The following is a 57671-nucleotide window of genomic DNA, read 5'->3' as shown; positions in this document are numbered from 1 at the left end:
CGCACCAATGTGAAAGCCCTTCGAGCAGACGGAAGCGACGTGATAGAGGCCGACAAATACGACGCGCTGCGCGACTACCTGAAAGAGCGCACGGAAGCGGAACTGGTCCTGTCCTTCGAGGAGATCGAGTCGATTCTCGGCTTTGCCCTGTCGCGCAGCTCGCAGCGCGCCCGCTGGTGGGAGAAGGAGCGCAACCCGCAGGATGCGATGCCGCAACGCAATGCCATTCGCGACGGCGGTTATGAAGCGACCCGGCTGCCGGACGGCACGGGTGTCCGTTTCCGCCGGATCGGTTTGAAGCGAACCTGGCGTTAGAGGAGGTGGGAGGATACGTCCGCTCCCGGCAAAAAATCGTTCAAAAGCAGGGTGGCGGTTACTGGCGGTTCAGTCCTCGGGTGGTATGAAACCAGCACGGTCCCGTAGCTCAACTGGATAGAGTAGCGGATTTCTACTCCGCGGGTTGCAGGTTCGAATCCTGCCGGGATCGCCAGCTGTCTAAAATAAAAAAAGCTATTGGTTTCAATGCGAAAGAGAGATCGGTCGCGCTTCTTGTAAAACCTTAAATAAGACTGCCCTCACTGCCAGCCCGCTGGCAATGATGCGGTGGTTTGCACGATCAGCGGATGAACGACCAGTTCTTGTAGAACATGGTTTTCAGCGATCCGGAAATGAAGGCTGCAATGTCGACGGCGCGGTCGAATATGCCCTGTGCGCGGTTCGGGCGCACGATATCCATGAAGAGGCAATACCGCACCTGATCGACATCATTGATGGAGCAATGGAAGAAGGTGTCGTCGAAGATAAACAGCGGATCATCGACCCAGTAATGAATCTTGTCGTCGGCCTGAATGTACACGTCGCGGCTGTTGATCGGGTCGAGGTTGCACAACACGCGGAAGGTCAGGCGCAGAGGGCCGAAATGCCAGGACGTGCGCTCGCGGGTATTGAAGACCGAAATCGCGACGGTTTTGATGAAGCGATGCTCGCGTTCGAGCTCCGGGATCCGGATCAGGCTGGGCTGGGGCTTGTTGAACCAGCGGAAGGTGAGCATGCCGCGCTTGCTGGTGCCGAGCGTTTCCGCCACCCGCTGTTTCACGAGATCGCCGTTGACGCGGAATGCTGCCACGCAGGCCTCGATTTCGGTGCGATGCTCCGGCGGTAGATCCTGCAGCTTGAAGACGCCGATATTCTTCCGGGAAAAGAGGTCGATCAACAGATTGAGCGGCGACAGCAGCCAGGTCAGGATGCCGTTGCCCATGAAGTATTTTTCGACAAGCTCATAAGTCACCTTGTGATGGCGGGCGACATCGAGCGCTCCGCAGATCAGATAGAACACCAACAAATAGGGCACAAAATAAAGCCCGGCGAGGATGACGACGGCAAAAATGCCAAGGCGGCGTAACCGCTTCCGGGTACCCTTATCCATGTTCTGTACTCTCACGCTGCACGGTTCGAGCCCGGCGTTCGCCGTTCTGGCGGCTCACGATACCGGCAAGCCCGCTTCCGTTATCGGAGTAAAGGCGGCTTGGCGAACAACAAAATCTTGAAGTGACACTTAAAATGACGGGATGACAGCACCGGCGATGAGGACCGTAAGGCAACACTTGCGGCATTTGTGCAACGCCACTGGGCCGAGCCGATTGTCGGCTAAGTGGTTTCATCGTATCCGAAACTCATGACCGATATGGTGCAGCGCCGCGGATTTGGCCGGCCTCCAGCCCCGGAAAACGAGGGCCGGGGGCTGACACCTTTGCTCGATGCCGTCTCGGGCAGCCACATCCGTGCGGTCGCGTTCCTCATCGTCTGCGGGTTTCTGTTTTTCCTGCCCGGCCTGTTTCACATCGGACCGATCGACCGTGACGAAGCCCGCTTCGCGCAGGCTTCCAAGCAGATGGCGGAAACTGGCGATCCGGTCGATATCCGCTTTCAGGACGAGGTCCGCTACAAGAAACCGGTCGGAATCTACTGGCTGCAGGCCGGCGTGGTGAAGACCGCCGAGAAACTCGGCCTGCCACGGCCGGAAATCCGGATTTGGCTGTACCGCGTTCCCTCCTTGTTCGGCGCGATCGGCGCAGTGCTTCTGACCTACTGGACGGCTCTGGCTTTTGTCACGCGGCGGGGCGCCGTGCTGGCGGGCCTCCTGATGTGCAGTTCGGTGATGCTCGGCATCGAGGCACGGCTTGCGACAACCGATGCGGTATTGCTCTTCACCACCACGGCGGTGATGGGCGCGCTTGCGAGGATCTATCTGTCCTGGCAGCGGGGCGAGGCATTCGAGCGGGGCGCGTGGGCATTGCCCGCGATCTTCTGGACCGCGATGGCCGCAAGCGTGTTGGTCAAGGGACCGCTGATTTTCCTGATCGCGGGTCTCACTATCGCAGCTCTCGGCTTTCTCGACCGTTCGGTGCAGTGGCTGCGGCGCCTGCATCCCGTACCCGGCGTACTCTGGATGCTGTTCCTGATCCTACCGTGGTTTGTCGCGATCTATCTGAAATCCGGCGACAGCTTTTTCGTGAACTCGGTCGGCGGCGACATGCTGAGCAAGGTTGCGTCGCCTCAGGAATCCCATGGCGCACCGCCTGGCCTTTACTTCGTTCTGTTCTGGGTGACGTTCTGGCCGGGCTCGACGCTTGCGGGCGTGGCTGCGCCGGCGGTATGGCGCGCCCGGCGGGAACCGGGTGCGCAGTTCCTGCTGGCGTGGCTGGTGCCGTCCTGGATCGTGTTTGAACTCATCATCACCAAGCTGCCGCATTATGTGCTGCCGATGTACCCGGCGATCGCGATCCTGATCGTCGGAGCGCTGCAAAGTCATGCGCTGTCGCGCTCGGCCTGGATCGTGCGCGGCGCGGCATGGTGGTTCGTGTTTCCGGCCATGGCCTCGGTCGCGGCCGTCGTTCTGGGAATCTCCGTCCTGAAGCAACCGGTGTTCGCCGCATGGCCGTTCGCGGCCGCGGCCATGGTGTTCGGCCTGTTCGCGTGGTGGATGTATGACGAGGCCCATGCGGAACGCTCCGTGCTCAACTCGGTGGCTTCCTCGCTCGCGCTGAGCGCCTGCGTGTTCGGCATCGTGCTGCCCGCGCTGACGCCGCTGTTTCCAAGCGTGCAGATCGCGAAGGCGCTGCGCAGCGTCGAGTGCAAAGGGCCGCTGGCCGCTGCCGCCGGTTATCAGGAGCCGAGTCTCGTTTTCATGGTCGGCACGCGGACCCTGCTGACCAACGGCACAGGCGCCGCCGACTTCCTGCAACAGGGAAGCTGCCGCTTCGCATTGGTGGAATGGCGCGAGGAGAAAGCCTTCGCGCAGCGCGCCGAGGCGATCGGGCTGCATTACGCCATCGTGACGCGGATCGAGGGCTACAACATCTCGCAGGGACGAGAGGTCTCCGTCGCGGTGTTCAGGTCGGATATCGACGATGAGTGACGTGGCCGTGTCGCGTGACACCCCATGAGTACGCTTTCGCAAACCGTGATGCTGGCAGGCCGGACCGTAGCCCGGCTGTTCGGGCCGCCCGCGCATTCGCGCCGTTTCGATGCGCGCCGCCGGCTTGCGCGCCACTGGCTCTGGACGATGATGCTGGGCGGCATTTCCATCATTGCATTGATGGCTCTCGTCGATGCGCCGGAAATTCGCCTGATGCCCCCGCGTGGCACGGCATCGCTGTGGCCGTTCCGGATCATGACCGATTTTGGCAAATCCGCTTACGTGCTGGCAGCCCTCGGTCTCGGCACGTTGCTTGTTTTTGTGTCGAGCGCCTTCATGAGGGATACCGCGCGAACCAGAATGATCGATCTGTCCCGGCGACTCGCTTTTCTCTTTCTTGCAGTTTTGATTCCGGTCGAAGCCGGTGAAGTCCTTAAAGGCATCATCGGGCGTGGACGTCCCTTCGTCGGCGGGGCGGCAGATGCGTTCCATTACTCCCATTTCACCTGGAACGAGGCCTATGCGAGCTTTCCCTCGGGCCATGCGATCACAGCCTTTGCACTGGCTTTCGCTCTTGCCTCGCTGGCTCCGAAATGGCGGATCGCGATCTGGGCTTATGCCCTGATCATCGCGATGACCCGGTTGGTCCTGCTGGCGCATCACCCGAGTGACGTGCTGGCGGGGGCGCTGGTCGGCATTCTTGGCGCGATGGCGGTGCGCTATTGGTTCGCCGCGCGGCACCTCATTTTCACGATCGCCCCGGACGGAGCCATCAGGGTAGCGCGGGGCGGCTCCGCGGACGGCTGAAAGGGGTTGCCCACTGGCGGAACGCCCCATAAAAGGCGCCGGACGCACCGGGATTTTCCAAAAGCCCCGCGTCGGACCACAGATCGATGGACCAATGACCGAAGCATCGCCGACCGAAGCACCGTCTTCCATGAGCAACGTCGCACCGGCGGTATCGGTCGTCGTTCCCGTCCGCAACGAAGAAAATAATATCGGACCGCTGATCGACGAGATCGACACCGCGCTCGGCAAGCAGTGGTCCTACGAGATCATCTATGTCAACGACGGCTCGTCCGATGCGACCGGCGAGCGGTTGCTGGAGCGCATGAAGGCGCGCAGCAATCTGCGCCAGATCCGCCATGAGAAATCCGCCGGCCAGTCGGCCGCCGTGCGCACCGGCGTCCGTGCCGCGCGCGGCAGCATCGTGGTGACACTGGATGGCGACGGACAGAACAATCCCGCGTTTCTTCCGGCTCTAATCCTAGCGATCGAGCAGGGCGAGGGACGCGTCGGCCTTGCCGCGGGACAGAGGGTCGGACGACAGGATACCACGTTCAAGAAATGGCAGTCGCGCATCGCCAACGCCGTGCGCAATGCCATTCTCAAGGACGGCACGCGCGATACCGGCTGCGGCCTGAAAGGCTTTCGCCGCGAGGTTTTCCTCGCGCTGCCTTATTTCGACGGGCTGCATCGTTTCCTGCCCGCGCTGGTCCGGCGCGAAGGATTCGATATCGTTTACGTGGATGTGATCGATCGTCCGCGCCGTTCGGGAGTCTCCAATTATGGATTCTTCGATAGGCTGTGGGTGGGACTGATGGATCTCACCGGTGTCTGGTGGTTGATCCGCCGCAAGAAGTCGAAGCCGGTGGCGACCGAGGTGCGTTGATGCTGATCCAGTTCGGTCAGGCGTTTCACGACTACATTTACGATGTCTTCGTCGCCAAGTTCGATTTCTGGCTGGCGTTCGGCCTCGTCGCGCAACTGCTGTTCACCGCGCGCTTTCTGGTGCAGTGGATTTCCAGCGAGCGCGCCGGGCAGAGCGTGGTGCCGATGGCGTTCTGGTTCTTCTCGATGGGCGGCGGTCTGATGACGCTGATCTACGGCATCGCCAAGCGCGAGCCGATCATCATCCTCGGCCAGTCGCTCGCGACCGTGATCTACCTGCGCAACATCATGCTAATTATCAAGAACCGCACGCGCGGATCGAAGACGCTCGAAAACTAAACGTCACATTGCCGCGCTGAACGCGGCAAATCCGTTGTCGAAATCAGCCTTCAGATCGTCGAGGTTCTCCAACCCGATATGCAGGCGCAAGGCCGGGCCATCGGGCGCCCATGTCGTCGCGGTGCGATAGTCGCTGCAGTCGAATGGAATGACGAGGCTCTCGAAGCCGCCCCATGAATAACCCATGCCGAACAGCGTCAGCGTATCGAGCAGCGCGTCGACGGCCTTTTGTGACGCTGGCTTCAGCACAATGCTGAACAGTCCGCTCGCACCGGTGAAATCCCGCTTCCAGATCGCATGGCCTGGATCGCTTTCCAGCGCCGGATAGAGCACGCGGGCAACTTCCGGACGGGCCTGGAACCAGCGCGCCATCTCCAGCGCGGACGCTTGATGATGCGCAAGCCGCACATTGAGCGTGCGCAACCCGCGCAAGGCGAGAAACACATCGTCTGGTCCGCAGCAGACACCGAGCAGACGGATCGCCTCCTTCACTTTGGGCCACGTTTGGGCATTGGCGGCGATGGTGCCGAACATGATGTCGGAGTGACCGCCGATATATTTGGTCGCGGCCTGAATGCTGATGTCGACGCCCTGATCGAGCGAGCGATGATAGAGTGGCGTCGCCCAGGTGTTGTCGTCGATCACCAGCGCACCCTTGTCATGGGCGACGGCCGCGATGGCGGGAATGTCGCTCATCTCGAAGGATTGCGAACCGGGCGCCTCGACCAGCACGGCGCGCGTGTTCGGTCTGAACAGGCTGACGATGCCGCCACCAATCAGCGGGTCGAAATAAGTCGTCTCGACGCCATAGCGCGCCAGCATCCCGTCGCAGAAACCCCGCGTCGGGCGGTAGGCATTGTCGGTCACCAGCAAGTGATCGCCGGATTTGAGGACCGCGAGGAGGGCGGTGGTGATCGCGGCGACGCCGGAAGGCGCCAGCCCCACACCGGCGCAATTATCGCCCTCGAGCGCGATCAAGGCCTGCTGCAACGCCTTGGTGGTTGGGGTGCCGTGGCGGCCGTACTGGAATTCGCCGCGATGGGCATGCAAATCCTCGGCGCTCGGATAGAGCACCGTCGAGCCTCGCACCACGGGCGGATTGATGAATCCGCGCTGCGCCTCGGTGTCGCGCCCCGCTGTGACGAGGGTCGTGGCGATGCCGTGACGGGAGGGAGTGGCGGACGGTGTCTTGGAGCCGGATGGAGCTTTCATCGCATGCAATAAGGCGGCAGCGGCCCCAAACGTCAACCCCTGCCGCACCCGCTGGAATCACCCCATCCGAGAGATCGGGAACGGCCGCCGCCGATCCGCTGAAGGGGCCGGATATTGGCCAGCCGTCCGGAGACGTGTATCAGGGACGGGCGCGTCCACAGTTGGAGAGGCCTTTTCATGAAATACGGATGGTTCGGTATCGTGATGACCTCGGTATTCCTCGGAAGCCTTGCGCCGGTGAACGCACAGGCGACGCTCAAGGCCGTTCAGGAACGGGGCGTCCTAAGTTGTGGCGTCAGTCAGGGACTGCCCGGATTTTCCGCGCCCGACGACACCGGCAAGTGGAGCGGCCTCGATGTCGATTTCTGCCGCGCGCTGGCGGCTGTCGTCCTGAACGATCCGCTCAAGGTGAAGTTCGTGCCGCTCTCCGCCAAGGATCGCTTCACGGCGCTGCAATCCGGCGAGATCGACGTGCTGTCGCGCAACACAACATGGAGCCTGTCGCGCGATACCTCGCTCGGCCTGAATTTCACGGCCGTGATGTATTACGACGGGCAGGGCTTTCTTGTTCGCAAGGCGCTGAAGGTGAATTCAGCGCTGGAGCTGAACGGTGCGTCCGTGTGCGTGCAGACCGGCACCACCAACGAACAGAACCTCGCTGACTATTTCCGCGCAAATAATATGAAATACGAAGTGGTCGCGTTCTCCACGGCGGATGAAACCATCAAGGCCTACGAGTCCGGCCGCTGCGACGTGTTCACGTCAGACGTGTCGCAGCTTTACGCCGAACGCCTGAAGCTCACGGTGCCGGACGATCATGTGGTGCTGCCCGAGATCATTTCCAAGGAACCACTCGGTCCCGTGGTCCGCCACGGCGACGACCAGTGGTTCGACATCGTGAAGTGGACGCTATTCGCGATGATCAATGCCGAGGAGCTGAACGTCACGCAGAAGAACGTCGGCGAAATGACCAAATCGAACAAGCCCGAGATCGCACGGCTGCTTGGCACGGACGGCAATCTCGGCGAACAGCTTGGCCTGACCAAGGACTGGGTGGTGCGGATCGTGAAGGCGGTCGGCAATTACGGTGAATCGTTCGACCGTAATGTCGGCGCCGGCTCCAAGCTGCGGATTTCGCGCGGCCTCAATAAGCTCTGGAATCAGGGCGGCATTCAGTACGCGCCGCCGATCCGCTGATCGCGGCGTGACGATGGCAACCGCGCCGCGTCGGCCTCCGTTCCGGCCTCTCGCGCATCTTGCGCGCGCGTTGTCGGGTGGCACGGGCTGGAAGGGCATCGCGGGGCAACTGGCATTCGCGGGCCTGCTTGCGTGGCTTGCATTCGACATCGTCACCAATGCGCAGGACAACCTGCGGGCGCAGCACATTGCATCCGGGTTCGGCTTTCTGTCGGGTACGGCGGGATTCAGCGTCAACCAGGCGCTGATCCGCTATTCGGAAGCCGACACCTATCTGCGCGTATTCGAAGTCGGCCTTCTGAATACGCTGCTGGTTTCCATCATCGGCATCGTGTTCGCCACATTGATCGGTTTTGCCGTAGCACTAGGACGATTGTCGCCGAACTGGCTGCTGGCGCGGTTGTCCGGCGGCTATGTCGAGATCATCCGCAACCTGCCGCTCTTGTTCCAGTTGCTGTTCTGGTATCTCGCGGTGCTGGCGGCGCTGCCCAACCCGCGCCAGAGCCTGTCGATATTCGGCGTCGCATTCCTGAACAATCGCGGATTCGTCGTGCCGCATGTGGTGCCGGAGCAGGGTGCTGGCGTGTTCGCCGTCGCCATCCTCGCGGCGATTGCGGCCTCGCTGCTGATGACGGTGTATGCGCGCAGGCGGCTTTACCGGTTTGGCGATCGGCTGCGGGTGTGGCCGTTCGCGCTGGCGCTGCTGGTGGGGTTGCCGTTGCTCAGCATTGCTCTATTCGGCGCGCCGGCGTCGTTCGATCTGCCGGTGCTGCGCGGCTTCAATTTCGCTGGCGGCACGCGGGTCACCCCGGAATTCGTCGCGCTGACGATCGCGCTGTCCACCTACACCGCCGCCTTCATCGCCGAGATCGTGCGCGGCGGGCTTCTCGCCGTGCCGAAAGGACAGATGGAGGCGGGCGCATCGCTCGGCCTGTCGCGGCCCGCGATCCTGCGGCTGGTCATTATCCCGCAGGCGATGCGGCTGATCCTGCCGCCGCTGACCAACCAATATCTCAATCTGACGAAGAATTCTTCGCTCGCGGTCGCGATCGGCTATCCCGACCTGTTCTCGGTGTTCGCCGGAACGACGCTGAGCCAGACCGGGCAGGCGGTGGAAATCATCGCGATGACGATGGCGGTCTATCTTGCGATCTCGCTGATCACGAGCGCCCTCATGAACCTTTACGGCTGGTACATTGACCGGAGCCAGCGCGCATGAACGGGAGCGAGACCATTTTCGTTCGCAAGACGCTGGCCCCGGCACGCAAGGCGCCTGTCATCACCACGGGACTGGTCGGCTTCCTGCGCATGCGGCTGTTCAATTCACCGCTCAACATCGCGCTGACGTTTGCAAGCGTGGCGCTTGCATGGCTCATCCTGGAGCCGACGATTCGCTTCCTTCTGATCGATGCGGTGTGGACGGGCGCCGACCGCACCGCATGCCTTGCGGACAAAGCAGGCCACCCGGTCGGCGCATGCTGGCCGTTCATCCAGGCGAAGTTCACCCAGTTGATCTACGGCTTCTATCCCGAGGATCAGCGCTGGCGCGCCAACCTGACATTCGCGCTCGCGGCACTTCTGCTCACGCCGCTGCTGGTGCCGAAAATCCCCGGCAAGACACTCAACGCCGCGCTGTTCTTCCTCGCGTTTCCGTTCCTCGCGTTTTTCCTGCTGCGGGGCGGCGGTCTGGATGGCTTCGTGTTCTACTGGCTCGCCGAGCTGTTCGGCATGGCATGGAAGCCCTCGCTGTTGCGGTTCTGGCTCGACTTCAGCCTGACGACGACCATCGTGACGGCCGCCGTCATTTTGTTGTGGGGCGGCTGGCCGAATGGACGCCGCGCCGGGCTATCGAGCGCGCTCACATTCGCAGGGATCGCCATCGTGATTGTGGCGCTGCGTCTCGACCAGGGCGGGTTGCCGGTTGTCGATACGCGGTTATGGGGCGGCCTGTTGGTGACGCTGGTAGTGTCGATCACGGGGATCGTCGCCTCGATGCCGGTCGGCATTGCGCTCGCGCTCGGGCGCACCTCGCGAATTCCACTGCTGCGGATCTTCTGCGTCGCCTTCATCGAATTCTGGCGCGGCGTGCCGCTGATTACCGTGCTGTTCTTCGCGACCTACATGCTGCCGCTGTTCCTGCCGGGCGATTTCACCATCGACGCGCTGGTACGTGTGCTGGTCGGCATCGCGCTGTTCGCGGGCGCCTATAATGCCGAGGTGATCCGCGGCGGACTGCTGGCGATTCCGCGCGGCCAGCGCGAGGCGGCGAACGCGCTCGGCCTGTCGTACTGGAAGACCACCGGCCTGATCGTGCTGCCGCAGGCGCTGCGGCACGTGATCCCGGCTCTCGTCAACAGTTTCATCGCCTTGTTCAAGGACACCACGCTGGTGCTGATCGTGTCGTTGTTCGATCTGCTTGGCCAGTTGCGCGCGGCCTTCGCCGATCCGACTTGGGCGACGCCGACGACGCTGTTCACCGGCTTCGCTTTCACCGGCATCATCTACTGGGTGGGCTGCTTTGCGATGTCGCGCTATTCGCTGTTCGTCGAACGGCGCCTCAATGCGCATCGCCAGACCTGATATGGACAACCGCATGGCCGCCGATCCGATCATCCGCATCGAAAATCTGAACAAGTGGTTTGGCGATTTTCATGTGCTGCGCGACATCGACCTTGCCGTGGCGCGCAAGGAACGGATCGTGATCTGCGGCCCATCGGGCTCCGGCAAATCCACGCTGATCCGCTGCGTCAACGCGCTGGAGGAATTTCAGGAAGGCAAGATCGTCGTCGATGACATCGAGCTTGGTCCCAATCTCAAGCGTGTGGATGATGTCCGCCGCGAGGTCGGCATGGTGTTCCAGAGCTTCAACCTGTTTCCGCACCTGACGGTTCTGGAGAACTGCACGCTGGCGCCGATCTGGGTCCGCAACATGCCGAAAAAGGACGCCGAAGCGGCGGCTATGAAATATCTCGAACGCGTGCGGATTCCCGAGCAGGCCAATAAATATCCCGGCCAGATTTCAGGCGGCCAGCAGCAGCGCGTCGCGATTGCGCGCGCACTCACAATGAATCCGAAGGTGATGCTGTTCGACGAGCCGACGTCGGCGCTCGATCCTGAGATGGTCAAGGAGGTGCTCGACACCATCATGGACCTCGCCAATGACGGGATGACCATGATTGTGGTGACGCACGAAATGGGCTTTGCGCGCGAAGTCGCCAACCGCGTGGTGTTCATGGATGCGGGGCAGATAATCGAGGTCAACACGCCCGAGGAGTTCTTCAACCACCCGAAACACGAGCGGACGAAGCTGTTCCTGAGTCAGATTTTGCGCTGAAGGTTTTGGACGTCGCTCAGACCTTCTCGTAAGGCACGCTGATCTTGCTCGTCTTCTCCAGCCATTCCGGCACCGGCAGGTTCTTCGAACGCATGAAGTCCGGGTTGAACAGCTTGGACTGATAGCGCGTGCCATAGTCGCACAGCACCGTCACGATGGTGTGGTCCGGTCCCATTTCCTTCGCCATCCGGATCGCACCGGCGACGTTGATACCCGACGATCCGCCGAGACACAGGCCTTCATGTTCGAGCAAATCGAACACGACCGGCACGGCTTCCTCGTCCGGGATCTGGTAGGCGCGATCGACTGGCGCGCCTTCAAGATTGGCGGTGATGCGGCTCTGCCCGATGCCTTCGGTGATGGAGGAGCCTTCGGCCTTGAGCACGCCAGTGGTGTAATAGCTGTAGAGCGAAGCGCCCATCGGATCGGCAATTCCGATCTGTATCTTTGAATTTTTCGCTTTCAGGCCGATGCCTACGCCCGCGAGCGTACCGCCGCTGCCGACCGAACAAACGAAGCCGTCGACCTTGCCGTCGGTCTGTTCCCAGATTTCCGGTGCCGTGGTGTCGATATGGGCCTGCCGGTTGGCGACATTGTCGAACTGATTGGCCCAGATCGCACCGTTCGGCTCGGACTTCGCGACCTGTTCGGCCAAACGGCCGGACAGGCGGACATAGTTGTTGGGATTGGAATAGGGGGCCGCCGGCACCTCGACGAGCTGCGCGCCGCACAGCCGCAGCATGTCTTTCTTTTCCTGGCTTTGCGTTTCCGGGATGACGATGATCGTGCGGAAGCCGAGCGCGTTGGCGACAAGTGCTATTCCGATGCCGGTGTTGCCCGCGGTGCCCTCGACGATCACGCCGCCGGGCTTCAGCGTGCCGCGCGCGATAGCGTCTCGAATAATGAAAAGCGCAGCGCGATCCTTCACCGACTGGCCGGGGTTCATGAACTCGGCCTTGCCGAGAATGTTGCAGCCGGTCAACTCCGAGGCATGCTTGAGCTTGATGAGCGGCGTGTTGCCGATAGCCTCGATAACGTCTTGACGAATTTGCATGGGACCGCAACAGGATGAATAACGATGCAGTCAACCTAGTCGCCGCCGCGCGGCTCGACAAGCCTGCGAATGGCCATGCCGCCATGCGCGGTTAATGATCCTTGAGAAGTTCTTCGCTAGTGCTCCTTCGCGAGGACAACCTGCCGCACGTCGATGTTGCCCGAGAGAAAGCCCGCCTCGCAGTAGGCGAGGTAGTATTCCCATAGTCGCCGGAAGCGCTCGTCGAAACCGAGCGGCATCAGTTTCGGCCATGCGTCGCGGAAATTGTCGCGCCAGGTCGCAAGCGTACGGGCATAATCCTCGCCAAAAATCCGCTCGCGGATGACAGGCACTCCGAACTTCTCGCCGAGCCGTTTCAGCACGCCGGGCGAAGGCAGCATGCCACCCGGAAACACGTATCTCTGAATGAAATCCACTTCCTTGCGATAGGTCTGGAAGAACTGATCCTGAATCGTGATCGCCTGAATGCCGATCAGGCCGCCCGGCTTCAGCCGGTCGCGCAATTGCGAAAAATACTCCGGCCAGAACTGTTCGCCGACCGCCTCAATCATCTCAATGGAAACGATACGGTCGTACAATCCACGCTCATCGCGGTAATCCTGAAAACGGATATCCACTTTATCGTCGAGTTCGGCTCTGGCGATCCGCGCCCGCGCGAAATCGCGCTGTTCGGTGCTGATCGTCAGCCCCACGACTTTTGCACCGCAATGCGCGGCCGCATATTCGGCGAAGCCGCCCCAGCCGCAGCCGATTTCGAGCAATTCGTGGCCGGGTTGCAGGTCGATGGCTTCGGCCAACCGCCGGTATTTGTTCTGCTGCGCGGCGGTGAGATCCCTGGTGTCGGGTTCGAACAATGCGGATGAGTAGGTCATGGTCGGATCGAGCCATGCCGAATAGAACTCATTGCCGATGTCGTAATGGGCGAAGATGTTGCGTTTCGCCTGCCGCTTCGTGTTGCGGTTGAACCAGTGCCGGACATGCTGGAGAAACCGCGTGAACGGACGATCCGCCAGCATCGCGCCGCTGAGGTCGTGGTTGACGCAGAACACGTAGAGAAACTGCGTCAGGTTCGGCGTGTCCCATTCCCGGCGCAAATAGCTCTCGGCGATGCCGATGTCGCCCGCGCGCAGGAAGCGCCAGCCGAATTTGTAATCGTGGATCGTCATGGCGGCCGACGGTCCATCCTCGACTCCGCCACAGCGCAGAACGCGACCGTCAGGGAGGGTGATGTCAAGCTGACCGCGCTTGAGCCGGGCTGCGAAGCCGAGCGCGAGGCGCGCCATGCGAGGGATGTCCTGAAGAAGCGTGTCGATATTGGCGGGTGTGAGAGCCGTCGGTTCAGACACTGCACAGTTCATTTTATCCCGCGTCCTCCAGTTAAAAACATGGATTCGTCGTGACGGGGAAAACTGCGGTCAGGAGCGAAGCATCTGAACACGCAGACGATCCCGGCGATCAATTCATCGCGAGGTTAGCCTCGCTCCTTTAGACGCCGGACGCAAGGGGTTCCCGGCGAATCGGGCGGCCTTCGGCGGTAGGCCCGTAGTTGCACCCATGCGTTTGGCGAGTCGTTCACGAGGATGAACAGCGGGAAGATTTCCGGCCTGTAACCCTAGAGCCTTTCCACGTGGGCTGCTGGTCACAATCCAATGAAATGTTGCAAGAATCGGCGATTTTCAGGCCACAAGAGCAGACCTTCGTGCCATTTCCGGGCATAACGGATGCTTGCACATTATTCGGCCCTACTGGCCGGGAATTGGCAATCGGTTCGGCAGCGGCCTTGAGGGGATGCGACAACTGGCGCCGGTTTTTAGAGTTCAGCCTTGGAGCGATGCGCTGTCGGCGCACGCACGGCGAACCTGCGCGATTTTTACGGCGGCGCTGCTGCTGCCCGGATGCATCCTGAAGCAGGACCTGCCGGACCCTGCGTTCGATATTCCCGCCGCATATCAAAAGGACACGACGCCGCTCAAACAGGATGCGCCGCCGTCGCTCGACTGGTGGCGCGGCTTCCGTTCGCCGGAACTGACGGTGCTGATGGAGGAGACCCAGCGGGTCAACCTCGACATCGCGGCGGCGACCGCGCGCATTCTCCAAGCGGACGCGCTGGCGCGGACGGCGGGTGCAGCTCTGCTGCCGACGCTCGACGCAAACGCATCCGTCACGCGCTCCAACTCGTCGTCCGGCTTTCTCAATAACGGCACCGCCGCTGCGCGCGGCACGATCAACACCTATTCGACTTCGCTCAGTGCGAGCTACGAGGTCGATTTGTGGGCCAAGAATCGTGACGCGCTGCTCGCGGCTGAGAAAACAGCCGACGCCAACCGTTTCGATCGCGACACCGTGGCGCTCACATCGATGGTGAGCGTGGCCAACGCCTATTTCCAGGTGCTTGCCGCGCAGGATCGTATCGCGACCGCGCAGCGCAATATCGCAAGCGCCCAGCGCATCTACGATGCGATCAAGGCTCGTGTCGATGCAGGCACGGGTTCGGATCTCGATCTTGCGCAGCAGGAAAGCCTGCTCGCCAACCAGCGCGCGGCTGTGCCGCCGCTACGCCAGACCCTGACGCAGAACATCAACATTCTGGCAACGCTGGTGGCGCGGCCGCCCGAGCGTGTTCACATCAAGGGCGGATCGCTTGCCCGCATTTCGGCGCCGCGCGTCACGCCCGGATTGCCATCGGAGCTTCTCACCCAGCGGCCTGATATTCGCCGTCAGGAAGCGCAGCTTGCTTCGGCGACGGCCAATGTCGGCAGTGCGCGGGCGCAGTTCTTTCCAAGCATCCAGTTGACCGGACAAGGCGGCTATCAGAGCTCCGCGCTGTCGGCCCTGTTCATGCCGCAATCGGCTTTCTTCAGTCTGGCGGCGGGTCTGACACAGCCGATATTCGATGCCGGCCGCATCCAGGCCAATTTCGATTTGACCAAGGCACAGCAGGACGAGTTGTTGCAGACCTATCGCAAGACGGTGATCTCGGCGTTCTCCGATGTCGATACCGCGCTCGATGCCATCAAGCAGACCACGAACCGCCTGCGGCTGCAGCGCATCGTCGTGAAATCGTCCCGGCGGGCATTCGAACTGTCGGAAAAACAGTTGCAGGCAGGCACCGCCGATATCGTGACCGTGCTAAATACGCAGCAGACGCTGTTCACCGCGGAGGACACCTTGCAGCAGGCGCAACTGGCGTGGCTGCAAGCCTATGTCAGCCTGTTTTCAGCCCTCGGGGGCGGATGGGAGCCAAAGACAGTGTTGACGACAACGGAGCCGGCGCATGCTCTTTAAGCCAGGCGAGGACGGCAAGATGAATGAAGGCGTCGCGAGGATCGCCGCCGGTGCACGGCGGCGTACGATGTCGTTGTTCATCGGCCTCGTGATCGTGGCCGGACTCGGCTGGCTTGCCTGGTCGCATTTCTTCGGCGGGAACAATGTAGCGCGCACGCGGCCGGATCTGGCTGTGCCCGTGCTGGCCGCAACACCCAAGGTCGAGGACGTGCCGGTCTATCTCGACGGCGTCGGGCAGGTACGTGCGCTGAACACCGTGACCGTCCGTACCCAGGTCGATGGCAAACTCCTGAAGGTGAATTTCATCGAAGGTCAGGACGTCAAGGCGGGCGATGTGCTCGCCGAAATCGATCCTGTGATCTATCAGGCGCAATACGATCAGGCTGTCGCCAAGAAGGCGCAGGATTCAGCGCAGCTCGCCAATGCGCGGATCGATTTGAAGCGTTACGAGCAGCTCGCTGCTTCCAAGGCCGGTTCCGCGCAGCAGGCCGATACCCAAAGGGCGACAGTCGCCCAGCTCGAGGCGCTGGTGCAGTCCGATCAGGCCGCCATCGACAACGCGCAGGCCACGCTCGGCTACACCAAGATCGTGGCCCCGCTGGCAGGCCGCACCGGCTTGCGTCAGGTCGACCCGGGCAACATCGTCCATGCTTCCGACACCACGGGCGTCGTGGTGCTGACGCAATTGCAGCCGATCGCGGTGCAGTTCAGCCTGCCGCAGCAGGAGATCAACCGCGTCAACGCGGCGTCTGCGAAAGGCACGCTGGCCGTCGATGTGTTCGGCAATGACGGGCGCACCATCGTCGACACTGGCGTGATGCGCACGATCGACAATCAGGTCGATCCGGCCACCGGCACGGTGAAGGTGAAGGCCGAATTCCCGAACCCGAACCACCAGCTCTGGCCGGGGCAGTTCGTCAATGTCCGTCTGAAGGTTGAAATCCTGCCGAAGGCGCTGACGGTGCCGACATCGGCCGTGCAGCGCGGCCCGTCGGGCACGTTCAGCTACGTCATCGGCGCGAATAACATCGTCACCGCCAAGGCCGTCACCGTGATCCAGCAGGACGAGAACACGGCCGTCATCGCCAGTGGCCTGACGCCGAACGACAAGGTGGTCACGACCGGCTTCGCCAACCTCTCCGACGGTTCGCAGGTGGCGATCGGCACCAACGACAACACGCCGACGCAGGATCTCGCGCCGCGCAAACGGGAGCAAAAGGGCGGGCAGGGCAGCGGGCGGCGTTCTCGATAAAGGGTGGACGCATGAGCGTTTCCGAACCATTCATCCGCAGGCCGATCGCAACCTCGTTGCTCGGACTTGCCCTGTTGATCGGCGGCGCGCTCGGCTACTGGTCGCTGCCGGTGTCCTCGTTGCCGCAGGTCGATTTCCCGACCGTGCAGGTGACGACGCAACTGCCGGGCGCGAGCCCCGATGTCGCAGCCTCTCTGATTACCGCGCCGCTTGAGCGGCAGCTTGGGCAAATTCCCTCGCTGTCGTCGATGACCTCGACGAGTTCGTTCGGCGTCAGCCAGATTTCGCTGCAGTTCGATCTCAACCGCGACATCGACGGCGCGACGCAGGACGTCCAGGCCGCAATCAATGCCGCCAATGGCGTGCTGCCGAAAAACCTGCCGTATCCGCCGACCTACGCCAAAGTCAACCCGGCGGACGCGCCGGTGATGACGCTGGCACTCACATCCGACACCATTTCCGTGCGCGCGATGAGCGACCTTGCGGATTCGTTGATGGCGCAACGGCTCGCGCAGATCAGCGGCGTCGGTCGCGTTTCCGTACTCGGCGGACTGAAGCCCGCAGTGCGGGTGCAGGCCGACCTCGCGCGCCTCGCCGCCTACGGTCTCGGCATGGAAGACCTGCGCGCCGCGATTGTGGGCGCGAACGTCTCGGGCCCGAAAGGCTCGCTCGACGGCAAGCAGCAATCCTACACCATCGCCGCCAACGATCAGTTGAGCACCGCAGATCAGTATCGCGACGTCGTCATCGCCTATCGCAACAACGCGCCGGTCACGGTCGGCGACGTGTCGCAGCTCATCGACGGGCTGGAGAACGACAAGACCGGCGGCTGGTACAAGAACAAGCCCGCCGTCATCATCGAGATCCAGCGCCAGCCCGGCGCCAACGTCATCGACGTGGTACAGCAGATCCGCGCCGAGATTCCGAAACTGCAGCAGGCGATTCCCGCGGGCGTGAACCTCACCATCGTCAGCGACCGCACCGTGACCATCCGCGCCTCGGTCCACGACGTGCAGTTCACGCTCATCCTCAGCGTCATTCTGGTGACGCTGGTAGTGCTGCTGTTCCTGCGTTCGCTGCGCGCGACCATCATCGCGGGCGTGGCCTTGCCGCTGTCGCTCATCACCAGTTTCGGCATCATGTGGTTCGCGGGCTTCAGTCTCGACAACCTATCGCTGATGGCGCTGACGATCGGCACGGGATTCGTGGTCGACGACGCCATCGTGATGATCGAGAACATCGTTCGCCACATGGAGGGCGGCGAGACCGCGATGGAAGCCGCACTGCGCGGTGCCCGCGAGATCGGCTTCACCGTGATATCGCTCACCGTGTCGCTGATCGCGGTGTTCATTCCGCTCCTGTTCATGTCCGGCCTCGTCGGGCGCATGTTCCGCGAGTTCGCGCTGACGCTGACGATCGCTGTCGTCACCTCCGCCATCGTCTCGCTGACGCTGACGCCGATGATGTGCTCGCGGCTGTTGAAGCGTCACGGCGAGGAATGGGAAATTCCGGGGCTGCGCGCGATCAGCGACTTCATCGACCGCACGGTGGAATTCTATCACCGCACCTTGCTGGTCGTGCTGCGGCACCAGCGGCTGACGCTGGTCGTGACGCTGCTGACCGTGGTGGCGACGACGGTGCTCTACATTATCGCGCCGAAGGGCTTTTTGCCGTTGCAGGACACGGCGTCCATCGTCGCGGTGACAGAGGCGGGGCAGGACGTGTCTTTCGCCGAGATGCAGAACCGGCAGACGGCGGTCGCAAGCGTCATCGAATCCGATGCGGACGTGACCGGGCTCGTCTCCACCATCGGCGCGGGATCGGTGAACCCGACGCCCAATGTCGGGCGTATCACCATCAATCTGAAACCGCGCGACGAGCGCAAGGCCGATGTCAGCGGCGTCATCGAGCGACTGAAACAGCGTGTCGCTTCGATCCCCGGCATTTCGGTCTACTTCCAGCCGGTGCAGGACATCCAGATCAGCACCAAGTCGAGCCGGTCGCAGTATCAGTACACGCTGACCGGCACCGACCGCGATGAGGTCGTGAAATGGTCGAACGCACTGGTCCAGGAGATGCGCCGGAATTCGCTGTTCCGCGATGTGTCGTCGGAAGCGCAGGAGGGTGGCTTGCGTGCGGCGCTGAACGTGGACCGGCAACGCGCGGGACAACTCGGCGTCTCGCTGCAGGCGGTCAACGATACGCTGAACGATGCCTTCAGTCAGCGTCAGATTTCCACCATCTACGGCCAAGCCAACCAGTATCGCGTGGTGCTGGAAGCGATGCCGGAGGATCAGCGCGATCCGAATATTCTGTCGAAGCTCTATGTGCCGGGCGCGGCCAGCACGACTGGCGCGGGCACCTCACAGGTGCCGATCTCGGCGGTCGCGACCCTCACGCGGACGACCGCTCCGCTTTCGATCTCGCATCAGGCACAATTCCCCGCCGTGTCGCTGAGTTTTAATCTCGCGCCTGGCGAAGCGCTCGGTGATGCCGTCGATGCCCTGCACAAAATCGAGAAGCAGATCAGCATGCCGGGCAACATCACCGGCCTCTATTCGGGAGACGCGGCGGAGTTCTCGCGGTCGCTATCGGGCCAGCCATGGCTGATCCTCGCCGCTATCGTCACGATCTACATCGTGCTCGGCGTTTTGTACGAGAGTTACATCCATCCGATCACCATTCTCTCGACGCTGCCTTCCGCCGGCGTTGGCGCCATCCTCGCACTGGTCCTCACCGGGCAAGACCTGTCCGTGATCGGCCTGATCGGCATCATCCTCCTGATGGGCATCGTCAAGAAGAACGCGATCATGATGATCGACTTCGCGCTGGAGGCGGAGCGACATGAAGGGCGCTCGCCTTATGACGCCATCGTTCAGGCCTGCCTGCTGCGTTTCCGCCCGATCATGATGACTACGCTGGCCGCCCTGTTCGGCGCGCTGCCGCTGGCGCTGGAAACCGGCACGGGCTCGGAACTGCGTTTTCCGCTCGGCGTATCGATCATCGGCGGTCTGATCGTCAGCCAGATCCTCACGCTCTACACGACGCCGGTGATCTACCTCGCACTCGACCGTATCAACCGGCGTCTGGAAAGCGCCGTGCCGCCTGCGGGCGATTATCCGTCGCCTCCGGTTGCCGGTGCGACGGAGGGCATGCAGTAGATGTCGCTCTCGGAACCCTTCATCCGCAGGCCGGTCGGGACCACGCTGCTGGCCATCGGGTTGTTCCTGGTCGGCGCGGTCGCCTACGTGAACCTGCCGGTCGCGAGCATTCCAAACGTCGACTTCCCGATGATCCGCGTGTCAGCTTCGCGGCCCGGTGCTGATCCCTCGGTGATGGCAGCAACCGTTGCCGCACCTTTAGAGCGCAAGCTCGGTGAAATCGCAGGTGTGGATCAGATCACCTCATCGAGTTCGCTCGGCACCACCAGCATCCAGATGCAGTTCGCCATTGGACGCAGCATCGATAAAGCCGCGCGTGACGTGCAGGCGGCGATCAATGCCTCGCTGGCGGACCTGCCGACCGACCTGCCTTCGCTGCCGAATTTTCGCAAGGCGAACACGGCGGGCATGCCCGTTTTCATCATCGCGCTCACATCCAAGACGATGTCGTCAAGCGCGATCTATGACATCGCCGACACCGTCGTGGCGCAAAGGATTGCACAGGTACAAGGCGTAGGCGAGGTGACCGTGAGCGGCGCCGACCAGCCCGCGGTCCGGGTGCAGATGAATCCTGTGCTGCTCGCTAATGCCGGGATAGCCACTGATGACGTGCGCACCGCCATCGTCAATGCCAACGCCTTCGGCCCGATCGGGATGTTCAACGGTCATCGGCAGGGCGAAACGCTCGGCCTCAATCCGCAGATGCGCACGGCGGCGGAACTGAAGAATATCGTCATCAAGTCCTCGAACGGGAATTTCATCCGCCTGTCGGATGTCGCCAACGTCATCGATGCGACACGCTCCAGCCGCTCGATCGCATGGTTCAACAAGCAGCCTGCGGTGCTGTTGCAGATCACCAAGCAGAGCGACGCCAACGTGATCGAGACGGTCGACCGGATCAAGGCGCTGCTGCCGCAACTCAAGCAATGGATTCCCGCGGGCGTCGAAATCTCGACGCTGACCGACCGCACCGGCACCATCCGCGCCAGTGTTGACGACATGCAGTGGACGCTGGGCGCGACCGCGCTTCTGGTGATGGCGGTGGTCTTTGTCTTCCTGCGCCGCATCGTACCCACGATTGCCGCTGGCATCTCGGTGCCGCTGGCGCTGGCCGGCACCTGCGCCGGGATGTGGGCGGCAGGATTTTCGATCGACAACCTGTCGCTGATGGCGCTCGCGATTTCGATCGGCTTTGTTGTCGATGACGCCATCGTCATGATCGAGAACATGTACCGCAATCTGGAGCAGGGCATGTCGCCCCCGCGCGCGGCGCTGGAAGGCGCCAAGCAGATCGGGTTCACGGTGCTGTCGATCAGCCTGTCGCTGGTCGCCGCTTTCACGCCGCTGATCTTCATGGACGGCATCGTCGGGCGGCTGTTGCGCGAGTTCTCGCTGACGCTGGTGTTCGCCATCGCCGTTTCGACAGTGGTATCTTTGACGATAACGCCGATGATCTGTGCGCAGTACATCAAACATGCGCATTCCGAGAAAGAAACCCGTTTCGACAGGATCGTCGAAGGCTTCCTGTCGCGGATATTGTTGTTTTACGAGCGTACCTTAAAGATCGTCCTGCGGATGCCGGTCCTGACGATCGTGGTGTTCTTCGCCACCATTGCGCTGACTGTTGTGCTGTTCGCAAAACTGCCGAAGGGCTATTTCCCGACCGACGACAGCGGTTTCATCTTCGGATCGACGCGGGCGTCCGCCGACATCTCGTTCCAGGCGATGCTGGGCCTGCAACAGCGCGTCGCCGACACCGTGATGGCCGATCCGGCCGTCGCCAGCATCGGCTCAACGCTCGGAGGCAGTTCGTTCGCGGGCGGCTCGAACCGCGGCGTCATGTTCATCGCGCTGAAGCCGCCGGAGGAGAGGAACGGCCTTAGCACCACGCTGGTGATCGACAGGCTGCGCCGCGAACTTGGCAAGATTCCGGGGATCCGGCTGTTCATGGTGGCATCGCAGGACATCCGCGCGGGCGGGCGGCAGAGCGATTCAAACTACCAGTACACGCTCTCCAGCGCCGACCTCGAACTGTTGCAGAAATGGGGACCGCTGGTCGCCAAGCGAATGGAGACGGTGGAGGGCATCACCGACGTCTCCAGCGATTCTGACCCCGGCGGGTTGCAACTCAACCTCAAGATCGATCGCAAAATGGCGGCGAGTGTCGGCGCCGACATTCAGGACATCGACAATGCGCTGAACAACGCCTTCGCGCAGCGGCAAATTTCCTACATCTACACCCAGCGCAACCAGTACCAGATCGTGCTGGAGGTCGATCCGCATTTCCAGGATGATCCGGCGGATCTCGCGCATATCTATGTCGCGGGCGCCAACAACACGCAGATTCCGCTATCGGCACTCGTGCATTACAGCCGTGGCCTCGCGCCGCTCGCCGTGCGCCATACGGGTTCGTTCCCATCGACCACGATCTCATTCAACACGCTGCCTAACGTGCCGTTGGAAACCGCAACAGGAAACATTCGTCAGGCTGTCGCGGAACTGCACATGCCGGAGGGCATTCGTGGCACATTCGAGGGTAACGCCGCCGATAGCCAGAAAACCGCCAGCCACCAGCCGCTTTTGATTCTCGGCGCGCTGGTTGCGGTCTATATCGTGCTCGGCGTGCTGTATGAGAGTCTCGCGCATCCGCTCACGATTATCTCGACACTGCCACCTGCGGGACTGGGTGCGCTGCTGGCGCTGCTCGTGACCGGGTTGCCGCTTACCGTGATCGCCTTTGTCGGCATCATTCTCCTGATCGGCATCGTTAAGAAGAACGGCATCATGATCGTCGACTTCGCGCTCGAAGGCGAGCGCCAGCACGGCATGAATTCGGAAGAGGCGATCTTCGCGGCGAGCATCACGCGCTTTCGTCCGATCCTGATGACCACCATGGCGGCGTTGCTCGCCGCCGTGCCGCTCGTGGTCGCGACCGGCCCTGGCACCGAGCTGCGGCGACCGCTCGGCGTCACCATCATCGGCGGCCTGATCGTGTCCCAGATCCTCACGCTCTACACGACGCCCGTGATCTATCTCCTGATCGACCGCGCACGCCTGTGGGTGCGAGGCAAATCCGCCCCCGGCCCAAGCGCGATGCCGGCGGAATAAGGCTTCTTGCCGGGGCAAGTTGCTGCGCAGGGGCGGGGCGCGTATAGCGAGGCATGTCCGGCACATCTCCGACCACACCTACAGAAGACATTCCCGAATGCCCCGATTGCGGCAAGCCGCAGCCGTTGTGCATCTGCGATAATCTCGCGCCCGTCGAGAACCGCATCGAAGTTCTGATCCTGCAACACCCGCAGGAACAGGATCGCCTGCTCGGGACCGCGCGGCTGACGGCGCTCCAGTTGACGAATGCGACGCTAAAGATCGGCCTGTCGTGGTCGAGCCTGTCGAAAGCGCTCGGCCGCGAGGTTGACCCGGCGAGTTGGGCAATTCTGTATCTTGGTTCCGCCAAGGTCGCGGAACTGGAGACCGATCGTGAGGTGGTCGCGATCGACCGCAAGGGCGGGCTGGAGCACGCTCAGAATGCGATCCTCAACGGCATCGAGGGCGTGGTGGTACTCGACGGCACATGGAGCCAAGCCAAGGCGCTGTGGTGGAGAAACCCATGGATGCTGAAGTGCCAGCGCGTGATCCTGGGTCCGAAAAGCCTGTCACTCTACGGCAAGCTGCGGCGTGAACCGCGCAGCGATGGACTCTCCACTATCGAGGCCGTGGCGTTATTGCTGGCACGATTGGAGAAGCGTCCAGAAATCGCGGATGCGCTTTTGGGCGCATTCGAGCGGATGCTGGTGAAATATCGTGAGGGTGTGAAGGCTCACCCAGAGCTGTTGCCGAAGCCCAAGCCAAAGCGCGACTGGCGCAGGGGACGCAAGCCGATCCGGCGGCGATAGGATTAAATCTGGAAATTGGGAGTTTGACTGGGCGTGTAAGCCATCGCGAAAGCGCTGGCTCCCCGGGCTGGATTCGAACCAGCGACCATTCGATTAACAGTCGAATGCTCTACCGCTGAGCTACCGAGGAATGCTGCCATGCAGTCGGGGGCCGATATAACAAAGGCCGCAGCTTCTGCAAGCTAAAACTCGTGCAGACTTAATGTCTTGCACGATCAAATCCCTCCAAACCCATCATTGGGAACGATTTTGCCCCATGCTGGCCAGGAAAGACCTGAAAAGAAGGTTTGGAGGCCACGACCAGAATTGAACTGGTGTACACGGTTTTGCAGAGAACTGTGTAACACTATTATTCCTGGGGTTTTTAGCAAGTTAGCCCTGCGGCATCGGCACAACTTGACCCTCGTCTGAGCACCATTCCTGGGCGGTTTCTGGCACGGGTTCCGAGTCTTTTAGGACTTTTCAGGGGGCAGTGCAGCCGCTTTTCGGTCGGTTTTGGGGATACTTGGCGGGGCGGCCCGGACTTGCTGTAATTTGGTCCGGCCCCTATAAGAACCGCGCGGTGACGTGCCGGAATGGTTACGGAGTGGTCTGCAAAACCATCTATATGGGTTCGATTCCCATCGTCACCTCCATCTATATTGAATTGTTTCTCTCGCGCCATTCCGTTCGCTCATCTCGCGAGCTGGCGATTATTCCTTAGAGATTGATACCGTTATTCTTCTTGCTGACTAAAACCCGCTCTTATCCAGCGGCTCAGCCATACAATTCCATAGACGATCAGCCAAACAAGCGGGATCGGAATGAGCGTGAAGGCCGCCGCGTAGAACCAATGATCGGCGACAGCCGGACCATAATCCCGTTTAAACTTCTCATTACACGGTCCCCAATCAGTATCTCTTGGCACTGAGCCATCAGGCTGAATCGAACGTGATTCAAGACAGGACCGGAGTTCATTCACTACCGGCTCGCTCAGTTGGCCAATCGTAAGACTGTTGATCCAAAAGCCGCCGCCAACAAGCCAACAGACTGAGGCGACAATTCCAATTCTTTGCCAGCCGTTGAGTCTCATTTCTAACAGTCCTGCGTCATTGGAGGACAACTTGAAATCCAGGTGAACACCTGGTCTTTACCTGGATTTGCCTGTGCCAAAATCCGAACTCAAAACGTGGCACAGCTCGCGTCAACTTCTCCAGCATTTTCCGGCACATTTCGATCTTACCTGGATTTGCCTGTGCCACGGCTAAAAACCCTTTACCTGGAAAAAAATTAAAAAACCCCCGATTTACGGGGGTTTCTTCAATCGAGGCGATGAAAAAAGTTGGAGTTTGCAGACCGTTGCGTAACCACTCCGCCACGTGGCCCCAAGGGCTGCGACTGTTACAGGCATTCGCGCGCCCGGGCAACCTTCGGATTTGTCGTGTGTTCAGGCGCCTTTGGCAGCCTGTTCGATCCGCTCGGCAGCATCGATCAGGGCCTGTCCCAGGTCGCGCACGTCGGCAGCATTGCTGATGATGAGCTGCAGCGAACCGCTCGGGCTCGTCTGTTTGTCACCCTGAACCATGAAAGGCAGGCGCAGAGCCAGTGCCTGATTCTCCACCACCATCGTCTCGTACCCGGCCAGCGGGAACACCACGATGTTGCCTTTCTCGTCCTTGGTCCAAGCCTCGTTCATGGTCTTTTCCTCTTGTTCCTGTCCTCAGTCGGGCCGGGCGCGGTTGTTGAAGATTTTTGTCGGTTTCGCAAGCGCCCCGGGCATGAGGGAGGCGCTTGCGTTTCCTTTTTCCTTGCCTCAAAGATGCACCAAAGTAGCTTCAATGCGGCCTTACCCAAGCCTGCCGCCATCCCTGAGGACGACGATGCCCGATGCCCTGACCACCCGTTTCAACATGGTCGATTCCCAGGTCCGCACCGCCGACGTGACGGATTTGCGCCTGATCGAGGCCATGCGGGCAACGCCGCGCGAGGCCTTCCTGCCCGCAAGCCAGAAGGCGCTGGCCTATCTCGACCGCGACATCGCGCTCGACGGTGAGGACAACGTCTATCTCATCAAGCCGGTGGTGCTGGCGCGGCTCCTGCAGGCCGCCGAAATTGGCCTGACGGACCGGGTGCTGGTGACTGGCGGAGCCGCGGGTTATGCCGCCGCGATCGCAGGCCACCTCGCCGCCGAGGTCGTTGCAGTCTGTGCCACCGACAAGATTGCCGCAGCGAGCCGGACGGCACTGTCCTCGGCTTGCGGCCTGTCCAATGTCACCGTGACGGCGGGCGAGGCGAGGAAGGGGAATGCGGCGGCGGGCCCTTACGATGTCATCGTGCTGGACGGCGCGACCGAGGTGATCCCGCAGACCCTCTATGAACAGCTCAAGCCCGGCGGCCGTCTGGTGGGCGTCTTCGCTCACTCGGTCCCGCCGCGCGCGACTATCGTGACACGCTCGGCGGCGGATTTCGGCGCTCGGACCCTGTTCGACGCGACGGCTCCGATCCTGCCTGGCCTTAAGCGATTACCAGCCTTCACATTTTGAGGGTCTGGCGCGTCTGACGGGGGATTAGCCTTTCGGGTGTGGCCGAGAAGCCCCATCCTGTGAGCTTTTGTTAGTAAACACTCACAAGTCCTTACGCCGGGCTCGCGAGGCGAATATGTTGCGGGTCGAGCTGGAGTCGGCGTGAGTCGATACTCCGGTTTTCTTGCGTAAATCCAATTGCGTAAGACGATGTTGGAAGGAACGTAATGCCGTTTTCTGGGAAAGCCTGGCGACTGATACTGGCCGCAAGCGCGGCTCCCATGCTGTTTTTGGCCACCACACCGGTATTGGCGGAAACCATCGAATCCGCACTGGTTCGTGCCTATCAGGACAACCCGCAGCTCAACGCCCAGCGCGCTTCCGTCCGTTCCACCGATGAAAACGTGCCGCAAGCACTCTCCGGCTATCGCCCTCAGATCTCCGTAACCGCGAGCGGCGGATCGCAATACACCGACACGGTCCTCAAGCAGCAGGATGGCGCCGGCGGTGTCACGCGTTCGCAGCTTCATGGCGTCAACGGGCCGTGGAGCGCCGGAGCGACGATCACGCAGACGCTTTACAACGGCGGGAGAACCGGAAACCGGACCCGCGCAGCCGAAAGCCAGGTTTCTGCGGCGCGTGAAGGATTGCGCGTGCTGGAGCAAAGTGTGCTGCTCGCCGCCTCGACGATCTACATGGACTATCTTCGGGATTCGGCGATCGTCGAAGTCCAGCGCAGCAACGTCAACGTGCTCGAGCAAACGCTCAAGCAAACCCAGGACCGTTTCAACGTCGGCGAAGTGACACGCACCGACGTGGCGCAATCGCAGGCGCAGCTTGCCGCCGGCCGGACTCAATTGCTCGCTGCCGAATCCACGCTCACCACCACGCGCGCGAATTACCGCCGCATCATCGGCAGCGATCCGCAGAATCCACAACCGGGCTCGCCGGTTGATCGCTATCTGCCGAAAACGCTGGCCCAGGCCGTCGATATGGGCCTCGTGGAAAATCCGAACGTCACTGCCGCAATGTACGGCATCGACGTCAGTTTCCTGCAGGTCAAAGTGAACGAGGGTGCGCTGTTCCCGACGGTGACGTTGCAAGGCAACGTCCAGCAGGCCAACGAACAGACATTGACCGCATTCAAGGCCTTCAGTGCCTCAGCGGTAGCGAACGTCTCTATCCCGATCTATCAGGGCGGCGCGGAATATGCCCTGATCAGGCAGTCGAAGGAAACATTGGCGCAGCAGCGCCTGAATCTCGATCAGGTCCGCGACCAGACCCGCGCCACAGTGGCGCAAAGCTGGGGCCAGTTGGTCGCAACCAAATCGCAGGTCGCTTCCGCGCAGGCGCAAGTGACGGCTTCAGAGATCGCACTCAATGGCGTGCGCGAGGAAGCCCGCGTCGGTCAGCGCACCACGCTCGACGTCTTGAACGCGCAGCAGGCACTTGTGAACGCCCGCATCGCGCTTGTCACGGCGCAGCATGACCGGGTCGTGGCCTCCTACACCGTGCTCAACGCGGTGGGTCGGTTGTCGCCTGTGACGCTGAAGCTCAAGACTTCGGTCTATGACCCATCGGTTCATTACCATCAGGTCCGCGATAGCTGGTTTGGCGTCCGAACGCCTGACGGTCGCTGAGACCACACTCCGCTGTGGAAGCACCGGAAGGTACCGGGCCCTTTGCTTGCAATCATTTGCGGCCATGACGTACCTTTTCCGGAGGCTGCGTAACGATTCGCGGCAGTGGAGTGCGGCTTTTTCGGGGATTGAAAAGCCGATGATGTGGAGTCGGAGATGAACCAACCGGCAAAGGCGCAAGAGCCCTCGATGGAGGAGATTCTTGCGTCTATCAGGCGCATCATTTCCGATGACGACGCCAAACCGGCTGCGGCTCCAGCAGAGGCTGCTCCTGCACCGGCTCCAGCCCCGAAGGCAGCTGCTCCCGCGATGAAGGCAGCTTCGGCACCTGTGGCGACTCCCATTCCTCCCGTTGCTCCAACTCCCGCGCCGGCTGCCAAGAACAGCCAGGACGAGATTGACGCGATGCTGGCAAGTTTCGACGCGCCGGCGCCTGCGGCGGCGGCGCCCGCTGCTCCGGCCGTTGAGGAAGCCGAGGATGTCTTTGAATTGACCGAGCAGATGGCCGTGCCTGCAGCCGCCGCTGAGGGTTTCCAGAAAGTCGAGCCACACGACGATCTCGAATTCACCGAATCCCCGCCGCCTGCGTCAAAGGCCGAGGAAGCGCCGGTTCTCAGCGCCACGACTGCAAAAGCGGTGGAATCGGCTTTCAACTCGCTCGCCACGACAGTCCTATCCAACAATGCGCGCACGCTGGAGGATCTCGTCAAGGAGATGCTGCGGCCGATGCTGAAGTCGTGGCTCGACGACAACCTGCCGACGCTGGTCGAGCGTATCGTCAAGGCGGAAATCGAACGCGTAGCACGCGGACGCTGATTTCAGGCCAAAACCTCCGTCATTCCGGGACTTGACGCGCACAGGCAGGCCGCTAAAGCCTCATCTGCGCTATAATCGCACCGCATCCTTCTTCCGACAGACGAGCCATATCCGGCTCGCGACCCCATGATTGCATTGTGATGATCGAGAAAAACTACCAGCCCGCCGAAATCGAACCGCGTATCCGCGCCGCATGGGACGATGCGGGAGCCTTCAAGGCCGGACGGCCGGAGCGGCGCGATGCCGAGCCTTTCACGATCGTCATTCCGCCGCCGAACGTCACCGGCTCGCTGCATATGGGCCACGCACTCAACAACACGCTGCAGGATATCCTGTGCCGGTTCGAGCGTATGCGTGGCCGCGATGTATTGTGGCAACCGGGCACCGACCATGCCGGCATCGCCACGCAGATGGTGGTTGAGCGCCAGCTTGCCGAACGCAAGGAGCCGTCGCGTCGCGACATGGGCCGCGAGAAATTCCTCGAGCGCGTCTGGCAGTGGAAGGCGGAATCCGGCGGCATCATCGTCAACCAGTTGAAGCGGCTTGGCGCCTCCTGCGACTGGTCGCGTGAGCGCTTCACCATGGACGAGGGCCTGTCGCGCGCCGTCGCAAAAGTGTTCGTCGCGTTGCATCGCGACGGGCTGATCTACAAGGACAAGCGGCTCGTCAACTGGGACCCGAAACTGCTGACCGCGATCTCGGATCTCGAAGTGCAGCAGATCGAGGTCAAGGGCAATCTCTGGCATCTGCGCTATCCCTATGAAGGCAAAACCTTCAACCCCGAAGACCCATCGACCTTTATCGTGGTGGCGACGACACGCCCGGAAACGATGCTCGGTGACAGCGCGGTCGCGGTGAACCCGGCGGATGACCGCTACCGCAGCGTGGTCGGCAAGAACGTCGTGCTGCCGCTGGTCGGCCGCAAAATTCCGATCGTCGCCGACGATTACTCCGACCCGGAGAAGGGTTCCGGAGCGGTGAAGATCACGCCCGCGCACGACTTCAACGACTTCGAGGTCGGCAAGCGACACAAGCTGCCGCAGATCAACATTCTCGATATCGAAGGCCGCCTCGCGCTGGCGGACAACGACGACTACCGCAAGGGCATCGCCCAGAACGGCCTTGATCTGATCGGCGAAATGCACGGCATGGAGCGCTTCGCCGCACGGCGCGACATCGTCGCGCGCCTGGAGCAGCAGGGCTATCTCGAGAAGATTGAGCCCAACACGCATATGGTGCCACATGGCGACCGCTCCGGCGTGGTGATCGAGCCGTTCCTCACCGACCAGTGGTACGTGGACGCCAAGACGCTGGCCGCGCCTGCTATCGCCGCCGTGCGCAACGGCGCGACGGCGTTCGTGCCGAAGAACTGGGAAAAGACCTATTTCGAATGGATGGAGAACATCCAGCCGTGGTGCATCTCGCGCCAGCTCTGGTGGGGACACCAAATTCCGGCGTGGTATGGCCCCGATGGCAAGGTGTTCGTCGCCGAGACGGAAGAAGAAGCCGTCGGCAAGGCGCTCGGTTATTACACCGAGCAGGGCGTCATCACCGACGAGCAGGCTCACGAGATGGCGGTCGATCCTGCCAAGCGCGAGGAGTTTATCACGCGCGACGAGGATGTGCTTGACACATGGTTCTCCTCGGCGCTGTGGCCGTTCTCGACGCTCGGTTGGCCCGATGACGAGAAGGACGTGAGGCGCTACTATCCGACCAGTGTCCTCGTCACCGGCTTCGACATCATCTTTTTCTGGGTCGCCCGTATGATGATGATGGGCCTGCACTTCATGAACGATGTGCCGTTCCCGACTGTCTACATTCATGCGCTCGTCCGTGACGAGAAGGGCGCGAAAATGTCGAAGTCGAAAGGCAACGTCATCGATCCGCTGCACCTCATCGATGACTACGGCGCGGACGCGCTGCGCTTCACGCTGGCGGCAATGGCCGCCCAAGGCCGCGACATCAAGCTTTCCACCCAACGCGTCGAAGGCTATCGCAACTTCGCGACCAAGCTGTGGAATGCATCGCGCTTTGCCGAAATGAATGGCTGTGAGCTTGCGAAGGGATTCGACGCTACGCAATGCAAGGAAACGCTGAACCGCTGGATCGCGCATGAAACCTCGCGCGCGACCCATGAAGTGACTGAGGCGATCCGGGCCTATCGCTTCAACGATGCGGCTGGTGCGATCTATCGTTTCGTCTGGAACGTATATTGCGACTGGTATCTCGAGCTCGCAAAGCCCGTGCTGACCGGCCCGGACAGCGAGGCCAAGCGCGAAACGCAGGCGGCCGTCGCCTGGGCACGCGACGAGATACTCAAGCTTCTGCATCCGTTCATGCCCTACATCACCGAGGAGTTGTGGGCGGTGACCGCGAAGCGCGATAACGTACTGGCGCTTGCGGCCTGGCCGATCCAGCCCGACGACGAAATCGCACTGGAAGCATCGATGCAGACGGCGATGGCGGGCGACCCGCTCGCCATTCCGGTCATGCCCGCATCTGCCGGACAGGCCGAAACCTTCTCCGATCCGAAGGCGGAGGCGGAGATCGGCTGGCTGATCGACCTCGTCACCACGATCCGCTCGGTGCGCGCGGAAATGAACATCGCACCAGCGACGCTGTTTCCGCTGATCCTGGTCGGTGCCGCAAAGGAACTTCAGGAACGTGCCTTGCGCTGGAGCGACGTCATCAAGAGGATGGCGCGCGTCGCCGAAATCTCGTTCGATGCCGCGGCCCCGCGAGGCTCGTTGCAATTGCTGGTGCGCGGCGAGACCGCCGCTATACCGCTCAAGGGGGTGATCGATCTGGCGGCGGAGAAGACGCGGCTCGAGAAGGAGTTGGCCAAGGCCGACGCCGATATCGCGCGCGTGGACGCCAAGCTCGGCAACGAGAAGTTCGTTGCTAACGCGCCGGAAGAAGTCATCGACGAGCAACGCGAGAAGCGCGAGGAGGCTGTCGGCCGCCGAACCAAGATCGTCGATGCGCTGGAACGCCTGAAAGCGGCGGGATAGACGGCAGCTCTGCCTAGTCCTTCGGAAACGGCTTGCTCAAAAACCGCGAGCCTTTCACGCCATAGCGCCACGGCAGTTCGGCTGCCTTGGTGATCCCGATACGCACACCGGAGGCGATCTGCGGCACTTCGGTGCGCGCATGAATGGCAATTGGCGACGCATCGAGCGCGCAGCCATTATGCTTGATGGTCACGGCGAGAGCGGCACACACTTTGCCCGGCCCTGAACACAGCGACCGTTCATCGTGCAATCCGCGCCGGCGGCGCATTGCAGCCAGCCCGCGCGTGGGCTCCACCGCCCGGATCAGAACTGCCGCCGCCGAACCCTCCGCCTCACAGACGAAATTCATGCACCAGTGGATGCCGTAGGAACGATAGACGTAGAGATACCCCGGCGGGCCGAACATCACCTGTGTGCGGGGCGTGATGCCACGATAGGAATGCGCGGCCGGCTCGGTCTGATGGTAGGCCTCGACCTCGACGATGGTACCGCCTACGCCATTCACCAGTAGTGTCGCGCCAATCAGCTCCGGCGCAATTTCATGAACGCTGCGGGCGAAGAAACTGCGCTTTAATTGCTTGCCCAGCGCGGGGCGATGATCGGTGGCAGGCATCGGGGCAGGGAAGCGATGAATCGGCGGGGCATGCACGGCGCATGGAAATATGCTAGGCAGGGACGTTACCTCGCCGGTATGGGTTGCTGCAATCGGCATGTGATCCTACTTTGGGAAGCGCGGAAACCGCCGCAACGGATACAGACGGGCTTTTGATGGTCACCTTGATCGACACGATTTCGGAGCGGCAGGTCAGGCCGCGTCACCCGGAAAAGGCCAATCGCCCCGACTCGGTTTCGCCACCTAAACCTGACTGGATTCGCGTCCGTGCGCCGACCTCGCGCAGTTACGCCAACACCCGCAACATCGTGAAGGAAAACGGCCTCGTCACGGTTTGCGAGGAGGCGGGCTGCCCGAACATCGGCGAGTGCTGGGACAAAAAGCACGCCACCTTCATGATCATGGGTGACACCTGCACGCGAGCCTGTGCATTCTGCAATGTGCGGACCGGCATGCCGGACGGGCTCGACCCTGATGAACCCGCACATGTGGCGCTGGCAACCAAGAAGCTGGGCCTTGCGCATGTCGTCGTCACCTCCGTCGACCGCGACGATCTCGCTGACGGCGGCGCCGAACATTTCGCGCGAACCATCCGCGCAATCCGCGAAAGCTGCCCGACCACGACCATCGAGATTCTCACGCCGGATTTCCTGCGCAAAGATGGCGCGCTCGAGGTTGTCGTTGCCGCCAAGCCCGACGTGTTCAACCACAATCTCGAAACCGTACCCTCGCGCTATCAAAGCGTACGCCCCGGCGCGCGATATTTCCATTCGGTGCGACTGTTGCAACGAGTGAAGGAAATCGATCCCACGATCTTCACCAAGTCCGGCATCATGGTCGGTTTGGGTGAGGAACGGCACGAAGTGCTGCAGGTGATGGACGACCTGCGCTCGGCCGATGTCGATTTCCTCACCGTCGGGCAATATCTGCAGCCCACTCTGAAACATCATGCGGTGATGCGTTACGTCACGCCGGAAGAATTCAAGGGCTATGAGCAGATCGCCTTCACCAAGGGCTTCCTGATGGCCTCGGCAAGCCCGCTGACGCGTTCCTCGCACCATGCGGGCGAGGATTTTGCCAGGCTCAAGGCTGCGCGCGAGGCCAAGCTGCAATCCGCGGGCTGATGCCGCAATTTTCCAACAGGCGGCGCGTTCGCCACAGCGCCTCGCAGATGTTCGATCTCGTTGCCGATGTCGAACGCTATCCGCAATTCGTGCCGCTGTGCCAATCGCTGAGAGTCCGCCACCGCACGGTCAACCCTGACGGGACAGAGACCATCGTCGCGGACATGAGCGTATCGTTTCAACTCGTGCGCGAAACCTTCACCAGCCGCGTCACACTCGACCGCCTGAATTTGAAGATTGTGGTCGAGTACCTGAAAGGGCCGTTCTCGAGGCTCCAGAACCGCTGGACATTCGACGCCAAGGGCGACGACACCTGCGACGTAAATTTCTTCATCGCCTACGAATTCAAGAGTCGGATGCTCGCGGTGTTGATGGGCGCGATGTTCGACGCCGCTTTCCAGAAGTTCGCGTCGGCGTTCGAGAAGCGCGCGGACGCAGTCTATGGACTGCCGCGCGCGAACGCTTGACCGGCGCTTTTGGCCCGCGCGCCATCTCGATGAGCATTTTCAGCGCTTCGATGACGGACTGCTGCCGGACGCTGCTGCGCCCAATAGCGCCGAACCGCTGTTCGTGATGGATGATGCGCCCGTCGCGCGCCGCCACCGCGAAGTGGACAAGGCCGACTGGCTTGCCCGGCGTGGCGCCTCCCGGTCCGGCGATGCCGGTGATGGCCACCGCGAGATCGACGTCGGCATGTTCGAGGGCGCCGAAGGCCATCGCGATTGCGACTTCCTTGCTGACCGCGCCGAAGGTCTCCAGTTTGGCTGTCTCGACGCCGATCATCGCGTGCTTGGCTTCGTTGGAATAGGTGACGAAGCCTCGATCGACAACATCTGAGGAGCCGGGCACTTCGGTCAGCGCCGCCACGACGAGACCGCCGGTGCAGGACTCGGCCGTCGCGATCTTCAGCTTGCGCATCCGGCAGAGATCGAGGAGGGAGCGGGACAACGCCCGTGTGGCGCTGTCGCTCATCTCAGTGGCTCCCGGTCATATCGTCCGCCCAGGGCAGGCGGATGGTTGCTGCCGCCGTCGCAGCAATGCCTTCCTGACGGCCGGTGAAGCCGAGCCGTTCGCTGGTCGTCGCCTTTACCGCCACGCGCGACACTGGCAGGCCGGTGATCTCGGCGATCTTCGCGCGCATGGTCTCGCGCAAGGGACCGACCTTCGGCGCTTCGCAGATCAGCGTGACTTCGAGATGGGCGATGCGGCCGCCGCGCTGTTTCACCAGATCGACAGCATGGATCAGAAACTGATCGGAGGCGGCACCCTTCCACTTCGGATCGCTCGGCGGGAAGTGCGAGCCAATATCTCCATCCGACAGCGCGCCCAAAATCGCATCGACGATCGCGTGCAAACCGACATCGCCATCGGAATGGGCGAGGAAGCCGCGATGGAACGGCACCTTTACGCCGCACAGCCACAGATGGTCTCCGTCGCCGAACGCATGCACGTCGTAGCCGGTGCCGGTGCGGACATCGCCGAGCGCGGCAGCAAGGCGGATTTCCTCGCGGGAAAAATCTTCGGGGGTGGTCAGTTTCATATTGGCAGCATCGCCTTGAAAGGTTGCGACCGTCAATCCTGCCCATTCAGCAAGCGCGGAATCGTCGGTGAAATCGTCTCGGCCTTCGGCGGCGGCGCGACGGTGCGCCTCGAGGATGGTCTGATACGCGAACGCCTGCGGTGTCTGCGCGATGCGCAATGCCGCGCGGTTCGGTGTGTCCTCCACAAGTCCGGTGCCCCCGACACGTTTCACCGTGTCGTTGACCGGGACCACGGGAATCGCCGCTCCAGTCGCAAGCGCTGTGTTGATCGCGCGGGAAATCACATCCTGTGTCACGAAAGCGCGCGCGGCGTCATGAATCAGAACGATGTCGGGTGCCTCGGACACCAGTGCCTCGAGCCCGGCGCGGACCGATTGCTGCCGCGTGGCGCCACCGGCGACGGCAGGGCGATAAGTCAGCCCTTGCACGGCTTCCGCGAATAAAGCCGCGTCGTCCGCGTGGCGGACCGGCTGGACCGCCGAAATACCAGGATGGGTGCAGAAGGGGGTCATGGCGCGGGCCAATACACTCTGGCCGGCCAGCGTGCGGTACTGCTTCGGGCTGCCAGCCCCGGCGCGAAGGCCGCGCCCGCCAGCAACGATAATGGCGGCTGCTCGTTTGGAAGAGGGCATTGAACTCACAACAGAAAAGAGGATTGGGCCGTTCCTTAGCACAGGCTGGCCCGGATTCGGAGGCTTCTGTTCCCTTTCTGACCCTATGTCCTTTCAATCCTTCGCCAAAAATGCTGCGCCGCACTTGTGTTTTGAATGATTTTGTCTAATCTATAGGCAGTAAGATGATTTGCTTATTTAATATGCGGATCATTACTGGCTTTTTTTGCCAACGGAAAGACCACGGTGCCTGTCGACCCGACTCCCATCGTAAAAGGCCTTCGAATTGGCGGTATCGACATCGCCAACCGGGTGCTGCTGGCACCGATGTCCGGCATTACAGACGCGCCCTTACGCCGTGTTGCAGCCAGGCTCGGCGCGGGCCTTGTCGTTTCGGAGATGACGGCGAGCGACGATCTGGCGCGCGGCCGTGCGATGTCCGTCCTGCGCTGCGAGGCGGCGGGGATCGGACCGCATGTCGTGCAGCTTGCCGGCTGTGAAGCAAAATGGATGGCGGAAGGCGCACGCATCGCGGAAAGCGGCGGCGCGGACATCATCGACATCAACATGGGCTGCCCCGCGCGGCACGTCACCGGTGGACAGTCAGGTTCTGCGCTGATGCGCGATCTTGATCATGCCATGACGCTGATCGAGGCGACCATCGCGGCGGTGAAAATTCCGGTGACGCTGAAGATGCGGCTCGGCTGGGATCATGCGTCGCTCAACGCGCCTGAACTTGCGCGTCGCGCCGAAGCATCCGGCATCCAGATGGTGACCGTGCATGGCCGCACCCGCTGCCAGTTCTACAAGGGTGACGCGGACTGGAATGCCGTTCGCGCCGTGCGCGAGGCGATCGCCATTCCGCTGGTCGTCAACGGCGATATCGCCAGTTACGAAGACGCGGTGGCCGCGCTTGCCGCATCCGGTGCGGACGCGGTGATGATCGGTCGCGGTGCACAGGGTCGTCCATGGCTTCCCGGGCAGATCGCGCGGCAGTTGGCGGGTGGGGCGGCGGAGACCGATCCTGCGCTCGACGTGCAGCTCGGCTATCTGCGCACACTCTACGACGACATTCTTTCGCATTATGGCGCGCGTATCGGGTTGCGCCATGCCCGCAAGCATCTCGGCTGGGGCCTTGATGTCGCTGAAGAGGGCGCAGGTGCCGGCATCACCGCATTGAAGGAATGGCGCGGAAAGATCCTCACCAGCGAGCGGCCCGATGACGTTCATGCCTTGCTCGATCAGGCTTTCGATTCCTTTGCACGGAGCGCGGCAGCATGAGCGTCGCGGCGGACGAACGAACGACCAACGGCATCAGCGAAGCGATGCTGAACGCGCTGCCTAATCCGGTGATGCTGGTCGCGCCTGACGGACGGGTGGCCGATGCCAATATGGCGGCGGAAGCCTTCTTTGAAACTTCGATCCAGCATCTCAAGCGCCTGTCGCTGAAAGACTTCATCCCTTTCGGCAGTCCGCTACTCGGGCTGATCGAACAAGTCCGCCGCGAGGGCAATGCCGTCAATGAATACAAGGTCGATCTCTCGACGCCGCGCATCGGTGCTGATCGCCAGGTCGATATTCACGTCGCGCCTCTGCCGGAGCGGCCGGGGCATATCGTCGTCATGCTTCAGGGCCGCACCATCGCCGACAAGATGGACCGTCAGCTCACCCATCGCAGCGCCGCGCGATCGGTCACCGCGCTCGCCGCGATGCTCGCGCATGAGATCAAGAATCCGCTCTCGGGCATTCGTGGCGCGGCGCAGCTTCTGGAGCAGGCCGCGACACCCGAGGATCGCTCGCTGACGCGGTTGATCTGCGACGAGGCCGACCGTATCGTAACGCTGGTCGATCGCATGGAGGTGTTCGGCGACGAGCGCCCCGTCGCGCGCGGGCCGGTCAACATCCACTCAGTGCTCGATCATGTGAAGCGGCTCGCACAGTCCGGATTCGCCCGCAACATCCGTTTCATCGAGGATTACGATCCCTCACTGCCGCCGGTGCTGGCCAATCAGGACCAGTTGATTCAGGTCTTTCTTAATCTGGTGAAGAACGCCGCGGAAGCGGTGGCCGATGTCGATGAGCCGGAAATCGCGCTCACCACGGCCTTCCGTCCCGGCGTGCGCCTGTCGGTCCCCGGCAAGGCCACGCGCGTGTCGCTGCCGCTGGAGTTCTGCGTCAAGGACAACGGCCACGGCGTGCCGGACGATTTGCTGCCAAACCTGTTCGATCCATTCGTGACGACCAAGCCGACCGGCAGCGGGCTTGGCCTCGCACTGGTCGCGAAGATCGTCGGCGACCATGGCGGCATCATCGAATGCGAATCTCAGCCGCGGAAAACGATCTTCCGTGTGCTGCTGCCGATGTTCAACTCAACCCAACCCCACAGCGACGGGGAAGCCGCGGGAACGGCCTCCAGACGCGATAGCGCCACATGAGGAAGATCCATGCCAGCAGGTAGCATTCTAGTCGCCGACGACGACACCGCGATCCGCACCGTGCTCAATCAGGCGCTGATCCGCGCCGGATACGAAGTGCGGCTTACCAGCAACGCCGCGACGCTGTGGCGCTGGGTCAATCAGGGCGAGGGCGATCTCGTCATCACCGACGTGGTGATGCCGGACGAAAACGCCTTCGACCTGTTGCCGCGGATCAAGAAGCTGCGGCCGAACCTGCCGGTCATCGTCATGAGCGCGCAGAACACCTTCATGACCGCGATCCGCGCTTCCGAGCGCGGGGCCTATGAATATCTGCCGAAGCCCTTCGACCTGAAGGAACTGATCGCGATCGTCGGCCGCGCGCTGGCCGAGCCGAAGGAGCGTCCGGGGGGGGCTCCGGATGAGGGCGAGTTCGATTCCATTCCGCTGGTCGGCCGTTCGGCCGCGATGCAGGAAATCTACCGCGTGCTGGCGCGGCTGATGCAGACCGACCTCACCGTGATGATCACCGGCGAGTCCGGCACCGGCAAGGAATTGGTGGCGCGCGCGCTGCACGATTACGGCAAGCGGCGGAACGGGCCGTTCGTCGCCATCAACATGGCTGCGATTCCGCGCGATCTGATCGAATCCGAACTGTTCGGGCACGAACGCGGCGCCTTCACTGGCGCCAACACCCGCGCCACCGGCCGCTTCGAGCAGGCGGAGGGTGGCACGCTGTTCCTCGACGAGATCGGCGACATGCCGATGGAGGCGCAGACAAGGCTGCTGCGCGTGCTGCAGCAGGGCGAATACACCACCGTCGGCGGCCGTACCGCGATCAAGACCGACGTACGGATCGTGGCAGCCTCCAACAAGGACCTGCGCATCCTGATCCAGCAGGGTCTATTCCGCGAGGATTTGTTCTTCCGGCTCAATGTCGTGCCGCTGAGGCTTCCACCTCTGCGTGAACGCATCGAGGATCTTCCCGATCTTGTCCGGCACTTCTTCGCGCTGGCAGAGAAGGACGGTCTGCCGCTCAAGAATCTCGATGCCCAGGCGATGGAGCGGATGAAGCAACACCGCTGGCCCGGCAACGTGCGTGAACTTGAAAACCTCGCGCGCCGCCTAGCTGCGCTGTACCCGCAGGATGTCATCACCGCGTCCGTCATCGAAGGCGAGCTTGCCCCGGCTGCTGCCGCCGGAGCCGCCTCAAACGGCGGGCCGCAGAAGGTCGAGAATCTCGGCAATGCGGTCGAGAGCTATCTCGCTGCGCACTTCGCAGGTTTCCCGAACGCGCTGCCGCCGCCCGGCCTGTACCACCGGATTTTGCGTGAGATGGAGGTTCCGCTGCTCACCGCCGCCTTGGTGGCAACGCGCGGCAACCAGATTCGGGCCGCCGATCTCTTGGGGCTGAACCGGAATACCCTGCGCAAGAAGATCCGCGACCTCGATATTCAAGTCTACCGCACCGGCTAGGTATCCCCCAGCCGGGGCATTTAGCCGTTGGATAGGGCAAATCCTCTCTGAGTGCGCCTAGGAATTGTCGCAATTCGGCAACATTGTGATATGAATGCATCACTGATGCGGTAATGCCGCATCTGTTTATCTCCTCTTGCATCATCGGGCATGACCGCTTCGGAGACTTCGGCCTCGATCGAACCCCGCTTTGCCGAGCCGCAGGGCAGGCGGCTGCGCTGGCTGCTGATGCCGGTCGCGGTCGCGCTAGCGTTGATCTCCGCGTTCCTGACCTTCGTGGTGCTGACCGGCCTCACGCCGATCATTCCGACCCACGGGGTGGTGATCGGTTTCCTTCTTATCAACGCAGCCACCATCCTGCTGCTTCTGCTGATCATCGGCCGGGAAATCTGGCTGGTGATCCAGGCACGGCGGCGGGGGCGGGCGGCGGCGCGCCTCCACGTTCAGATCGTGGCGCTGTTTTCGGTCATCGCAGTTCTGCCAGCCGTGCTGGTGTCGATCGTCGCCAACGTCACGCTCGATCGCGGCCTCGACCGATTGTTTTCCGGCCCGACCAAAGCGGTGATCCAGAATTCGCTGACCATCGCCAATGCTTATCTCTACGAGCACGCCCAGCTGATACGCGGCGACGTGCTCGGCATGGCCAACGACCTGAACAACGCGCGACCCCTCTGGGATCAGGACCGCCAGAGCTTCCGCAACGTGCTGACCCAAAACGCCAGAGCACGCGATCTACCGGGCGCGATGATCATCGACAAGGACAGCAATGTCCTCGAGACAGCCGCCAACGGCATCACCCAGACCTTCACCACCCCCGCGCCGGATTTTCTCAAGAACGTCACTGAGGACGACCCGCAGATCGGTGTCTTCATCCAGCAGAACTATGTCGCGGCGGTGATCCGGCTGCGCGCGTTTCAGGATACGTTCCTGTATGTGGCGCGGCTGCTCGATCCGCGCGTTGTTGCACAGTTGCGGCAGACCCAAGCGAGCGTCGCCGAATACAGCGAGCTTGAATCGCGCAAGCTCGGCATTCAGGTCGCCTTCGCGCTGATGTTTACCGTGATCGCCCTCACGGTGCTGATGTCGGCGGTGGTAATCGGCCTGAATTTCTCGAACCGTCTGGTAGCGCCGATCCGGCGTTTGATGAGCGCCGCCAATCTGGTCTCGACCGGCGACCTGCACGTTCAGGTGCCAGTTATCAAATCCGAGGGCGATCTCGCCAACCTCGGCGAGACCTTCAACAAGATGACACAGGAGTTGCGCACCCAGCGCGACGAGCTTGTGAGCGCCAGTAACATGATCGACAGCCGCCGCCGTTTCATCGAGGCGGTTCTGCTGTCGGCAAGCGCAGGCATCATCGGCGTCGACAACAACGGCATCATCGGCATTCTCAACCGCTCGGCGGAAAAACTGATCGGACTTGTCGAAACCGAGGCACTGAATCACCCATTATCGGAGGTTGTTCCCGAACTGAACGACTTGATGGAGAACGCCAAGAGCGGCTCTCACCGCCTGTTGCAGGGCGAAATCGAGATCAACCGCGCAGGCATCGCACGCAACCTGTCCGTCCGTGTCACGGCCGAGCAGTCAGGGCAGGCACAGGAAGGCTACATCATCACACTTGACGACATCACCGAGCTGGTATCCGCACAGCGCACCTCCGCGTGGGCCGACGTAGCGCGGCGCATCGCCCATGAAATCAAGAACCCGCTGACGCCCATCCAGTTATCGGCGGAACGCATCCGCCGCAAGTTCGGCAAGACCATTGTCGAGGATCGCGCGGTGTTCGATCAGTGCACCGACACCATCGTGCGGCAGGTCGACGACATCCGACGCATGGTGGACGAGTTCTCCAAGTTCGCGCGAATGCCGAAGCCTGTGATCGAGGGCGAAGACGTCGCCGATACCGTACGGCAGGCCGTATTCCTGATGAGGGTCGGACATCCCGACATCGATATCGAGGCCGATATCAGGCAAGAGCCGATGCGGGCCCATTTCGACCGCCGGCTGATTTCGCAGGCCCTGACCAACATCATCAAGAACGCCACCGAGGCAATCGGCGCGGTGCCACCGGAAGAACTCGGCAAGGGACGGATCGACGTCACGGCCGCGCAAGAGGATGACGATATCATCATCGATGTCATCGACAATGGCGTCGGCCTGCCCAAGGAAAGCCGCGCGCGGCTGCTTGAGCCTTACGTGACTACGCGCGAGAAGGGCACCGGCCTCGGCCTCGCCATCGTCGGGCGCGTACTCGAGGATCACGGCGGCAAAATCGAATTGAACGACGCCTCAAACATCAGACCGGGGCAGAGGGGCGCTTGGGTGAGACTGCGCTTTGCCGTCTTGGGCCGCCCGAAAGACACAGACGTAAACACCAGCGATACGCCACAAAAGACAGAAACAGCGGAAGCAACCCATGGCGAATGACATTCTAATCGTTGACGACGAAGCCGACATCCGCGACCTCGTAGCCGGCATCCTCGACGATGAGGGGTATAAGACGCGAACCGCGCGCGACAGCGACACAGCACTTGCGGAAATATCCGCTCGCCGGCCGAATTTGATCTTCCTCGATATCTGGATGCAGGGCAGCAAGCTCGACGGGCTGCAACTGCTCGAACAGATCAAGAAGGATCATACCGATGTGCCGATCGTGATGATCTCCGGTCACGGCAACATCGAAACCGCTGTCGCCGCGATCAAGCGCGGCGCCTACGATTTCATCGAGAAGCCCTTCAAGGCCGACCGGTTGGTGCTGGTTGCGACGCGCGCGCTGGAGAATTCGCGGCTCAAGCGCGAAGTTCGCGAACTGAAGCAGCTCGCGCCTTCCTCCGGTTCACTGATCGGTAAATCGCCCTGCATGAACCAGTTGCGCCAGACCATCGACCGAGCAGGCAAGGCCAATAGTCGCATCATGATCGTGGGACCGTCGGGAGCAGGCAAGGAGTTGGTCGCGCGCACGCTGCACAATCTGTCGAGCCGCGCGTCGGGGCCGTTCGTGGTCATCAACGCCGCCGCAATCACGCCGGAGCGGATGGAAGTCGAGTTGTTCGGCGTCGAACTGGCCGACGGCGAGACCGGCCGCAAGGCGGGTGCCCTGGAAGAGGCGCATGGCGGTACGCTGTTCATCGACGAAATCGCCGATATGCCGCGCGAGACGCAGAACAAGATTCTGCGCGTACTGGTCGATCAGACCTTTCAGCGAGCGGGCGGCACGACCAAGGTGAATGTCGATGTCCGTATCATTTCGTCCACCTCGCGCAATCTGGAGGCAGAGATCGCGGAAGGACGCTTCCGCGAAGATCTCTATCATCGCCTTTCGGTGGTGCCGATCCGGGTGCCGCCGCTGGCCGAGCGCCGCGAGGACATTCCAGAACTCGTCGATTATTTCATGGACCAGATTTCAAGCACCACGGGTCTGCCGAAACGCAAGATCGGCGAGGATGCGATGGCGGTGCTGCAATCCCACGTCTGGCCGGGCAACGTGCGCCAGTTGCGCAACAACATCGAGCGCGTGATGATTTTGGCCGGCGGCGAACCCGAGGCGACGATCACGGCCGATATGCTGCCGCAGGACGTCGGCTCAATGATTCCGGCGATGCCGACCGGCGTGAACGGCGAACACATCATGGGGCTGCCGTTGCGCGAAGCCCGCGAGGTGTTCGAGCGCGACTACCTGATCGCCCAGATCAGCCGCTTTTCCGGCAACATCTCGCGGACGGCGGAATTCGTCGGCATGGAGCGGTCCGCGCTTCATCGCAAGCTCAAGGCGCTGGGAGTCGGCTGAGCGATGGCGCGCATTGCTTACGTCAACGGCAGCTATTGCGATCTGCGCGATGCAGCCGTCAATATCGAGGACCGTGGCTACCAGTTTTCCGACGGCGTCTATGAGGTCTGCGAAATCCGTAACGGGTCGCTGGTCGATCTACCCCGGCACATGGCGCGGCTGAAGCGTTCGCTCGGCGAAATCCGCATCGCGATGCCGATGGCTGAGGCCGCGCTTGCGACAGTGATGCATGAGGTCGTTCGTCGCAACCGCATCCATTACGGCCTGATCTATCTGCAGATCACGCGCGGCGTCGCGCACCGCGATCACGCTTTTCCATCTCCCGCAGTCAAGCCCAGTCTGACGGTTACGGCGAAAAGCCTCAACTTCGAGAGGAACCAGGCCATCGCGGCCAAGGGCATCGCTGTCATCACGGTGCCGGAAAACCGCTGGCCGCGCGTCGACATCAAGTCGGTGTCGCTACTGCCGAACGTGCTCGCCAAGCAGCAGGCCAAGGAGCAGGGCGCCTACGAAGCGTGGTTCGTTGGCCCCGATGGTTGTGTCACCGAGGGCTCATCCAGCAACGCATGGATCGTCACCAAGTCCGGAACCGTGGTCACGCGCTCGGCCGAAAGCGGCATCCTGCCCGGCATTACCCGCGCCGTGCTGATTGAGGTATTGGCCGCCCTTCAAATCCGCCTGGAGGAACGCCCCTTTACACCCGCGGAGGCCCATGAGGCTGCCGAAGCGTTCGTGACCGCCTCCACACAGATTGTCATGCCGGTGGTGAAGATCGACGGAAAGCTGATCGGGACTGGCTCTCCAGGGTCGATTGCCCTGAAACTGCGCGACCATTTCCATGGTTTTTCGACGTTTTCTTGAGATTTTTGGCTGATTTAGGCTGTTCTGCCTACGATGTGGCCTTGCCTAACCTTTGGGCCTGCCCTTTAATCGCAGCGCAACACCCGGAGGGGGATCTCAGGGGGTGCGTCCGTCTGCAAGAATGCAGGCGGGAGACAACAAGAAACAGCTACGACTGCGGAAAAAATAACAATGGCAGCCGACCGCGCACAGAATCTGCAAGACACTTTCCTCAATCACGTTCGTAAATCGAAGATCCCGCTGACGATTTTCCTCGTCAACGGCGTCAAACTGCAGGGTATTGTCACTTGGTTCGACAATTTTTGCCTGCTGCTGCGGCGCGACGGTCATTCGCAGCTTGTCTACAAGCACGCGATCTCGACCATCATGCCGGGCGCTCCGATCTCGCTGTTCGAGGGCGGCGAGGACGCTCCAGCTTGAGGACCTTGCTTGGACCCGCATAGTTTCAGCGGGGCAGCCGACCGGCCGGGGGGGCAACCGGCACAGGGACGAACGGCGAGCCGGGTGCTCGTTGTCGGCCCGTATCGGCGGTTGCGCCGTGGCGGCGCCGACCTCGTATCGAACAGCAATGACGCTATCCGCGACCCGCAGGCTCGCCTCGATGAAGCCGTCGGACTTGCCCGGGCGATCGATCTCGTTGTCGTCGAAGCCCTGATCGCGCCGCTATCCGAGATTCGCCCGGCGACCTATCTCGGCACGGGTAAGGTCGAAGAAATCCTCGGCCTGATCAAGGCGCACGAGGTTGAACTCGTGGTGATGGATTGTGCGCTGTCGCCGATCCAGCAGCGCAATCTGGAGAAGGAGTGGAACGTCAAGGTGCTCGACCGCACCGGGCTGATCCTCGAAATCTTCGGCCGCCGCGCCAAGACGCGTGAAGGCACGCTGCAGGTCGAACTCGCACATCTGATCTATCAACGTAGCCGCCTCGTGCGGTCATGGACGCATCTGGAGCGCCAGCGCGGCGGCTTCGGCTTCATGGGCGGCCCCGGCGAAACCCAGATCGAGGCCGACCGCCGCATGATCGGCGAGCGCATCACTCGCATCGAAAACGATCTGAAGAAGGTGCAGGCAACGCGGCGGCTGCATCGCGCCGGACGCCAGCGCGTGCCGTATCGTGTCGTCGCTCTCGTCGGGTACACCAATGCCGGTAAATCGACGCTGTTCAACCGCCTGACGCGCGCGGACGTGCAGGCTGCCGACATGCTGTTCGCCACCCTCGATCCGACCTTGCGTGCGCTCAAGCTGCCGCATGGCGGCAAGGCGATGATCTCCGATACCGTGGGGTTTATCTCGGACCTGCCGACCATGCTGGTCGCGGCCTTCCGCGCCACGCTGGAAGAGGTGATCGAGGCGGACGTCATCCTGCACGTCCGCGATATTTCACACGAGGACGCCGAGGCGCAGGAGCGTGATGTCGATCAGGTGCTGCGGCAATTGAACATCGACACCGACTCCGGCCATCGCCTGATCGAGGTCTGGAACAAGATCGACCGGTTTTCACCGGAGGAGCGCGAAAATCTCGCACGCATCGCCGCGCGCCGGCCGCCGGAAAGGCCATGCTTTCTGGTGTCGGCGGAGACGGGCGAGGGCGTCGAAGCACTGCTGGAAGCCATCGAGGAGCGGCTTGCCGCCACACGGATCACGCTCGACCTTCGCGTCGACGCGACCGATGGCGCAGGCATTAGCTGGATTCACCGCAATGCCGAGGTGCTCGACAAACATCTCGATGAAAATCATTTCGACATGGTGATCCGCGTGGATGAGACCAAGCGCGATATCGCTATTGCGCGTTTCGGCGCGGTGCCGCGTGAACAGGACGACTGAAACTAGCCGCCACTCCCGTTTTCACGGGACTTTGCCTCGCACCATAACGCCTCCATGTCATCGAGCGTTGCCTGCTCGAACGGCATGCCCCTCTTTAACAGCTCCTGCTCGATGTAATTGAAGCGGCGCTCGAACTTCACATTGGCCCCACGCAGGGCCATGTCCGGATCGACCTTGGCGTGGCGCGCGAGGTTGACCACGGCAAACAGAAGGTCGCCGGTTTCCGCGACGATTTCCGTTGCGTCACCGCCATCGAGCGCGGCTTCGATCTCGTCGGCTTCCTCGCGGATTTTGGCGAGCACCGCGCGCGGATCGTTCCAGTCGAAGCCGACCGTGCCTGCTTTCTCCTGAAGTGCGAGGGCGTGAGCCAGCGCAGGTTGCCCGGATTTTACCGAAGCCAGCAGAGAGGGCGTTCCCTCAGGCTCCTCGCCGCGACGTGTGGCGCGCTCGGCTTTTTCTTCAGCCTTGATCCGCCCCCAGTTCTCCTTCACTTCGGCTGGCGACATGCGGCCTGCCTTGTCACCGAACACATGCGGATGGCGGCGGACCATCTTGGTGACGACGGCTGATACCACCTCGGGGAATGCGAAAGCGCCTTGCTCTTCCGCCATCCGGGCATGGTAGACGACCTGCAGCAGGAGATCGCCCAGTTCCTCGCGCAGATCGGCGAGATCTCCACGCGCGATCGCATCCGCCACTTCGTAGGCTTCCTCAACAGTGTAGGGCGCGATCGTCTCGAACGTCTGCTCCAGATCCCATGGGCAGCCGGTGACGGGCGTTCGCAACGCGGCCATGACTTCAAGAAGAGCGGCAATGTCGGTTGGGTTCGACGGCGGTTTCATAGGGCACCGGAATGATGGCAGATACCTTTCTATGCCGGATCGGTCAGCATTCGCCCAGCCTCAATCCTGCGTTCAATCCCGATATTCCACGGTTGGCGGGACCCATTCCGGGTGATAGATCGAACCATGGACAAAACACCCGAAAATGCCGCGCTGGTGCTGTTTTCCGGCGGGCAGGATTCCGCGACCTGTCTAGTGTGGGCGCTATCCCGCTTCGCGCGCGTCGAGACGCTCGGCTTCGATTATGGCCAGCGCCATGCCATCGAGCTGGAATGCCGCGCAACCCTGATTGAAGGCTTCAAACGGCTCAAGCCTGAATGGAAGACGAAGTTCGGCGAGGCGCACACACTCGCCATTCCGACGCTGGCCGAAATTTCGGACACTGCCTTGACGCGTGACATCGCGATCGAGATGGAAGAGGGTGGTTTGCCCAACACTTTTGTGCCCGGTCGCAACCTTCTGTTCCTCACCTTCGCGGCCGCACTCGGCTATCGGCGCGGAATCCGTCATATCGTCGGCGGCATGTGCGAGACGGATTATTCCGGCTACCCGGATTGCCGGGATGAAACGATCAAGTCACTGAACGTCGCGCTCAACCAAGGCATGGGCCGTGACTTCGAGTTGCACACGCCGCTGATGTGGCGTGACAAGGCACAGACATGGGCGCTGGCGCATGAGCTCGGTGGCGAGGCGCTGGTCGATCTGATCGTTCAGCATTCGCACACGTGCTATCTCGGTGAGCGTGGCGCGCTGCATGACTGGGGTTACGGCTGCGGCGAGTGCCCGGCGTGCCGGCTGCGCGCCGCAGGATGGGAAAAATACAAAGCCGCCTGAGCAACCTTCTCAACGCGGATGCTTGGCTGCGTAATAGCGCAGCATGTCCTTGGCGATCAGTTCTGTCTCGGAGCGGCGCCCGAAGAAGAAGACACCGCTTGCCGCATCGGATTTAGGGCCGGGCTTCGCAAAATAATCGATGAATCGCAGCCAGAAGAACGGCAGCGCCACGAGCGTTGCAATCCGGGTATTAAACCCAAGCGACAGTACGACATAGCGGATCGACCAGAGCAGCGCCTTGCCCGCACCGCCCACAGCACCGGAATCGATTTCCTCGAAACGTCGAAACAGCCAGCGATGGCCGCTCAAGGTGAACCGCGTGAAGTCATAAGCTTGTTCGTGAACCTGCTGGATGAATGGCGTATCGGCATAAACGATACCGCCAGGCTTCAGCACGCGATGGATTTCGTCAACGACGGCCGATGGATCCAGCACATGCTCGAGAACCGCCTGAATCCAGACGGCATCGAAGGTCTGATTCTGGAACGGGAGAAAATGCCCATCGGCCACAACGTTCGTGTTCCTTGACGCATAAACATCGGTGCCGACGATCTGGATGCCTTGCGTGTTATAAAGTGGGTCGGCGCCGGAGCCGATCGCGCCGCCGCCGATCACAAGCACGACAGGCCTTTGTATTTTACGCTCGAGAATTCGGACCATCTCTTTCGATTTCTGCGGCGTGACGGGGTTCGAGCCGGTGAGCATCCGCCGCAGGCGGAGCGCATATCCTCGCCCTGTATCATCCCGATCAAAGACCGACCCGCAATCGTCATCATAAGCGGCGCGTTCAAAAATACTGTGCTCGAAATCGATGAGAACGGGCTGGCCCGCGGCGCGGGGAAAACCCGTTTTTGAAAACACGCAATCTGTTCCGGAACAGCGGATAGGCGTTTCATTGAGATGGAGTTCCGAGTGACAGCGCGGACAACACAGCAAACGATCGATGTCGACCATCAGACCTCAAACAGTATCTCAGCGTGAATGCGCCTCGCAGGACAACATCCCAGCCAACGCAAGGAGACGAATCGGGTTCTGGGGGCGATAGCCGCTAGTTCAGTCCCTTGAGCGTCTTGCAAGGAGTTGCGGATGTCGATGATATTTTGACGATATCGAGGATCGACCGGCTCAGTTTCAAATCCCGCTTGGTGAGGAAACGAAGTGTGGCACGCGGGTTGGATTCGCAGAATTGCGACAATGTGGCGGCGGTTGCCGCAATCGTATCCTGCTTGGGCGTCACTGCGATGCCGCCATCCTTGAGGATGTAGGCATTCTTCACATTCGGCATCACTGCTGTGGTGGAGCAAATCTTGAACAGATTGGCATAGGCCGCAACCGGCATTGCCAGATCGCCTGCCATGCCGCCCAGCAGATACTCCCGGCTTCGCATGCAACCGTCGGCCGCGAATACCGACTGGCAGCCGATGCAAACTGCAACGCACGCAACTAGCAATCTTGGCATGGCTCAATGCACCAGAGGATGCCGCGCATCCGCCGCATCTTCAAACATAGGTGCCAATCTGATCGGTCCGTCTCCGGACGACGGATGAGAAAGGGGGGTATAGGGCAGACCATAGGTTTCGCCCGCACAGCGGCGCCACGACATCTCATGGGCGTGCATCTTCGCGGCATTTGCAAGATCAATCCGCAAGCCGCTGTCGAGAACCATCCGAGAAATCGCCCCGGCCACGGCGTTCGGCTCTGCTTCCGTCAACAGGCCGGTCGTTCCATTCATCACTGCATCGGGAACGCCGCCGATTGCCGATGCCACGCTTGGCAGCCCGCAAGCCGCAGCTTCCAGATAGACAAGGCCAAATCCCTCGACACGGCCCGATGAATCTGGCGTGCCGGTGAGGCAAAAGAAATCCGCACCGGAATAGAGATCACGAATTTCCTCATCATGCAGGGAGCCCAGCAGGCGAATGTCGCATGGCGATTGATCGACCATATCGCGAAATTCCTGGACGTAGTCGGATTCGCCCGGCGGGCCGACCACCAGCCATGTGACGGAGTTGCGAATGTGATCGGGCAATCGCTCAAGTGCTGAGAGGGTCAGGTGATGCCCTTTGCGACGGGTGATGCGGGCAACCGTCACCATTGCGATGCGGCTCGATTCGATTCCGTATAGCCAGCGCGCCCGCGACCGGCGTCTGTGCGGGCCAAACCAGAAATCGGAGACACCGAGCGATACTGCATTGATCTGCGCCCGGCTGACCGGAAAGCGGTCGCAGAACAGGTCGCGGGTAAATCCGCTGTTCGCGACAATCTCCGCGCGAGGGCCGAACACGCCAGTGCCACGAATGGCAAGCCGCTTGAGTGGCGTCTGAGTTTCGTTGATCTCCGTCCCGTGTACGGTCATCATCATCCGGCCGTTGATCTGATGGCGCGACATCGCCACGGGAATGAAGAACGGCCAATCCGCAGCATGAACGACGTCGTAATACGACTTGGCGGTTTCAGCGTGGACCAGTCTGACCTTGGCCGGCAGATCGCGCATGGAATGCAGGCCGCCATGAAACCGCGATACCTTGAACGGAAGATCGCTATCATCCGTTGGCTCGCCATAATCCGGCGCGACAACGGTAACATCCGCGCCAAGCTCCCAGGCTGCGGCGGCGATCTCGCGCGCATATGTGCCGATTCCGCCATTCGCTGGCGTGAACTCGCTGGTCAGCAGTAGAATTTTCACAGCAACCCCTCGTGACGTTGCGCCATCACAAGCGGATGGCGCGCGTTCTGGATTTCCTGGTGATAATGGAACACGCGTGCCAGTTGGGTGCCCGGGGTGAAGTTCTCGATCGACGCAGCGACCGTTTCCGGCTGCATCTCGCCACTGGCGATATGATTCTGGACTACAAGAAACCGCTTCACGAGCATTTCCGCTATATCGTCCGGCGAGCCTTCACGCGGCACCAGATAGCCACTCGTGCCGTCGTGAATGACCGACTCGAGCTGCGGCAAATGCACCGCGACAACGGGGCGACCGATGGCGAGCGTCTCTAGCACGCAACGGGGCATGCCTTCGAATTCCGAAGTTAAAATTCCCGCATGAGCTGATGCGATGGTTGCCGCCATTCCGATGGCGTCCTTGAACCCGTGGCGGGTGGTGATGTCCGCGATGTCCTCAAATTCGGCAAACCGGGTTGGATCGCTGGTCCCGACATAGTGAAATTCCAGGTTTCCGTGGAGCCTGTCGCGCAGCCGCGCGATGGTCCTGAACATCAGAGGCGGTTGTTTGAACTCGTCGAGACGGCCCGCGAAGATCACGCGGAACGGCAGGTTCGTCGAGGGGAAGGGCTGTGGCTGGAAGATGTTGGTATTCACCCAGGTCCACAGCGTATCGATCTTTGCCTTTTGGTTCGGATAGGTCTTCTGCAGGCGTTCCGTAATAAACGGATTAACGCAAAGAAATTTCTCGCTAGTGGCAATCGCAAATCGTTCGCCAGCATTGTGCACGAACGAATATTTGCTCAGTAACGAATCCATTTTCAGTTTCGGCGCGCCTTCTCCATGCAGCATTTGCACGAAGGGCAGGCGCAGGATGACTGGAAGCCATGAAAACTCCACACGCCGCAGATCGATGCTGCATTTCCGTGCCCGGATCAGGTGTGCGATCGCCCGGAAATTCCGCAACAGGGCCATAAAGAACTGACCGGTCAGCGACGAACGGATAGTTTTTGCCGCTTCGCGTGCCTGCTCGTCGGAGTAGCGCAAGATCGGCATGAAATCGAACTGGCGGCCACGGAAGGACAGGCGGCGAATTTTTCCGATTTCAAGATCGCCGATGGAATCGACGCCGATAAACAAAAGGTCCGTATCCGATGGATGAAACGTGATGAAATCGCGAATATAGGTTTCCAGGCCGCCAACCTTCTGGCCGCGCGGGTCGAACGGATGGATCAGACAGATCTGATAACGGCGGCGAGTGTTTCGCGCACGTTGGGCAAGGGTCACGTTTGATGTCATGCAGCCGTCCTTGTGCGCGCACTGATGATTTGAGGGAGAGTCTTGACGAATAGCTTCGGAATGACCGCCACGCATTTAGCGTAGCGCAGCCCGAGGCGTCTGGGGTTCTTCAGCATTCGCCATGCCCATTCGAGGCCGATTTTTTGCGTGATTGCCGGTGCGCGCCGCTGTGTTCCGGCAATGAAGTCGAGGCCCGCGCCGATACACAGAAAGCCCGTGCCGTCCAGCCGGTCGAGGCAACGCGCGGCAAACACTTCCTGTTTTGGCGCACCGAGCGCCAGAAAGCATAGCCGCGCTCCCGAGCGTCGAATGCTTTCAATGGCGAAATCTGCTTCCTGCGAGTAGGGATCGAAATCCGGCCCAGGCGAAAAGAAACCCGCGAAGCGAATACCCTTGTAACGCCGCGAAAGAGCCTTCGCGGTCTCCGCAAGCGTGACATTGTTCGAGCCGAGCAAAAAAATAGACAAGTGCTGTTTTTGCGCTTCCGCGCAGAGCGGCTCGATCAGATCAGCGCCGGTGGTGCGCTGGATATGAGTTCCAAGAAGTCTGCTCAATATTACAATCGGGAATCCGTCCGCCGTCACGAACCTCGCGCGACGATAAGCGTTGCGAAAATCGGCGCGCCGTTCGAGTTGAACCACATGATCGAGGTTGAGCGTGCAAACAGAGAATTTTTCTCCGCGTCGCGCCGCATCGATCACGGATGTCACGGCATCCGGCATCGATGGAACATTGATGGAAACTCCATCGACGGTGAGATTGTGACGCGAGCGCGCCAAAGACGTGTCCAACATGTCGATCCCCTGATGACGATTTGTCGGTACGCGCACACGAACACGCGGGAGCGTGAACAAACATCGAAGATCGATCTCGATGTTCAACGTCATCAAAATGGACCAATGCGACGCAAGCGTGGCGATGCTCGAATAATTTTTCTCATCACGTCAGGAGAAACATTCATGCAACACATCACGCGACGCGATACAATCGCAACACTCTCTGGTACAGCGATTGCCTTATTGTGCGGAACAGAGTCACGCGCATCCCTCGCAGAGAGCCTTGGTGATGTTGCCAAAAGCAAGAATGTGATGTTCGGCGCGGCCGCAAGCGGCGCAATCGATCACGACATTGGGTATCGTGATCTCTACACATCGCAAACACGTATCATCACAACCGATACTGCCTTGAAGATGGGCAGCATCGCGCCACAGCCGGGCGCAAAGCATTTCGAAGCAGCAGATAAACTGTTGCAATTCTGCACGACGAATCGCATTCCCATGCGCGGCCACTGCGTCATCTGGAACGAATGGGTTCCACAATGGGTGCGCAACATGTCGACCGACGAGCGGCGCTCATTTTTCGACCGCTATATTGAGGAAGTTGTCAGCCGCTATGTCGGCAAACTGCAATCGTGGGATATCATCAACGAGCCATTCTGGCCCGGCCACAAGGCACCTGGCGGGTATCGATTGGGCCCATGGTATGATGCGTTTGGAACGGATTATATCCGCCGCGCTTACGAGCGCGCTGGCACCGTCGACAAAACCACCAAATTCGTCCTCAACGAAGCGCAAACCGAGCGCGACGATTCTCTCGGGCTCACGGTGCGCGCCGGGTTGCTTGACCTCGTCAAGAAACTGAAAGATTCCGGCGTACGCCTCGATGTCGTCGGCTTGCAGGGTCACTTGCAACCGAAATACCCGCACGATCCCGCGCGGTTCATCGACTTCGTTCACAAACTCAGCGAACTTGGCGTCGATATCTACATCACAGAATTCGACGTCCGGGATGATACTTTCCCGGATGACGTCTCCGCTCGCGACGCCATGGTTGCAAAGACGGCGGAGGCTTTTCTCGATAACGTTCTCAAAATTCCTCGCGTCAAGGCGGTGATCGCCTGGGAACTGGCCGATAATTATTCGTTCTATACCGATATTGCCAAGAAGAAGGACCCGTCCGCCACCCGAATGCCGCGATCATTGCCCTATGACGCGAATCTACAGAAGAAGCCTCTCTGGTTCGCGATACAGCGGGCATTCGCTAACGCGAGCAAGGCATGAACTAACTCCGCAAGGGTTGATGCGCACGGACGATCCACAACTGAAACAGACTTCGCGCATAGAAAACGGCAAGCGCCGCAGCATAGATGCCGGCACCAATCGCGATGTGGAAGGCAAGGCCTGCGAAATTTGTCGCCTCCGGGAGGCGATACAGCACGACCATCATCAGGACGGTCGCCATCCCGGATCGCAGAAGGTGTGACACCGGCAGCGTCAGGCCGAATTTCGTAAAGCCAATAACAAAACTGACCGCGGCGGCGGCACAGGCTGACCCCACCGTTGCCGCTGCGGCGCCGACCAGACCCCAGCGGTGGATAAAAATCACGCTCAGAGTCACGGTAACGGCCGCATCGATCGACGATACCACCACCATCAACCGCGTCCGGTTGTGCAGCAGAAACACCTGATCGCCAAAATGGGCACGGAGGTTGCGGATAGAGCCTGCCAGCGCGGATAGCGGTAAAATCGCCAGAGTCGCCGTCTGAAACGGAGCCGCGATCAGCAGGTGCACGATCTCTACGCGAAGCGAGTATATCCCGGCAATGCTCGGAACCAGGATCGCGAACAGAAGCGCGCTGTTGTCCACGAGTTGGTCCATGGCGGCTTTGCTGCCGCCTTGTTCCATATGCTTCACCGCAAGCGGAAAAGCCGCTGCCGTGACCAGCATGGCGGCAACCGCGGCGGCGCGCTGGCCGAGCCCGTAGCCGACGGCGAACAAACCAGCCGCGGCAACACCCAGCATGTCATTGAGGATGAAACGCGATGCGTTGAGACCAACCCAACCCAATCCGCCGCCAATAATGATCGGCACGCCATAATGAAGAGCGTGGCGGAAAATCTCGCGATCGATCGGCCACAAGCGAGTGCTGTATCCGATGAACGGTAGCACGGCGATTGCGGCAAGAAGCTGCATCACGAAATATCCGGTCAGCGGCCATTCCGGCATCGGGCCGAACAGATGGATCAGAAAAAGGCCGAGCAGCAATCCGGCTGAGGGGCCGACAATTTGCTGGATGGAGTAGATTCCGATCTGGTGACGAGCCCGTGCGCGCTCTCCAATATAGAGGTTCAGCGTTCGCGAGATCACGTAACCGACGCTGGCGGCGAGGAGGAATGGACTCGCATCGGGCGCGATGACGACCAGCACCACGCCGACCATCGCAAGGCTCTGCAGAACCATCGAGACCAGGATGACGAAACTTTCCGTCGCATAAAATCGCTGCTCTTCACCCGCACTCTCATAACGCCCGAAGAATCGAAGCGCATATTGGGACCACCAGGACAAGAAACCGATCTGCAGCAACTCATGCGTCGCCGTCACCAGTGTGATAATTCCGAGCGTGTGATCGCTAACGACATGCGTCCAGACGATCATCGCCAGAAGCTGGAACAGCGGGCCGATCACCTGGGCTGGGAGATAAAGCAGGGTGTGTCGCAACAGCATGGTCAGGCCCCGACCCAGCGTCGCATCGTGCCAGGAGCAAGACGCCTGACGCAGACGAGAAAAAAAGCGATCAGGATCGCTGTCGCTGCAAACGTGAAGACAAATCCAGCAAGCGGCGTGAATCGATCGAAGGCGCCATGATCACGCAGGAACATGACAATAAAAATGTGCCAGAGATAGATGAAGTAACTGCCGGAACCGAGCATTGCGAGCGCAACCGATGCTGGACGCCAAGTGAGAAGCATCAAGGCGGCAAGGGATGCGTATCCGAAAAATGCCAGTGAGTCATAGTCGGCATCGTCGCCGATCTTCCACAGCCGGGCGCCAGCATAGATCACATAGGCAATCGCGGCAGCGGCCAGCAACAGCGCCTTCCGCTCCCGCAAAGTTTCGTTGAGCCGAAATGTTCCGGTCAGCAGACCCAAAGCAAGAAATGCAAACCAGAACGGGATGTCCCGCATCCGCACCTCTTCGATGAGGGAAGGCGAGAAACCTACTTTTGCAAGTAACGGATCGAGATAGGCACCCGTCAAAAGGCCAAATCCGATAGCTAAGACGAGCAACATCGCAAGGCTGTCGTGGCTGTCTCCCAATAATTTGGCGAGCTTGAGAACAAACCAGAGAGCAACGGTGCAGCCGACGTACACGAACACGTAGTAATACACGAACACATAGGCTAACCCGAACCGGGCAAGCGTCACATGTAATCGATGATCCATGTTCGGATTATGCAGCGCCATATAGATATAGGCGGCCAGGAACGCGATCGTGTAGGGAACTGTCGCCGTCATCACACGGCGGCCTAGCGGAATATGTGTCTTGCCTGCGGACATCATCCCCGATGCAAAGAGAAAGATCGGAACGCACGGCCTCAACGCGGCATCCAACATGATTGTCCAGCCAGAGGCGAGCGGCTGGGGCAGGGAATGAATGCCGATCACCATCAGGATCGCAATGCCGCGTATGCTGTCGATCGTGACGTCGCGCGCCTTGGAAGAGGGCACTGTCACGGCGTCAGCCCATGCTACCGGATTGCCTGCTGCCGTCGTCATTTTCACCTTTCGGGAGAGTTCCGGACGATCAGCGCGCGACAACGGAGCTGTTTCCAAGCGGCGCTGCATCCCGCAGGTGCTTCCGCGCCATCCGAGCAATCAGGTCAAGGACGGCGTCGCGATCCGATGCTGCCAGATTGTTCCACCGCGCCAGATTGTCTCGCGCTTGCCGCGCATGAATTCGTCTCCAGTCATTCGGCGCAACAAGTCGTGCAATACTCGCTGCGGCGGCGTTCGGATCAGTCGGATCGATGAAGATTCCGGATTGCCCCAGAACTTCCCGGAACACGTCGGCGTCCGGCGCCACAATCGGAAGCCCGCTATATTGAGCCTCTAGCAAGGGAAGCCCCAGCCCTTCATCGTGAGACGTGCAGATAAAGATATCCGCTTTCTCGAGAAGATCCGCGACAGCGGAAACAGACTGATACCCGTGCAATGTGACGCCTGGTATTTGCTCGAGTTGCCTCCAATCTGCTCCCCAACCGCGCCGGCCGATGATATCCAGCGTGGCTCCGGTAAATCCCTGAGCACGAAGCGCGATCAATATCCGCCCAGCCGCAACAAGATTCTTCCGTGGCTCGACAGTGCCGAGCGCAATGAGCCGGATGGAAGAAGCATCCACGGCGCGCTCTGCACGCATATCATCCGAAACATTGAACACATTTCGTACGGACGGACGGTAGAGCGTGATCTCGGCGTCCCTGCGGCTGTATTGCCTTAGTCGTTCACGCGTCGTCGCTGAGTTGGTCAAGAATCGTGGATAGCTCTGCAGTGCCAATTTGAATGGCGCGGCCATATAGAGCCGCGCGCGGCGATTGAGGTCGGCGCGGCGAGAAATAAGAAAATCGTCGTGAAAATAGGGCAGAACGCGCGATGCAAATGGCCTCAGAAGGGGGCTTGGTGGAAACCCGGGGCACAGCACAATCGAATCCGACGCTGCGAGCTTCATCGGAAGCTCCAGCGTCTGCCGTATAATCATCTGTCTCGTTCCCTGCGCCGTCACAGGAACGATGGGTAGCGGCGCAAGAGCTTCTTTCGAAAACAGCTCAAGCGTGATTCGCTCAAGACCGGTCACATGCCTCCCAAGATGAGTATGATCGACGTAGATGGTCATTGGGCAGACCTCATTGCATTCTATGCGCCAGCGCAAAGCGTGGCGACACTCTCTTTCTTTGGAACTGACGGTTATCGATTAGTCGCCACTCCTTCGGCAGAAGCAGTGTGATCAGAGCGACGAATTGAGCCAATTGAATGTTTTTCGATGAAAAGCTGACGGAGCTTGCTGCGATCATCAGCATCAACAAATAGATCGGCCATACGCCGCGATCCGATCTGCGTGTCAGATCGATAAAAAAGCACAAAAGACCGACCGTCATCAGAACGGTGTGAACGAGCCCGAACTGGGTAATGCACGATATCCAGAAATTTTCGATGC

General features: G+C 61.0%; 48 protein-coding genes, 3 tRNA genes and 1 pseudogene (1 of these 52 only partly in view). 32 read left to right on the top strand and 20 right to left on the bottom strand.

Annotated elements, in window-relative coordinates; all coding sequences use genetic code 11:
- Positions 1-39 precede the first annotated feature (39 nt).
- Positions 40-315, top strand: a complete 276-nt coding sequence (locus AC1RNA_RS12430; RefSeq protein ID WP_275248677.1) for a DUF7662 domain-containing protein — start codon at positions 40-42, stop codon at positions 313-315.
- 98 nt (positions 316-413) lie between these two features.
- Positions 414-490 (top strand) — tRNA-Arg (locus AC1RNA_RS12425).
- 126 nt (positions 491-616) lie between these two features.
- On the opposite strand, the gene AC1RNA_RS12420 is transcribed toward AC1RNA_RS12425, so the two are convergent.
- Positions 617-1426: an aspartyl/asparaginyl beta-hydroxylase domain-containing protein gene (locus AC1RNA_RS12420; protein ID WP_492951310.1), complete on the bottom strand. Its 810-nt coding sequence runs from the start codon at positions 1424-1426 to the stop codon at positions 617-619.
- Positions 1427-1675: 249 nt separating this feature from the next.
- On the opposite strand from AC1RNA_RS12420, the gene AC1RNA_RS12415 reads away from it, so the two are divergent.
- The 4 genes from AC1RNA_RS12415 (at position 1676) to AC1RNA_RS12400 (ending at position 5428) form a co-directional block, all read left to right on the top strand.
- Positions 1676-3418 (top strand): ArnT family glycosyltransferase, encoded by a 1743-nt coding sequence (locus tag AC1RNA_RS12415; protein ID WP_492951309.1) that lies wholly within the window; start codon positions 1676-1678, stop codon positions 3416-3418.
- 24 nt (positions 3419-3442) lie between these two features.
- Positions 3443-4225, top strand: coding sequence for a phosphatase PAP2 family protein (locus tag AC1RNA_RS12410; protein ID WP_492951308.1), 783 nt, complete (start codon positions 3443-3445; stop codon positions 4223-4225).
- Between the two features lie 130 nt (positions 4226-4355).
- On the top strand, positions 4356-5090 hold the full coding sequence (locus tag AC1RNA_RS12405; protein WP_048756968.1) for a glycosyltransferase family 2 protein: 735 nt from the start codon (positions 4356-4358) through the stop codon (positions 5088-5090).
- Positions 5090-5428, top strand: a complete 339-nt coding sequence (locus AC1RNA_RS12400; RefSeq protein ID WP_009339421.1) for a lipid-A-disaccharide synthase N-terminal domain-containing protein — start codon at positions 5090-5092, stop codon at positions 5426-5428. The genes AC1RNA_RS12405 and AC1RNA_RS12400 overlap by 1 nt, the downstream gene beginning before the upstream one ends.
- A 3-nt stretch (positions 5429-5431) precedes the next feature.
- Here the strand turns inward: AC1RNA_RS12400 and metC are convergent, their stop codons facing one another.
- A complete protein-coding gene (gene metC, locus AC1RNA_RS12395; RefSeq protein WP_492951307.1) occupies positions 5432-6640 on the bottom strand; it encodes a cystathionine beta-lyase in 1209 nt (402 codons plus the stop codon).
- A gap of 177 nt (positions 6641-6817) precedes the next feature.
- On the opposite strand from metC, the gene AC1RNA_RS12390 reads away from it, so the two are divergent.
- Genes AC1RNA_RS12390 through AC1RNA_RS12375 form a run of 4 tightly spaced genes read left to right on the top strand, consistent with a single transcriptional unit; the run spans position 6818 to position 11171 of the window.
- Entirely contained in the window at positions 6818-7837 is a 1020-nt protein-coding gene (locus AC1RNA_RS12390) for an amino acid ABC transporter substrate-binding protein (protein ID WP_048756140.1), read from the top strand.
- Positions 7838-7850: 13 nt separating this feature from the next.
- Positions 7851-9056: an amino acid ABC transporter permease gene (locus AC1RNA_RS12385; RefSeq protein WP_492951549.1), complete on the top strand. Its 1206-nt coding sequence runs from the start codon at positions 7851-7853 to the stop codon at positions 9054-9056.
- Positions 9053-10417, top strand: a complete 1365-nt coding sequence (locus tag AC1RNA_RS12380; RefSeq protein ID WP_048756138.1) for an amino acid ABC transporter permease — start codon at positions 9053-9055, stop codon at positions 10415-10417. The genes AC1RNA_RS12385 and AC1RNA_RS12380 overlap by 4 nt, the downstream gene beginning before the upstream one ends.
- Before the next feature lie 13 nt (positions 10418-10430).
- Positions 10431-11171: an amino acid ABC transporter ATP-binding protein gene (locus tag AC1RNA_RS12375; RefSeq protein ID WP_009339426.1), complete on the top strand. Its 741-nt coding sequence runs from the start codon at positions 10431-10433 to the stop codon at positions 11169-11171.
- 16 nt (positions 11172-11187) lie between these two features.
- On the opposite strand, the gene AC1RNA_RS12370 is transcribed toward AC1RNA_RS12375, so the two are convergent.
- Together AC1RNA_RS12370 and AC1RNA_RS12365 are read right to left on the bottom strand one after the other, a co-directional pair.
- Positions 11188-12225, bottom strand: a complete 1038-nt coding sequence (locus AC1RNA_RS12370) for a cysteine synthase A (RefSeq protein WP_492951306.1) — start codon at positions 12223-12225, stop codon at positions 11188-11190.
- 116 nt (positions 12226-12341) lie between these two features.
- On the bottom strand, positions 12342-13583 hold the full coding sequence (locus AC1RNA_RS12365; RefSeq protein ID WP_492951305.1) for a class I SAM-dependent methyltransferase: 1242 nt from the start codon (positions 13581-13583) through the stop codon (positions 12342-12344).
- Positions 13584-14013: 430 nt separating this feature from the next.
- Between AC1RNA_RS12365 and AC1RNA_RS12360 the strand changes: the two genes are divergently transcribed.
- From AC1RNA_RS12360 to AC1RNA_RS12340, 5 genes are read left to right on the top strand one after another with little or no spacing between them, the layout of a single operon-like run.
- Positions 14014-15510, top strand: coding sequence for an efflux transporter outer membrane subunit (locus AC1RNA_RS12360; RefSeq protein ID WP_492951304.1), 1497 nt, complete (start codon positions 14014-14016; stop codon positions 15508-15510).
- Positions 15500-16762, top strand: a complete 1263-nt coding sequence (locus AC1RNA_RS12355; protein ID WP_492951303.1) for an efflux RND transporter periplasmic adaptor subunit — start codon at positions 15500-15502, stop codon at positions 16760-16762. Before AC1RNA_RS12360 ends, AC1RNA_RS12355 begins: the two co-directional genes overlap by 11 nt.
- An 11-nt stretch (positions 16763-16773) precedes the next feature.
- Positions 16774-19923: an efflux RND transporter permease subunit gene (locus tag AC1RNA_RS12350; RefSeq protein ID WP_492951302.1), complete on the top strand. Its 3150-nt coding sequence runs from the start codon at positions 16774-16776 to the stop codon at positions 19921-19923.
- Positions 19924-23031: an efflux RND transporter permease subunit gene (locus AC1RNA_RS12345; protein ID WP_492951301.1), complete on the top strand. Its 3108-nt coding sequence runs from the start codon at positions 19924-19926 to the stop codon at positions 23029-23031.
- Between the two features lie 53 nt (positions 23032-23084).
- On the top strand, positions 23085-23819 hold the full coding sequence (locus AC1RNA_RS12340) for a tRNA-uridine aminocarboxypropyltransferase (RefSeq protein WP_492951300.1): 735 nt from the start codon (positions 23085-23087) through the stop codon (positions 23817-23819).
- Positions 23820-23874: 55 nt separating this feature from the next.
- Here the strand turns inward: AC1RNA_RS12340 and AC1RNA_RS12335 are convergent.
- A tRNA-Asn gene (locus AC1RNA_RS12335) sits at positions 23875-23949 on the bottom strand.
- A 431-nt stretch (positions 23950-24380) separates the two neighbouring features.
- Between AC1RNA_RS12335 and AC1RNA_RS12330 the strand changes: the two genes are divergently transcribed.
- A tRNA-Cys gene (locus AC1RNA_RS12330) sits at positions 24381-24454 on the top strand.
- A gap of 80 nt (positions 24455-24534) precedes the next feature.
- Here AC1RNA_RS12330 and AC1RNA_RS12325 read toward each other — a convergent pair.
- Together AC1RNA_RS12325 and AC1RNA_RS12320 are read right to left on the bottom strand one after the other, a co-directional pair.
- Positions 24535-24921, bottom strand: a complete 387-nt coding sequence (locus AC1RNA_RS12325; protein ID WP_492951299.1) for a hypothetical protein — start codon at positions 24919-24921, stop codon at positions 24535-24537.
- Between the two features lie 324 nt (positions 24922-25245).
- Positions 25246-25494, bottom strand: a complete 249-nt coding sequence (locus AC1RNA_RS12320) for a hypothetical protein (protein ID WP_048756133.1) — start codon at positions 25492-25494, stop codon at positions 25246-25248.
- 184 nt (positions 25495-25678) lie between these two features.
- Here AC1RNA_RS12320 and AC1RNA_RS12315 point away from each other — a divergent pair, with 184 nt between their 5' ends.
- The 4 genes from AC1RNA_RS12315 (at position 25679) to AC1RNA_RS12300 (ending at position 31787) form a co-directional block, all read left to right on the top strand.
- Positions 25679-26341: a protein-L-isoaspartate O-methyltransferase family protein gene (locus AC1RNA_RS12315; protein WP_009339435.1), complete on the top strand. Its 663-nt coding sequence runs from the start codon at positions 25679-25681 to the stop codon at positions 26339-26341.
- A gap of 260 nt (positions 26342-26601) precedes the next feature.
- Positions 26602-27960, top strand: coding sequence for a TolC family outer membrane protein (locus AC1RNA_RS12310; RefSeq protein WP_492951298.1), 1359 nt, complete (start codon positions 26602-26604; stop codon positions 27958-27960).
- 156 nt (positions 27961-28116) lie between these two features.
- On the top strand, positions 28117-28776 hold the full coding sequence (locus AC1RNA_RS12305) for a PopZ family protein (protein ID WP_009339437.1): 660 nt from the start codon (positions 28117-28119) through the stop codon (positions 28774-28776).
- 140 nt (positions 28777-28916) lie between these two features.
- Positions 28917-31787, top strand: a complete 2871-nt coding sequence (locus tag AC1RNA_RS12300; RefSeq protein WP_492951548.1) for a valine--tRNA ligase — start codon at positions 28917-28919, stop codon at positions 31785-31787.
- A gap of 13 nt (positions 31788-31800) precedes the next feature.
- Here the strand turns inward: AC1RNA_RS12300 and AC1RNA_RS12295 are convergent, their stop codons facing one another.
- A complete protein-coding gene (locus tag AC1RNA_RS12295; RefSeq protein ID WP_492951297.1) occupies positions 31801-32400 on the bottom strand; it encodes a DNA-3-methyladenine glycosylase in 600 nt (199 codons plus the stop codon).
- A 155-nt stretch (positions 32401-32555) separates the two neighbouring features.
- On the opposite strand from AC1RNA_RS12295, the gene lipA reads away from it, so the two are divergent.
- Both lipA and AC1RNA_RS12285 read left to right on the top strand, forming a co-directional pair.
- Positions 32556-33524, top strand: coding sequence for a lipoyl synthase (gene lipA / locus AC1RNA_RS12290; RefSeq protein WP_009339440.1), 969 nt, complete (start codon positions 32556-32558; stop codon positions 33522-33524).
- Positions 33524-33991 (top strand): type II toxin-antitoxin system RatA family toxin, encoded by a 468-nt coding sequence (locus AC1RNA_RS12285; protein ID WP_009339441.1) that lies wholly within the window; start codon positions 33524-33526, stop codon positions 33989-33991. The genes lipA and AC1RNA_RS12285 overlap by 1 nt, the downstream gene beginning before the upstream one ends.
- 82 nt (positions 33992-34073) lie before the next feature.
- Here AC1RNA_RS12285 and AC1RNA_RS12280 read toward each other — a convergent pair.
- Positions 34074-34442 (bottom strand): annotated as a pseudogene (locus tag AC1RNA_RS12280) (CinA family protein); the annotation flags it as partial.
- A gap of 55 nt (positions 34443-34497) precedes the next feature.
- Positions 34498-35697, bottom strand: coding sequence for a bifunctional 2-C-methyl-D-erythritol 4-phosphate cytidylyltransferase/2-C-methyl-D-erythritol 2,4-cyclodiphosphate synthase (locus AC1RNA_RS12275; RefSeq protein WP_009339443.1), 1200 nt, complete (start codon positions 35695-35697; stop codon positions 34498-34500).
- A gap of 306 nt (positions 35698-36003) precedes the next feature.
- On the opposite strand from AC1RNA_RS12275, the gene dusB reads away from it, so the two are divergent.
- The 8 genes from dusB (at position 36004) to hflX (ending at position 46041) form a co-directional block, all read left to right on the top strand.
- Positions 36004-36957 carry a tRNA dihydrouridine synthase DusB gene (gene dusB / locus AC1RNA_RS12270; RefSeq protein WP_492951547.1) on the top strand — a complete coding sequence of 318 codons (954 nt, stop codon included), beginning with the start codon at positions 36004-36006 and terminating at the stop codon, positions 36955-36957.
- Positions 36954-38111 (top strand): two-component system sensor histidine kinase NtrB, encoded by a 1158-nt coding sequence (locus AC1RNA_RS12265; protein ID WP_009339445.1) that lies wholly within the window; start codon positions 36954-36956, stop codon positions 38109-38111. Before dusB ends, AC1RNA_RS12265 begins: the two co-directional genes overlap by 4 nt.
- A 9-nt stretch (positions 38112-38120) precedes the next feature.
- The gene (gene ntrC / locus AC1RNA_RS12260) at positions 38121-39566 is read left to right on the top strand and encodes a nitrogen regulation protein NR(I) (RefSeq protein WP_009339446.1); all 1446 of its coding nucleotides are present in this window, start codon (positions 38121-38123) and stop codon (positions 39564-39566) included.
- Positions 39567-39716: 150 nt separating this feature from the next.
- Positions 39717-41996 carry a sensor histidine kinase NtrY-like gene (locus AC1RNA_RS12255; protein WP_492951296.1) on the top strand — a complete coding sequence of 760 codons (2280 nt, stop codon included), beginning with the start codon at positions 39717-39719 and terminating at the stop codon, positions 41994-41996.
- The gene (gene ntrX, locus AC1RNA_RS12250) at positions 41986-43356 is read left to right on the top strand and encodes a nitrogen assimilation response regulator NtrX (protein ID WP_009339448.1); all 1371 of its coding nucleotides are present in this window, start codon (positions 41986-41988) and stop codon (positions 43354-43356) included. Before AC1RNA_RS12255 ends, ntrX begins: the two co-directional genes overlap by 11 nt.
- A gap of 3 nt (positions 43357-43359) precedes the next feature.
- Entirely contained in the window at positions 43360-44217 is an 858-nt protein-coding gene (locus AC1RNA_RS12245; protein WP_492951295.1) for a D-amino-acid transaminase, read from the top strand.
- 171 nt (positions 44218-44388) lie between these two features.
- Positions 44389-44637: an RNA chaperone Hfq gene (hfq, locus tag AC1RNA_RS12240; RefSeq protein WP_009339450.1), complete on the top strand. Its 249-nt coding sequence runs from the start codon at positions 44389-44391 to the stop codon at positions 44635-44637.
- 9 nt (positions 44638-44646) lie between these two features.
- Complete coding sequence (gene hflX / locus AC1RNA_RS12235) at positions 44647-46041, top strand: GTPase HflX (protein WP_492951294.1); 1395 nt, start codon at positions 44647-44649, stop codon at positions 46039-46041.
- 2 nt (positions 46042-46043) lie between these two features.
- Here the strand turns inward: hflX and mazG are convergent, their stop codons facing one another.
- Positions 46044-46883: a nucleoside triphosphate pyrophosphohydrolase gene (gene mazG / locus AC1RNA_RS12230; protein ID WP_492951293.1), complete on the bottom strand. Its 840-nt coding sequence runs from the start codon at positions 46881-46883 to the stop codon at positions 46044-46046.
- Between the two features lie 126 nt (positions 46884-47009).
- On the opposite strand from mazG, the gene queC reads away from it, so the two are divergent.
- Positions 47010-47717, top strand: a complete 708-nt coding sequence (queC, locus tag AC1RNA_RS12225; RefSeq protein WP_492951292.1) for a 7-cyano-7-deazaguanine synthase QueC — start codon at positions 47010-47012, stop codon at positions 47715-47717.
- Between the two features lie 9 nt (positions 47718-47726).
- On the opposite strand, the gene AC1RNA_RS12220 is transcribed toward queC, so the two are convergent.
- The 5 genes from AC1RNA_RS12220 to AC1RNA_RS12200 all read right to left on the bottom strand — a co-directional run bounded on the left by AC1RNA_RS12220 (position 47727) and on the right by AC1RNA_RS12200 (position 52474).
- The gene (locus AC1RNA_RS12220; RefSeq protein ID WP_492951291.1) at positions 47727-48671 is read right to left on the bottom strand and encodes a class I SAM-dependent methyltransferase; all 945 of its coding nucleotides are present in this window, start codon (positions 48669-48671) and stop codon (positions 47727-47729) included.
- A 94-nt stretch (positions 48672-48765) separates the two neighbouring features.
- Positions 48766-49104 (bottom strand): hypothetical protein, encoded by a 339-nt coding sequence (locus AC1RNA_RS12215; protein WP_492951290.1) that lies wholly within the window; start codon positions 49102-49104, stop codon positions 48766-48768.
- A gap of 75 nt (positions 49105-49179) precedes the next feature.
- The gene (locus tag AC1RNA_RS12210; protein ID WP_492951289.1) at positions 49180-50403 is read right to left on the bottom strand and encodes a glycosyltransferase family 4 protein; all 1224 of its coding nucleotides are present in this window, start codon (positions 50401-50403) and stop codon (positions 49180-49182) included.
- Positions 50400-51680 (bottom strand): glycosyltransferase family 4 protein, encoded by a 1281-nt coding sequence (locus AC1RNA_RS12205; RefSeq protein WP_492951546.1) that lies wholly within the window; start codon positions 51678-51680, stop codon positions 50400-50402. Before AC1RNA_RS12205 ends, AC1RNA_RS12210 begins: the two co-directional genes overlap by 4 nt.
- The gene (locus AC1RNA_RS12200; RefSeq protein ID WP_492951288.1) at positions 51677-52474 is read right to left on the bottom strand and encodes a WecB/TagA/CpsF family glycosyltransferase; all 798 of its coding nucleotides are present in this window, start codon (positions 52472-52474) and stop codon (positions 51677-51679) included. The genes AC1RNA_RS12205 and AC1RNA_RS12200 overlap by 4 nt, the downstream gene beginning before the upstream one ends.
- A 165-nt stretch (positions 52475-52639) precedes the next feature.
- Here AC1RNA_RS12200 and AC1RNA_RS12195 point away from each other — a divergent pair, with 165 nt between their 5' ends.
- Positions 52640-53740 carry an endo-1,4-beta-xylanase gene (locus AC1RNA_RS12195; protein ID WP_492951287.1) on the top strand — a complete coding sequence of 367 codons (1101 nt, stop codon included), beginning with the start codon at positions 52640-52642 and terminating at the stop codon, positions 53738-53740.
- 1 nt (position 53741) lies between these two features.
- Here AC1RNA_RS12195 and AC1RNA_RS12190 read toward each other — a convergent pair whose 3' ends face one another.
- The 4 genes in view from AC1RNA_RS12190 to AC1RNA_RS12175 are tightly spaced (at most 28 nt apart) and all read right to left on the bottom strand, a layout consistent with a single transcriptional unit that may run on beyond the window.
- Entirely contained in the window at positions 53742-55184 is a 1443-nt protein-coding gene (locus tag AC1RNA_RS12190) for a lipopolysaccharide biosynthesis protein (protein ID WP_492951286.1), read from the bottom strand.
- A gap of 2 nt (positions 55185-55186) precedes the next feature.
- Positions 55187-56236: an acyltransferase family protein gene (locus tag AC1RNA_RS12185; protein ID WP_492951285.1), complete on the bottom strand. Its 1050-nt coding sequence runs from the start codon at positions 56234-56236 to the stop codon at positions 55187-55189.
- Between the two features lie 28 nt (positions 56237-56264).
- Entirely contained in the window at positions 56265-57350 is a 1086-nt protein-coding gene (locus AC1RNA_RS12180) for a glycosyltransferase (RefSeq protein ID WP_492951284.1), read from the bottom strand.
- A 10-nt stretch (positions 57351-57360) separates the two neighbouring features.
- On the bottom strand, positions 57361-57671 hold the final stretch of the coding sequence (locus tag AC1RNA_RS12175; RefSeq protein WP_492951283.1) for a VpsF family polysaccharide biosynthesis protein. Its footprint extends 976 nt past the window's final position; only the last 311 of its 1287 coding nucleotides appear in the window; its start codon lies beyond the right edge, outside the window — the gene reads right to left on this strand; it ends in the stop codon at positions 57361-57363.

Source organism: Afipia sp. GW821-FHT14H12, from assembly GCF_058803465.1.
The sequence above is the reverse complement of the archived record's forward strand: the minus strand, read 5'-3'. Positions and strand labels throughout refer to the sequence as shown.

What these genes read in the sequence shown, in the direction of transcription:
- AC1RNA_RS12180 (WP_492951284.1), bottom strand. Translation starts at nt 57,350, where the DNA reads ATGACCATCTACGTCGATCATACTCATCTTGGGAGGCATGTGACCGGT.
- AC1RNA_RS12220 (WP_492951291.1), bottom strand. Translation starts at nt 48,671, where the DNA reads ATGGTCGACATCGATCGTTTGCTGTGTTGTCCGCGCTGTCACTCGGAA.
- AC1RNA_RS12320 (WP_048756133.1), bottom strand. Translation starts at nt 25,494, where the DNA reads ATGAACGAGGCTTGGACCAAGGACGAGAAAGGCAACATCGTGGTGTTC.
- AC1RNA_RS12315 (WP_009339435.1), top strand. Translation starts at nt 25,679, where the DNA reads ATGCCCGATGCCCTGACCACCCGTTTCAACATGGTCGATTCCCAGGTC.
- AC1RNA_RS12185 (WP_492951285.1), bottom strand. Translation starts at nt 56,236, where the DNA reads ATGACGACGGCAGCAGGCAATCCGGTAGCATGGGCTGACGCCGTGACA.
- AC1RNA_RS12410 (WP_492951308.1), top strand. Translation starts at nt 3,443, where the DNA reads ATGAGTACGCTTTCGCAAACCGTGATGCTGGCAGGCCGGACCGTAGCC.
- AC1RNA_RS12415 (WP_492951309.1), top strand. Translation starts at nt 1,676, where the DNA reads ATGACCGATATGGTGCAGCGCCGCGGATTTGGCCGGCCTCCAGCCCCG.
- AC1RNA_RS12305 (WP_009339437.1), top strand. Translation starts at nt 28,117, where the DNA reads ATGAACCAACCGGCAAAGGCGCAAGAGCCCTCGATGGAGGAGATTCTT.
- AC1RNA_RS12375 (WP_009339426.1), top strand. Translation starts at nt 10,431, where the DNA reads ATGGCCGCCGATCCGATCATCCGCATCGAAAATCTGAACAAGTGGTTT.
- dusB (WP_492951547.1), top strand. Translation starts at nt 36,004, where the DNA reads ATGTCCGGCATTACAGACGCGCCCTTACGCCGTGTTGCAGCCAGGCTC.
- AC1RNA_RS12255 (WP_492951296.1), top strand. Translation starts at nt 39,717, where the DNA reads ATGACCGCTTCGGAGACTTCGGCCTCGATCGAACCCCGCTTTGCCGAG.
- AC1RNA_RS12340 (WP_492951300.1), top strand. Translation starts at nt 23,085, where the DNA reads ATGTCCGGCACATCTCCGACCACACCTACAGAAGACATTCCCGAATGC.
- AC1RNA_RS12295 (WP_492951297.1), bottom strand. Translation starts at nt 32,400, where the DNA reads ATGCCTGCCACCGATCATCGCCCCGCGCTGGGCAAGCAATTAAAGCGC.
- AC1RNA_RS12380 (WP_048756138.1), top strand. Translation starts at nt 9,053, where the DNA reads ATGAACGGGAGCGAGACCATTTTCGTTCGCAAGACGCTGGCCCCGGCA.
- AC1RNA_RS12385 (WP_492951549.1), top strand. Translation starts at nt 7,851, where the DNA reads ATGGCAACCGCGCCGCGTCGGCCTCCGTTCCGGCCTCTCGCGCATCTT.
- AC1RNA_RS12285 (WP_009339441.1), top strand. Translation starts at nt 33,524, where the DNA reads ATGCCGCAATTTTCCAACAGGCGGCGCGTTCGCCACAGCGCCTCGCAG.
- AC1RNA_RS12275 (WP_009339443.1), bottom strand. Translation starts at nt 35,697, where the DNA reads ATGCCCTCTTCCAAACGAGCAGCCGCCATTATCGTTGCTGGCGGGCGC.
- ntrC (WP_009339446.1), top strand. Translation starts at nt 38,121, where the DNA reads ATGCCAGCAGGTAGCATTCTAGTCGCCGACGACGACACCGCGATCCGC.
- AC1RNA_RS12420 (WP_492951310.1), bottom strand. Translation starts at nt 1,426, where the DNA reads ATGGATAAGGGTACCCGGAAGCGGTTACGCCGCCTTGGCATTTTTGCC.
- AC1RNA_RS12390 (WP_048756140.1), top strand. Translation starts at nt 6,818, where the DNA reads ATGAAATACGGATGGTTCGGTATCGTGATGACCTCGGTATTCCTCGGA.
- AC1RNA_RS12190 (WP_492951286.1), bottom strand. Translation starts at nt 55,184, where the DNA reads ATGCTGTTGCGACACACCCTGCTTTATCTCCCAGCCCAGGTGATCGGC.
- AC1RNA_RS12405 (WP_048756968.1), top strand. Translation starts at nt 4,356, where the DNA reads ATGAGCAACGTCGCACCGGCGGTATCGGTCGTCGTTCCCGTCCGCAAC.
- AC1RNA_RS12355 (WP_492951303.1), top strand. Translation starts at nt 15,500, where the DNA reads ATGCTCTTTAAGCCAGGCGAGGACGGCAAGATGAATGAAGGCGTCGCG.
- AC1RNA_RS12400 (WP_009339421.1), top strand. Translation starts at nt 5,090, where the DNA reads ATGCTGATCCAGTTCGGTCAGGCGTTTCACGACTACATTTACGATGTC.
- AC1RNA_RS12350 (WP_492951302.1), top strand. Translation starts at nt 16,774, where the DNA reads ATGAGCGTTTCCGAACCATTCATCCGCAGGCCGATCGCAACCTCGTTG.
- AC1RNA_RS12345 (WP_492951301.1), top strand. Translation starts at nt 19,924, where the DNA reads ATGTCGCTCTCGGAACCCTTCATCCGCAGGCCGGTCGGGACCACGCTG.
- metC (WP_492951307.1), bottom strand. Translation starts at nt 6,640, where the DNA reads ATGAAAGCTCCATCCGGCTCCAAGACACCGTCCGCCACTCCCTCCCGT.
- AC1RNA_RS12215 (WP_492951290.1), bottom strand. Translation starts at nt 49,104, where the DNA reads ATGCGAAGCCGGGAGTATCTGCTGGGCGGCATGGCAGGCGATCTGGCA.
- AC1RNA_RS12200 (WP_492951288.1), bottom strand. Translation starts at nt 52,474, where the DNA reads ATGTTGGACACGTCTTTGGCGCGCTCGCGTCACAATCTCACCGTCGAT.
- AC1RNA_RS12195 (WP_492951287.1), top strand. Translation starts at nt 52,640, where the DNA reads ATGCAACACATCACGCGACGCGATACAATCGCAACACTCTCTGGTACA.
- AC1RNA_RS12365 (WP_492951305.1), bottom strand. Translation starts at nt 13,583, where the DNA reads ATGAACTGTGCAGTGTCTGAACCGACGGCTCTCACACCCGCCAATATC.
- queC (WP_492951292.1), top strand. Translation starts at nt 47,010, where the DNA reads ATGGACAAAACACCCGAAAATGCCGCGCTGGTGCTGTTTTCCGGCGGG.
- AC1RNA_RS12370 (WP_492951306.1), bottom strand. Translation starts at nt 12,225, where the DNA reads ATGCAAATTCGTCAAGACGTTATCGAGGCTATCGGCAACACGCCGCTC.
- AC1RNA_RS12300 (WP_492951548.1), top strand. Translation starts at nt 28,917, where the DNA reads ATGATCGAGAAAAACTACCAGCCCGCCGAAATCGAACCGCGTATCCGC.
- hfq (WP_009339450.1), top strand. Translation starts at nt 44,389, where the DNA reads ATGGCAGCCGACCGCGCACAGAATCTGCAAGACACTTTCCTCAATCAC.
- mazG (WP_492951293.1), bottom strand. Translation starts at nt 46,883, where the DNA reads ATGAAACCGCCGTCGAACCCAACCGACATTGCCGCTCTTCTTGAAGTC.
- AC1RNA_RS12310 (WP_492951298.1), top strand. Translation starts at nt 26,602, where the DNA reads ATGCTGTTTTTGGCCACCACACCGGTATTGGCGGAAACCATCGAATCC.
- AC1RNA_RS12205 (WP_492951546.1), bottom strand. Translation starts at nt 51,680, where the DNA reads ATGACATCAAACGTGACCCTTGCCCAACGTGCGCGAAACACTCGCCGC.
- AC1RNA_RS12265 (WP_009339445.1), top strand. Translation starts at nt 36,954, where the DNA reads ATGAGCGTCGCGGCGGACGAACGAACGACCAACGGCATCAGCGAAGCG.
- AC1RNA_RS12245 (WP_492951295.1), top strand. Translation starts at nt 43,360, where the DNA reads ATGGCGCGCATTGCTTACGTCAACGGCAGCTATTGCGATCTGCGCGAT.
- lipA (WP_009339440.1), top strand. Translation starts at nt 32,556, where the DNA reads ATGGTCACCTTGATCGACACGATTTCGGAGCGGCAGGTCAGGCCGCGT.
- ntrX (WP_009339448.1), top strand. Translation starts at nt 41,986, where the DNA reads ATGGCGAATGACATTCTAATCGTTGACGACGAAGCCGACATCCGCGAC.
- AC1RNA_RS12360 (WP_492951304.1), top strand. Translation starts at nt 14,014, where the DNA reads ATGCGACAACTGGCGCCGGTTTTTAGAGTTCAGCCTTGGAGCGATGCG.